44 protein-coding genes (2 of these 44 running past the window's edge) are annotated in these 57,671 nt (G+C 48.1%); 9 read left to right on the forward strand and 35 right to left on the reverse strand.

The window, feature by feature from the left end; genetic code table 11:
• Both PQG83_RS10025 and PQG83_RS10030 read left to right on the forward strand, forming a co-directional pair.
• Window positions 1-131, forward strand: partial view of a CpsD/CapB family tyrosine-protein kinase gene (locus PQG83_RS10025; RefSeq protein WP_312748989.1) — the final stretch only. It extends 616 nt beyond the left edge of the window; the window shows 131 of its 747 coding nt (coding positions 617-747); the start codon falls outside the window, past its left edge; the stop codon is at window positions 129-131.
• Between the two features lie 83 nt (window positions 132-214).
• Window positions 215-1,696 carry a GumC family protein gene (locus PQG83_RS10030; protein WP_312748991.1) on the forward strand — a complete coding sequence of 494 codons (1,482 nt, stop codon included), beginning with the start codon at window positions 215-217 and terminating at the stop codon, window positions 1,694-1,696.
• A gap of 151 nt (window positions 1,697-1,847) precedes the next feature.
• Here PQG83_RS10030 and PQG83_RS10035 read toward each other — a convergent pair whose 3' ends face one another.
• The gene (locus PQG83_RS10035) at window positions 1,848-2,615 is read right to left on the reverse strand and encodes a WecB/TagA/CpsF family glycosyltransferase (protein WP_312748992.1); all 768 of its coding nucleotides are present in this window, start codon (window positions 2,613-2,615) and stop codon (window positions 1,848-1,850) included.
• Window positions 2,616-2,739: 124 nt separating this feature from the next.
• Between PQG83_RS10035 and PQG83_RS10040 the strand changes: the two genes are divergently transcribed.
• Window positions 2,740-3,576, forward strand: coding sequence for a class I SAM-dependent methyltransferase (locus tag PQG83_RS10040; protein WP_312748994.1), 837 nt, complete (start codon window positions 2,740-2,742; stop codon window positions 3,574-3,576).
• A gap of 27 nt (window positions 3,577-3,603) precedes the next feature.
• Here PQG83_RS10040 and PQG83_RS10045 read toward each other — a convergent pair whose 3' ends face one another.
• The 11 genes from PQG83_RS10045 to PQG83_RS10095 all read right to left on the reverse strand — a co-directional run bounded on the left by PQG83_RS10045 (window position 3,604) and on the right by PQG83_RS10095 (window position 19,405).
• Window positions 3,604-4,782 (reverse strand): glycosyltransferase family 4 protein, encoded by a 1,179-nt coding sequence (locus PQG83_RS10045; RefSeq protein WP_312748995.1) that lies wholly within the window; start codon window positions 4,780-4,782, stop codon window positions 3,604-3,606.
• Between the two features lie 210 nt (window positions 4,783-4,992).
• Window positions 4,993-5,682 (reverse strand): class I SAM-dependent methyltransferase, encoded by a 690-nt coding sequence (locus PQG83_RS10050; RefSeq protein ID WP_312748996.1) that lies wholly within the window; start codon window positions 5,680-5,682, stop codon window positions 4,993-4,995.
• A 52-nt stretch (window positions 5,683-5,734) separates the two neighbouring features.
• Window positions 5,735-6,955, reverse strand: a complete 1,221-nt coding sequence (locus PQG83_RS10055; RefSeq protein WP_312748998.1) for a glycosyltransferase family 4 protein — start codon at window positions 6,953-6,955, stop codon at window positions 5,735-5,737.
• Window positions 6,956-7,201: 246 nt separating this feature from the next.
• On the reverse strand, window positions 7,202-8,365 hold the full coding sequence (locus PQG83_RS10060; RefSeq protein ID WP_312749001.1) for an O-antigen ligase family protein: 1,164 nt from the start codon (window positions 8,363-8,365) through the stop codon (window positions 7,202-7,204).
• A 391-nt stretch (window positions 8,366-8,756) separates the two neighbouring features.
• Complete coding sequence (locus PQG83_RS10065; protein ID WP_312749002.1) at window positions 8,757-9,719, reverse strand: glycosyltransferase; 963 nt, start codon at window positions 9,717-9,719, stop codon at window positions 8,757-8,759.
• A gap of 746 nt (window positions 9,720-10,465) precedes the next feature.
• Entirely contained in the window at window positions 10,466-11,644 is a 1,179-nt protein-coding gene (locus PQG83_RS10070) for a polysaccharide pyruvyl transferase family protein (protein WP_312749003.1), read from the reverse strand.
• Entirely contained in the window at window positions 11,641-12,546 is a 906-nt protein-coding gene (locus tag PQG83_RS10075; protein ID WP_312749005.1) for a nitroreductase family protein, read from the reverse strand. The genes PQG83_RS10070 and PQG83_RS10075 overlap by 4 nt, the downstream gene beginning before the upstream one ends.
• 190 nt (window positions 12,547-12,736) lie before the next feature.
• Complete coding sequence (locus PQG83_RS10080; RefSeq protein WP_312749007.1) at window positions 12,737-14,224, reverse strand: oligosaccharide flippase family protein; 1,488 nt, start codon at window positions 14,222-14,224, stop codon at window positions 12,737-12,739.
• A gap of 336 nt (window positions 14,225-14,560) precedes the next feature.
• Window positions 14,561-15,760 carry a glycosyltransferase gene (locus PQG83_RS10085; RefSeq protein WP_312749008.1) on the reverse strand — a complete coding sequence of 400 codons (1,200 nt, stop codon included), beginning with the start codon at window positions 15,758-15,760 and terminating at the stop codon, window positions 14,561-14,563.
• Between the two features lie 19 nt (window positions 15,761-15,779).
• A complete protein-coding gene (locus PQG83_RS10090) occupies window positions 15,780-17,816 on the reverse strand; it encodes a right-handed parallel beta-helix repeat-containing protein (RefSeq protein WP_312749010.1) in 2,037 nt (678 codons plus the stop codon).
• A gap of 395 nt (window positions 17,817-18,211) precedes the next feature.
• On the reverse strand, window positions 18,212-19,405 hold the full coding sequence (locus tag PQG83_RS10095) for a hypothetical protein (RefSeq protein WP_312749012.1): 1,194 nt from the start codon (window positions 19,403-19,405) through the stop codon (window positions 18,212-18,214).
• A 497-nt stretch (window positions 19,406-19,902) separates the two neighbouring features.
• Between PQG83_RS10095 and PQG83_RS10100 the strand changes: the two genes are divergently transcribed.
• Window positions 19,903-21,108 (forward strand): ArnT family glycosyltransferase, encoded by a 1,206-nt coding sequence (locus PQG83_RS10100; protein ID WP_312749013.1) that lies wholly within the window; start codon window positions 19,903-19,905, stop codon window positions 21,106-21,108.
• Between the two features lie 233 nt (window positions 21,109-21,341).
• On the opposite strand, the gene PQG83_RS10105 is transcribed toward PQG83_RS10100, so the two are convergent.
• The 16 genes from PQG83_RS10105 to PQG83_RS10180 all read right to left on the reverse strand — a co-directional run bounded on the left by PQG83_RS10105 (window position 21,342) and on the right by PQG83_RS10180 (window position 40,690).
• Window positions 21,342-22,295 (reverse strand): GDP-L-fucose synthase family protein, encoded by a 954-nt coding sequence (locus tag PQG83_RS10105; protein ID WP_312749014.1) that lies wholly within the window; start codon window positions 22,293-22,295, stop codon window positions 21,342-21,344.
• Between the two features lie 171 nt (window positions 22,296-22,466).
• Window positions 22,467-23,513 (reverse strand): GDP-mannose 4,6-dehydratase, encoded by a 1,047-nt coding sequence (gene gmd / locus PQG83_RS10110; protein ID WP_312749016.1) that lies wholly within the window; start codon window positions 23,511-23,513, stop codon window positions 22,467-22,469.
• 31 nt (window positions 23,514-23,544) lie between these two features.
• A complete protein-coding gene (locus PQG83_RS10115; protein WP_312749018.1) occupies window positions 23,545-24,984 on the reverse strand; it encodes a sugar transferase in 1,440 nt (479 codons plus the stop codon).
• 1,386 nt (window positions 24,985-26,370) lie between these two features.
• Entirely contained in the window at window positions 26,371-27,801 is a 1,431-nt protein-coding gene (locus PQG83_RS10120; RefSeq protein WP_312749020.1) for an efflux transporter outer membrane subunit, read from the reverse strand.
• 1 nt (window position 27,802) lies between these two features.
• Window positions 27,803-30,973 (reverse strand): multidrug efflux RND transporter permease subunit, encoded by a 3,171-nt coding sequence (locus PQG83_RS10125; RefSeq protein ID WP_312749022.1) that lies wholly within the window; start codon window positions 30,971-30,973, stop codon window positions 27,803-27,805.
• A complete protein-coding gene (locus PQG83_RS10130) occupies window positions 30,970-32,226 on the reverse strand; it encodes an efflux RND transporter periplasmic adaptor subunit (RefSeq protein WP_312749024.1) in 1,257 nt (418 codons plus the stop codon). The genes PQG83_RS10125 and PQG83_RS10130 overlap by 4 nt, the downstream gene beginning before the upstream one ends.
• A 288-nt stretch (window positions 32,227-32,514) precedes the next feature.
• Window positions 32,515-33,378 carry a pirin family protein gene (locus tag PQG83_RS10135; RefSeq protein ID WP_376753591.1) on the reverse strand — a complete coding sequence of 288 codons (864 nt, stop codon included), beginning with the start codon at window positions 33,376-33,378 and terminating at the stop codon, window positions 32,515-32,517.
• Window positions 33,375-33,701, reverse strand: coding sequence for a hypothetical protein (locus PQG83_RS10140; protein WP_312749028.1), 327 nt, complete (start codon window positions 33,699-33,701; stop codon window positions 33,375-33,377). Before PQG83_RS10140 ends, PQG83_RS10135 begins: the two co-directional genes overlap by 4 nt.
• Before the next feature lie 113 nt (window positions 33,702-33,814).
• Window positions 33,815-34,162: a nuclear transport factor 2 family protein gene (locus PQG83_RS10145; RefSeq protein WP_312749029.1), complete on the reverse strand. Its 348-nt coding sequence runs from the start codon at window positions 34,160-34,162 to the stop codon at window positions 33,815-33,817.
• An 84-nt stretch (window positions 34,163-34,246) separates the two neighbouring features.
• Window positions 34,247-34,927 (reverse strand): SDR family NAD(P)-dependent oxidoreductase, encoded by a 681-nt coding sequence (locus PQG83_RS10150; protein WP_312749031.1) that lies wholly within the window; start codon window positions 34,925-34,927, stop codon window positions 34,247-34,249.
• A 331-nt stretch (window positions 34,928-35,258) separates the two neighbouring features.
• The gene (locus PQG83_RS10155) at window positions 35,259-35,801 is read right to left on the reverse strand and encodes a hypothetical protein (protein WP_312749033.1); all 543 of its coding nucleotides are present in this window, start codon (window positions 35,799-35,801) and stop codon (window positions 35,259-35,261) included.
• Between the two features lie 126 nt (window positions 35,802-35,927).
• A complete protein-coding gene (locus PQG83_RS10160) occupies window positions 35,928-36,422 on the reverse strand; it encodes a DoxX family protein (protein ID WP_312749035.1) in 495 nt (164 codons plus the stop codon).
• A 572-nt stretch (window positions 36,423-36,994) separates the two neighbouring features.
• On the reverse strand, window positions 36,995-37,387 hold the full coding sequence (locus tag PQG83_RS10165; RefSeq protein WP_312749037.1) for a DoxX family protein: 393 nt from the start codon (window positions 37,385-37,387) through the stop codon (window positions 36,995-36,997).
• Between the two features lie 266 nt (window positions 37,388-37,653).
• A complete protein-coding gene (locus PQG83_RS10170) occupies window positions 37,654-39,264 on the reverse strand; it encodes a bifunctional metallophosphatase/5'-nucleotidase (RefSeq protein ID WP_312749038.1) in 1,611 nt (536 codons plus the stop codon).
• Between the two features lie 36 nt (window positions 39,265-39,300).
• Window positions 39,301-39,873, reverse strand: coding sequence for a DsrE family protein (locus tag PQG83_RS10175; RefSeq protein WP_312749040.1), 573 nt, complete (start codon window positions 39,871-39,873; stop codon window positions 39,301-39,303).
• Between the two features lie 346 nt (window positions 39,874-40,219).
• Entirely contained in the window at window positions 40,220-40,690 is a 471-nt protein-coding gene (locus PQG83_RS10180; protein WP_312749042.1) for a VOC family protein, read from the reverse strand.
• A gap of 629 nt (window positions 40,691-41,319) precedes the next feature.
• On the opposite strand from PQG83_RS10180, the gene ycaC reads away from it, so the two are divergent.
• Window positions 41,320-41,946 (forward strand): isochorismate family cysteine hydrolase YcaC, encoded by a 627-nt coding sequence (ycaC, locus tag PQG83_RS10185; protein WP_312749043.1) that lies wholly within the window; start codon window positions 41,320-41,322, stop codon window positions 41,944-41,946.
• A gap of 164 nt (window positions 41,947-42,110) precedes the next feature.
• Here the strand turns inward: ycaC and PQG83_RS10190 are convergent, their stop codons facing one another.
• The 4 genes from PQG83_RS10190 to PQG83_RS10205 all read right to left on the reverse strand — a co-directional run bounded on the left by PQG83_RS10190 (window position 42,111) and on the right by PQG83_RS10205 (window position 46,528).
• Window positions 42,111-44,165 (reverse strand): sigma 54-interacting transcriptional regulator, encoded by a 2,055-nt coding sequence (locus PQG83_RS10190; protein ID WP_312749045.1) that lies wholly within the window; start codon window positions 44,163-44,165, stop codon window positions 42,111-42,113.
• Window positions 44,166-44,231: 66 nt separating this feature from the next.
• A complete protein-coding gene (locus PQG83_RS10195) occupies window positions 44,232-44,654 on the reverse strand; it encodes a VOC family protein (RefSeq protein WP_312749047.1) in 423 nt (140 codons plus the stop codon).
• Between the two features lie 275 nt (window positions 44,655-44,929).
• Window positions 44,930-45,952, reverse strand: coding sequence for a class I SAM-dependent methyltransferase (locus PQG83_RS10200; protein WP_312749049.1), 1,023 nt, complete (start codon window positions 45,950-45,952; stop codon window positions 44,930-44,932).
• A 129-nt stretch (window positions 45,953-46,081) separates the two neighbouring features.
• Window positions 46,082-46,528, reverse strand: coding sequence for a VOC family protein (locus tag PQG83_RS10205; RefSeq protein WP_312749051.1), 447 nt, complete (start codon window positions 46,526-46,528; stop codon window positions 46,082-46,084).
• 466 nt (window positions 46,529-46,994) lie between these two features.
• On the opposite strand from PQG83_RS10205, the gene PQG83_RS10210 reads away from it, so the two are divergent.
• The 4 genes from PQG83_RS10210 (at window position 46,995) to PQG83_RS10225 (ending at window position 55,191) form a co-directional block, all read left to right on the forward strand.
• A complete protein-coding gene (locus PQG83_RS10210; RefSeq protein ID WP_312749052.1) occupies window positions 46,995-47,990 on the forward strand; it encodes a TIGR04086 family membrane protein in 996 nt (331 codons plus the stop codon).
• A gap of 281 nt (window positions 47,991-48,271) precedes the next feature.
• A complete protein-coding gene (locus PQG83_RS10215; RefSeq protein WP_312749054.1) occupies window positions 48,272-49,384 on the forward strand; it encodes an AI-2E family transporter in 1,113 nt (370 codons plus the stop codon).
• Between the two features lie 11 nt (window positions 49,385-49,395).
• Window positions 49,396-49,641: a GlsB/YeaQ/YmgE family stress response membrane protein gene (locus PQG83_RS10220; RefSeq protein WP_312749056.1), complete on the forward strand. Its 246-nt coding sequence runs from the start codon at window positions 49,396-49,398 to the stop codon at window positions 49,639-49,641.
• A 735-nt stretch (window positions 49,642-50,376) separates the two neighbouring features.
• On the forward strand, window positions 50,377-55,191 hold the full coding sequence (locus PQG83_RS10225) for a response regulator (RefSeq protein WP_312749058.1): 4,815 nt from the start codon (window positions 50,377-50,379) through the stop codon (window positions 55,189-55,191).
• 30 nt (window positions 55,192-55,221) lie between these two features.
• Here PQG83_RS10225 and PQG83_RS10230 read toward each other — a convergent pair whose 3' ends face one another.
• The 3 genes from PQG83_RS10230 to PQG83_RS10240 all read right to left on the reverse strand — a co-directional run.
• Window positions 55,222-55,773, reverse strand: coding sequence for a GlcG/HbpS family heme-binding protein (locus PQG83_RS10230; RefSeq protein WP_312749060.1), 552 nt, complete (start codon window positions 55,771-55,773; stop codon window positions 55,222-55,224).
• 93 nt (window positions 55,774-55,866) lie between these two features.
• A complete protein-coding gene (locus PQG83_RS10235) occupies window positions 55,867-56,547 on the reverse strand; it encodes an ankyrin repeat domain-containing protein (RefSeq protein WP_312749061.1) in 681 nt (226 codons plus the stop codon).
• A 219-nt stretch (window positions 56,548-56,766) separates the two neighbouring features.
• On the reverse strand, window positions 56,767-57,671 hold the 3' portion of the coding sequence (locus PQG83_RS10240) for a dihydrolipoamide acetyltransferase family protein (protein ID WP_312749062.1). 400 nt of this gene lie beyond the right edge of the window; the window shows 905 of its 1,305 coding nt (coding positions 401-1,305); its start codon lies off the right edge, out of view — the gene reads right to left on this strand; the stop codon is at window positions 56,767-56,769.

Below are 57,671 nucleotides of genomic sequence, written 5' to 3' on the forward strand. Positions count from 1 at the left end.
CAGAAAAAACCCGCTCACAAGTCATCTCAAATCTCCGAGACCGGATTTCGCACAGTGGTGGAAATCTCCTAGGTATAGTCTTCAATAAGCAGCGTTATTACATTCCAAAGTGGGTCTACAGGCGAATATGACCTTACCATTGAGTCAACTGGTAATTGAACGTCTATCTCCTCCCAGATAATCAAAGAAAAATTTAGCGTCCATTATAGTGAACATGAGCAATCTTCCCTCCCAACCAACCCGCCTCAATCAAGAAAGTGGGTTTTTTAGTCTACGGGATATCCTCACGATTCTATTCAAACACCAGTGGGAAATCATCGCGATCTTCGTATTTTGTACAATGCTTTCCTACATTGTTCCGATGAAGATGACACCGATTTATCGAGCAGAATCAAGTCTTATGGTGAAAATAGGAAGAGAGCACATGTACAATGCGGAAGTAGGAGACCATTCCCCGAAAATGGCTTTTGATCTCCAAGCAGTTGTTGAGCCTGAAATTAAAATTCTCACCAGTCGAGATCTCATCAAAAAGGTTGTGGAGACCATTGGGGTTAAAAGTTTATATCCCGAAATTTTTGAAATGGATAAATTAACCATTTCGCCTCTTGAGGTTGCATTAACGTACTTCCCGGGAAATCTATCTGTAGATAGACCAGGAAAATCGAATGTGATTGTGGTTGGCTTTGAGCACCAAAATCCCCAGGTAGCTGCACAGGTGGTGAATTTACTCGGTGATTTTTTGAAAGAAAAGCATCTTGCCATTTTCAGTAATCCGCAGACCTCCTTTTTGGAAGAGCAGGTGCAAACACTTCGTAAAAATTTGGAACAATCCGAAACCGCTCTGCAAGAATTCAAGAGAGAGCATGGGATTTCTTCCATATTAGATCAACGAAATCTCCTCTTTGACCAACGGCAAACGATAGACAGTAGATCAAAAGCTAATGAGGACCAAGTCCAGGGCTTAAGCTCAAAAATAAACTCCTTAAAAAGGCAGTTACACGATATTCCTCAATACATTCCTATTTCGACTGAAACCGAAAGCGAACACCCGACCATCAATGCCACACGAAACGAGTTGCTGGCTCTCAGGCGAAAAGAACAACAACTTTTAGGAAAATATCAGGAAAGCAGTCGAATGGTTACTGATGTTCGGGAGGAAATAGCTCTAATTCAGACATTAATTAATAAACAAGAAGCCCAAGCCAAAGAGCAGATAAAAACAGTCAGAAACCCTGTCTACCAAGACATTCAGCTAGAGCTTTTGAGTTCAGAATCTGAGTTAACTTCGCTCAAGACCAAGCAAGGAGTCTTTTTGGGACAAATTGTAGAAATTGATAGTCACATTTCACGACTCAATCAATTAGAAAAACAGTTTGACGGACTCCAACGTGAGGTCAACAAAGATAAAGAAAATTTAAAAATTTATGTGGAAAAACTTGAAATGGCAAATATCTCCACAGAGATGGATAAGAAGCAACTTGCAAATGTGAGCGTGATACAATCCGCCTCACCACCAATTTCACCGATTAAACCGAAAAAGTCTCTCATCTTGTACTTCGGTATCGCTTTTGGGTTGCTAAGTGGAGTGGCTTGGGCATTTGTGTCGGAATTCTTCAAGGGCGGATACACAAGACCAGAACAACTCTCGCTTGAGCAGGGAATCCCTGTCCTTGCCAGCATTAATTATAAAAAGTAAGAAAAGTGAATTAAGAACTAGGCCAGGAGATTAAGAAGAAGAAACCAGAGACGTGTTAGCCTATGGTCCCAAACGATAACATGTCGATGGGTAAAGGTCCCAAGTTTCTTCTCTGCCGCATTCTCTGGACAGTTGCCTTCAAATATTATGGCTAATTTTTATGTATAAAATGTCCAATATATTGCTTCCCCAAATACCATATGAATTTAGGGTTGGTCGTAGCGTATCGCTTCCATAAACGTTGAGGTTCAGAAATTAACCTAAAAAACCATTCCATTCCTATTGCACGTATCCACTCCGCGGCCATAGGTTTCTCACCACTGAGAAAATCAAAGACAGCACCAACTCCTACAAGGGTAACATTCAGGTGCTTCACATTAGCGGCCATCCAACGCTCCTGTTTAGGGCATCCTAATCCAACAAAAAGCAATTGCGTACCTGATTCATTTATGAGCCTTATGTCATCAGCAACCTCAAACTCTGTCAAGGCTCTAAACGGTGGTGAAATCATGCATCCTATTTTTATGCCGGGATAATCCCGATTGAGAGTTTCCCGTATACGTGCCAAGGCCGTTTCCGTTCCACCATAGAAACCAATCACAGCGTTTTTGGAATCAGCATACTTTAAAATTTCTTCGGTCAGATCCGCGCCACGAATTTGCTCGACAGATTCATGGCCCAAGAGCTTGAGTGCCAGGGCTATTGGCTTCCCGTCTGGCACAACTAGATCAGCATTTTTAACTACATCTGCAAATGTGGCATTATCCAGACATTCCATGCACATATGCACATTGGAAACGCAAATGTAGCGACCCTTTGCTTCGTTTATCCACTTGAAAACTAGCGAGCTTGTATCATCAAAGGTACCAGTATCAACCCACATTGCAATCACTCTCTGGCGGATAAAGGAACTACCCATAAAAATTTCCCATGCAACTTGTTAGCGACGGGGGTAAACTCATCAACGCTCTAACCTTTCTTCGTTGAAAACCTCCCTACTGGCGAAGGGCCCTTTATTTGCAAAAAGAGTTAGGAAACTAATCATGACACAATTCATACACATTTTGGCAAGAACTCCATTTTTAGGGCGTTTTGTGATCTTCTTATTTCGTATCAAGATAGCGTCCACCTATCTTTTGGGGGAACTGAACAAAGTGCTTCGCTGGCTGTATGGATCCAGGGAAACCACCAATCTAACCTATGACTTAACGGAATTGAATAAGAAGCATCTTGTGTCTTTCCTTGCAAATGTTACACAAAAAAGTTTCGATGAACTGATGGGCTATGTAAATGAAATTGAACAAGATACACATCTTAAGTCTCATATTGAAAATCAAACGGCTAAAAGTTCTTGGTCTATCATCGCAGACAAAGAGGCTCGATACGGTCGCAGAGTTGGCTGGTATGCATTGATTAGGGCCTTTCGTCCGCAAGTCGTTATCGAAACTGGGATTGATAAAGGACTTGGCTCGTGTGTAATCACTGCAGCATTAATGAAAAATTGCAAAGAGGGGCTCCCCGGATTTTATTACGGCACTGACATAAATCCTAAGGCAGGATACTTGTTGTCAGGTGAGTATAAAAAATATGGAGAAATCTTGATCGGAGACTCAATCGAGAGTCTTAATACCTTTAGCAAACCCATTGATCTATTCATAAATGACAGCGCCCATTCTGCGGAATATGAATTGAGGGAATACCACACAATCCAGAATAAACTGACTCAAAATGCGTTTATACTTGGTGACAACTCTCATTGCACCGATAAGTTATTTCAATTTTCGCGAATGACCGGACGAAACTACCTTTTCTTTCAGGAAGTTCCCAAGGATCATTGGTATCCCGGCGCAGGGATTGGAGTGGCGTTCAAAGCTTTTTGAATACCTCACCCTAAAATCCGAGTTAAATTATTGGACTATTACCTGCATATAGATGCTTAGCAGCTGAGCATAGTTTACTTCAGGAGAAAATTTCTCCACGTATCTATTGCGAGCATTTCTCCCCATACGCCGACACTCTCCGGGCCGTTCCAGCAACCAACAAGCCTTGAGTGCAAGATCCCTAGCATCACCAGGCTCAAAAAATAGCCCGGTTATCCCATCTTCAATAATTTCTCCCATGCTTCCCAATTTCGATGCCAGCACCGGCAGCCCATGCGCAAATGCCTCCACAATGACCATTGGGAAACCTTCATACCATTCAGAGGGTACAACCAGGAAGAGAGCCTGGTTCATCAAGGAACGGATATTATCCTGCTCCTGAAAGCCAAGACCCACAATATTGGCCTGCTCTGGCATCTCAGCTTCAAGAGGACCGCAGCCGGCTACCTTGAGGTCATAAGGAGTGTCCAAGGTGGTCCATGCTTTAAAAAGAGTTCTGAGTCCTTTTTCCGGACTGAGCCGTCCAACAAAAAGAGCAAATGGTTCACGAGTTTTCCAATCATCCCGGTTCTTAGGATCAGTAGAGGGTCGTGGATCGACTATGAAGTTGGGCTTCACACTAATCTGGTCTTCAGAAAAGCCGGCCTGAGTGAATTTTGATTTTGAAAATTCTGTGCATGCAATAAAGTGATTCACTTTTTTCGCCCAGGTTCCTAATCGCCGGTGGGTTGAAACCATATGGGCAACAGCCAAACTGCCCAGTTTTGAATTACGATAACAGCCATAAACCGCAGCCTGGTAGGGTGAACCCGTAATACATAGTTCACAAATATTTCCATCTCGCATGAGCAAAGCACCAGGGCAAATGAGTCGATAATTATGGAGGGTCTGCACAACGGCAACACCTTCATCGGCACAAGCATCGTAAATTGATGGACTCAACTGCGGAAAGAAATTGTGAACATGAACAAGCTCGGGGCGAAAGAAGTTTATTGCCTCTCGCAGCTTTGCGCGCCCAATCCTAGAGTAAGTTGCTGTGAAAGCAGTTTTGATCTGCGTGAGAACCCCATTGGGAAGATCCCTATTATCAACAAGCAAAAGTTCAACATCATGACCATGTTGTGTTAATAGAGCATGCTCAGCTTCGACGACATTATCTTCGCCACCGGCCTGCTGATAACGATTATGAACAATCAGGATTCTCATACGAAATTCTTATTAATGAAACAATATTTCTGCTGCATGGTTCCTATCAATAAAAAATACCGTTAGTACTGTTTTTATTTTTTCGATATGCATGTAGGGCAATCAGTGTAAGCTTACCGGCTCGGACGATGCGACCATTTTTCTCCTAGCCCGGCTCTAAGCACGAACCAACACCCGGAAGACGGCTTATTTTTTGAAATCCTAATGGTTTTACTCTTTGGTTGCCACCCACTGGACGCCACCACTTAATAGATTCGGCCAGAAATTATGCACCACACCGAAACGACCATAGCCGACTTTTTTAACCATCTTAAAACCGAACTTCTCTAGCAGCAAGCGCAGGGATCGAAAAGTAAAATAGTGAAAATGCCCGCCATCAAAAAGAATATCACTTCCCAGCCCTTCATTCATTTGGGATGTCGACGGAAAGCGGCCTGCCATAAGCAGAACTCGCTTCTTGAGAAAAGCGATGTTGGGTGTGTTGATTACCAGTAACCCACCCGGTCTTAGCACCCGGTGCATCTCCTCTGCCGCTTTGTAGACATCTGGTATATGCTCGATGGTATCGGCTGAAACGACACGATCGATGGAATTTGATGCAAGCTGAGATAAATCCTCCGCCGTCCCCTGAATCGGCAGGAAACAAAAATCTGCAAGGTTTATTTCTGCATGCGCGAGTCTGTGCTGGGAGTACTCCAAACCAATCAACTTATTAAAACGATGTCTGAACTGATATAAAAGATAACCAGAGCCGCACCCAATATCGAGAATGGCTTCCCCCTTTCCTTCGATCGCCGTGATGGCTTCAAGTCGATTCTTGGGCCAGCTACCAAGGGAAACATCGCGGAAGTTTTCTTTTTGGAGGGATAAATGATAAAACTGATCATACTTGTCTTTCATATGCGCTTCTTATCTATCCTAAAAATGGGTCAGCACCAGCTACGGTAACCATTCATCCTGTAGTCACAGTGTCAGAGTTTCCTTTCCTGTAAACTGGACCCTCTAGCCATGCTCGAATCCCTGCGGTGAAATGATCAACCATATTCTCTAACGAATACTTTTTGGCACTCTCCTCGCAGCCTCGTTGCATGAGTGTTTGCATTGATTCAGAGGTCAAGTATTCGACGACAGCATTTGCATACGCATCTGTCGAATTTGGTGTGATACCACCATTCACTCCATTCACCAGATAAGCAATTTCTGGACTGTGTATGGGTATATCGGTCGTAAACAGTGGCGTGCCGGCAACAAAACTATCGACGACCGCGAGGCCAACCATTCCTGGCATTAACAAGGCCTTACTCATTAAAAAAAATGGAACACGATCCACCCCATGTTTAGGCCCCACGTAATGAAGCCAATGTGTTGTTCTTGCAGCTGTTTCGACGAGATGTTGGTCAGGCCCATCTCCCACAATGATCATCTCAAAATCCGGCAATAAATATTTTATTTTCAAACATGCTTCAAGTAAAAAAAGTATGCGTTTTTCAGAATAAATTCCTCCACAATACAAACACACATTTTTCCCCTTGAGTCCTAAATTGGTTTTAAGTCTCGCTATGGCAGCTTGATCCGTTCTCTCCTTTGCTTCGGAAAATTCGAGGACATCAATGGTGTTCTGAACATTGGTGATTCTATCTTTTGAAAAACCTGCGCCCGCCACGACCTTTGCGCTGATGGAGGTATAGGCAAACCACCAGTCGGCTTGACCTAAAAGGCGGTGCTTAAGACGTTCCCTTGAGCTGTGTTTGTTCTTGGCCTGGAGATTTTTGCCATGTCCCCAATAGGCAATTTGTGGCCGATTTGTGAACTTTCGACGAAGAAGAAGACAATGATTAACAAGCAATCGATTTGCCTGTTCAACAATAATAGAGTCAACACCTAATACGTACTTCAGTACCGGTTGCCAAACAAGCTCTTGCTTCCCGAGTGCCCAATACTGGTTTTCCACTCGCACCGCCCATGGCTCGTCGATGTGTTGGGTCCGGGGCACCGTACCCATTTTTTCCTGTCCATAAATTAATTTAAGACTGATACCATGGAGAGCAAGTTTGTGACGCAACTGACAAAATAACTTTATCCTATAATACGGAAGGATCCTCTGAATAATTAATACGGTTTGCATGAGTTCATATTTGAGGGGAAAAAAGTGATAAGTAATTGAAAAATCCATCAAAGGCAATACGTTCCCAGGCAGGAAAACTTTCGCAGACTACCTTGTCGAAACAATTCGTCAGTCTACCAAAATATCGGGATACCTACCAAAAGTTTTTGTATCCAAAAACTTCGAATTATTGAACGAAAATATCAAATTCCCTAAGGTAAGTTTTTCAGAAATTAAATTTCACTGCTACCATCAATGCTGTCTGTTCCAACAACTTAATTAGGATGTAGTTTCAACAAGGGTTACCAGCCAAGGTTATCCAACTACATATTCCTGTTGTTCGGCGGTGAGGATTGCCACTTGTCTCTCAAGTAAGATGACGAATAAAAAAATATGTGTGCCGGACCCCACAAGCGATCCTTGCTTAAAAGACAACAAAAAGGCAAAAACAAAACTGGCGACAAGCGTGGCCCAAATGCCCCGTTGAATAGGATCGTGCTTTACAAGACTATATGCGTTGCGTATTGTCCGAATGGATACCCATAAAAGTCCAAGAAAAATTCCCAAACCGAAAATTCCTTCTTCCCCTAATACTTCTATCGGAACCATGTGCGGATAAAAGCCCACAATGTTACCTGCAAATGAAGCCGAATTCCCGAGGCCCAAAATAAGCGCTGCAGGATCGCCTGATGATGCCCTCCACCAATGATGGAGTAATTGCGAAGCCATTTGAACCCGTCCCTCCCAATCCGATTGAAATGTAGATGACGACCAACGGTCCTCAATTGCAGTAAAGGAATTGAGAGCATAGAGAGACAGTGAAGCCAAGCCTATCCCCAGAAGAGCCCAAACCACATATTGCTTCAGGTTGGATACTGGTCTGCTAAAGGGCAAAAACACAAGCGGAATAGTGACCATCAGGATAAATTGTCCGCGAGTCTCAGATTTCATTACCAGAATGATACTTGCTACTATCGCGATAAGTTTTATTCCCGTCCATTTCCAACTTTTTTCATGATTGAGCAAGATCGCCGCCAATGTGACCAACCCTGCCATTTCAGGGAATGCCAGTGGATCCCAGATCGTTTCGCTGGGATCCCAAAATGTCCCAATGAACCGATTGTCCCAATCCACAAATAAATCAACGAGAGTCGCTAATACAGCACCAAGGTATAGAATTGCAGATAAACCATCTTGTAAATCGGTTGGGTGTCGGAATAACAATGGTAACAGGAGCACATTAAGGACCATATAGGGCCAGCTGTAATTCCACTGCTCCATCCCTTTTTCAAATGCCGGGGACCAGGAGAGGGAGATTGCGGCATAAAGAAACAGGCAGATCGTTATTATCTGCACCCAAGGGAGCCTTTGAGTCGGCCGAAAGGCAAATGGCTGAGCACGAAATATACCCAGCCCAACCAAGGCAACCATGAACAAGTTGGTGAATTTTTCATAATGGAAGAAGAAGGGGTGGGCCATCTGTCCCCAGAAATCAAGAACCTTCACGCATATCAGACTGGCCAAAGCAATCGCTGGACGGAGCCAGGTTCCTACAAGTAGTGCAATGAGGATGCAAACATATATACCGAGGGTAACCATACAGTCAGCTTAGATAATCTCAATTCGAAATAACTGCGGAATAGACATCGGATCTAATTCACTTGAAGACTGCGTAGATAGAGGATAAGTAAAGTTTGAGGTCATACTTATGAATGGCATTTTTTCAGGAAGGCTGATTTGGTTTTTACCAATTTTCCTGTATGGAATATCCTTCCCCTTCTGGAGATGGTCACACTCAATACACGATTTTGATTTCAAAATTTTGAGCTTTAATGCCTAAAACCTTGGATAGAACTAGATTTCCTTGGGCTCACCCCTCAACGGATTCGACCAGGATTCTTGAAAAGTTTTCCAGATTATGTGAGGCGTAGGCTAAACGGCCGTTTTCCCCGTATTGTTGTGCGATGTTGACATTCCGACTTAGCTCTCCAATGGCAGTGGCAATTGCCGTGGCATTAGAGGCAGTCACAACAATGCCGGAGCTGAATCGTTCGGTTAAAAACCCGATTAAACCCTCATCACTCGCAATAACCGGTAGTCCCATGACACCCGCTTGCACGAGCACCCCGCTCATGTGGTAATGCCCTTGATAGCCAAGCCAAACCACATCAGCAGCTGAGAATACCATATTTTCCTCATCCACACTTAGATATCGGTTCATTTGATGAATCCGACCACTCATTTTTAAATTATTGGCCAACGGAGACAAAAGAAATTTCTCTACTTCTTCATCCTGCTTTCCTGCCAACAACAAGCATCCTTCGGAAGGAAAGCTCCGGTCCTCCATTGCCCGTATTAAAACTTCAATCCCTTTACGTAAGGATAGCGCCCCGTAAACCAGGACGATGAACCCATGTTTCGAAATTCCTAATTCCTGCCTTGCCTGCTCTCGGCTCATTGAACGTTTTGTTTCCGTACTGTCTGGAATAAAAACCAAACGGGAGCCTTGAAGGAGCGACAGATTTTCAGTGTACTCCTTCAGTGTCACATCAATCGTAAATAGGGCTTGCAGGAATGAATTCCGAAGGAGTCGAAAAAACAATCGTTCTTTAACCGAATCCAAACTACCAGGGGGAGCTTTGACACCACATGCAGAATGATGGAATCCTGCCCTCATTACGAGCCCCGCCCAGGGGGTTTTGGCAAAAGGCGAACCGAGAATCGCAAAGGCGTAAGTGCAATAATCCAGGTAAGGCAGCATAACGAAATCAATCTGACAATTTTCTAATCCCCGCTTGTATAAATCCTGAAAAATCCTTCTAAATTTGATCATTTTATGTATCATCTTAAAGAAATTTCTGTCGGAGGTGTCGAATCTTTGGAGGTCACAGGTAATGAACGAAATATTTTTGTCCTGTGTCGATAACATCGCTTGAACTGTCGGATGATGAAGACTCTCCTTGAACGTGCCAACCTGTACTTGATGTCCTTTTTTGATAAGGGCATAAACCATCCATTGAAGATAGATACCGTGATGCCCACTCACAAAAGGTTCTATAATCAGAATATTCACAGGCTTTGGACCAATGTGTTATTTACTGACAATTTGCTGGATGGATTTCAAATACAATTTTTGAAATTCCCTAATCCCAATGGGCTTTTCGCAATCAGAAATCTCAAATGCGTTTCATTGAATGCTGTCAGGTGAAGTTATCAATCATCATCTGGAAATTTATCGACACCCATCAGGAAATTGTAAATCGAATTCTGGATACAATTGAGAATTTATAATATTTAACTTATGAAAGCAGCTCATGCTGCAAAAACTACTTTTCAAACTTGTTTTGAAGGGAAAATAGATGAAATTGTTGGACCAATGCTTTCAGTCACCGCTAAAAGTCTCTAATGCAAGCAGCATGGCATTCAGCGAATCCACCATTTAAATTTCTTTGAAGGTCATCTCTTAGCAAACTATGGGGAAATGGAGTCATAAAAATTAAGTTTTATACGCTTGATAGGTTCCCCTGTAACGGAAAAGAAAATGCAATGACCTTTATTTCGCAAAATTAATTATCGTTGTCAGCTATTCTCTTTAAGGTAATGCTGAAAGCAGGAAGCAACGTCCTGCCACATTTGTTCATTGGGTAAGACCATTTCCTTTTTGAAGTTTTGCAAAGTCTGCCTGATAGTCGCATTGTGAGTCTCGTTCAAACATTCTGCAATAAGATCGAGGAGTTCTTCGCTTGTTTGATCGGGATCGAAGTTTAAATTGGGAATGCCGAAATCCAATAAAAGATGGGAGTATTTGTGGGCCCAACCAATTGCAATAGCAGGCACACCAGACGATAGCGCTGCAACCAACGCATGAAATCTTGATCCGACAACTAAATCGGCGTTTGAAATAATTCCTTTTGCGCGTTTTGGAGTCACATTGGTGACAACTTCAACACGCGGTGAATCGAGTCTGTCGGCGAGTTGATGCGCAATAGCAAGATCGCCACCACCTGGCGCATGGCTTAGAAGGACAATGTCACGATTTAGTGCAAGCGCTCTTTGCCCAGCTTGAGTCAATAATTGAAGGTAACGTGAACCCCACTTTTTGGCTCCCTTATCGAACATTCGTTCATTTGGAATAATGCAAGCGAAGGGGGGTCGGGCTTCAACGAATTCTCCAGACGAGAAAATGGTAATGTCTGGTGCGAGCTTTACCTTTGCTTGGTCCTCAAGGATTTCATTAATCGCCAAAAGGGAACTTCTATCTCGAACATAAATGCGATCGATGTACGGCAAAAAATTCAAGGTTTCTCGCTTGACTTTCTCATTTTCAAATGGTCCCATCATTTGGGGAAGCATGATTACTGGTTTGCCGCGATCATGTAAAAAGCGAAATCGACGCCCACAAACTCTAGAAATATCCGGTCCCCAATGATCCCCAAATGCATAGCCGGAGATGTCAATCATGGCATCGACTTTGTGGCGAGGAACGATTCCAAGAATGCGCTGCAATTCGTCCGGTATCAATCGTTCGAAGAACGGTGCGGTAAGGTATTTGATGGGATTTCGCCGCCAAGTTTGTGGCAAGACGGTTTTTAAATTATAGGTTGCGGCTATTTCGTAAGTCGTACCGGGGCTCGGTAGTGCGCAGAATTCAATCGGGCCAAGATGAGATAGGCGACTCGACAGTTCTGAAATAACTGTTTCCAGCATGAGCCAAGCACCGTAATTATGGAAACCAGCGCCGTGAATTTGAATGATCATTGGGCGTAGATTCGGATTTCGTCAAGAGCCTTTTTTTGAGAGTAGGGAACTTGTCCTTTAGGGTCCGCGTAGCCGAAAGAAATTGAAAGTATTGGGCGTTCGTGCTTCGCAAGGCCAAGACGTTTTTCCATCAACTTTTCTCTTGCCTCAATATCTGGCCAATTAATGCAACATGAGCTTACACCTTGTACCTCTAATGCGAACTGAAATGCCATGGCCGCAAGTGCAGAATCGATGTAAATCACATGTCTGTCGCGGTCGTCCGAAAAAGCATCCAATTGGCCAACAATAACGGCAATGGCAGGGAAATTTTGGCTGAATCCAATCGTACCCATTGGTATGCTGCCAACGTCGGAAGCTGACAGCTGGTTATCAAAAATTATAAAGCGGAATGGTTGTCGATTGCAGGCGCTTGGTGAGAGCATTGCAACCTCCATAGCCTGATCAATAATGGCACGAGACACAGGTTTTTGTAGATACCAGCGGCAACTTCGTCGATATTGTGCGAGCTTATGTAATTGATTAATAGAAATATCGGGAATGTCCTCACTCTTTCTGGTGTAGGGGCAAAAAGGAGAAGAATCGTCCCTGTCGGTGCTTTTAAGCAGGTTTATTGTTCTGAATTTTTTTTTGCAAGTAACTATGGTTGGATGCTCCCTAGTTATTGAGAAATAATGATCGAGAACGTCGTGAGCCCATTTGAGCAACAGTTCATTTTCTTTCTTGATTTTTTGTCGTTGACGATTGGAAAGTGCATCGAAAATAACAACCGTTTCAGCAATATAATCTAAAGCAAAATCGTCCCGCCTAGGCCTCATAATCAGACCTTTTTCTAAGCGATGTATGTTTCGTCTTAATTTGAATTCAGCACCATGACTTTGGCTTCGTTCAACTTCATCCATATGTTTGTACCTGCCCGCAAAGATTGCGCCATGATCGCGACGGAATCGTCCGCTTAGAAAACACCAAAGATCGGCAAATATAGGTACTCGTGAACAAAAACCAATCAGTTCTCTGTAGAAGACTGATTGCTCATAACGATTGAGCAAATAGCGGAAGATGCGTTTGAAAAAGTAAATCACTTTTGTTGCGCTAATTTTTCCCGAGAACGAAAGCGAAGCGTTTTGGCATGACGCTTTGCACAAAGTCCCGCAAACCAAGTCTAAAATAATTGTCCAGCCAGAGGGATCCCAAAGAAAAAGTAGACAGCAAAACACACCCACCAATCATTAGACGCAGAGCATATAGGTGGGGGGTAATTACTGACATCGAAATCCACGCAGCAACTCCCGAAAGTGTGGCAATACAAATTGGAATGATTAGGCATTTAAAAATTTCACGGCCGGAAATGTTGACGACATGAATAATCAAGAAATACCGAAGTGCTTGAGCGGAAAGGCCGATCAACGCTAATGAAAGAACAGTCCCCATGATTCCGTAACGAATGGATATTGGAATTAGTCCAACTAGGAACAAGATCAACATAAAAAACTGAAAGACGGTTGCAATTGCCGGCCTGCCGATCCCAAGAAATAGTACACTATTTGACGCTCCTAAACCTCGACAGGCTCCCCATATGGCTAAAGGAGGTAACAGAGTTGCCATCATTTTGTACTCCGGTCCAAAGAATAATGCCGTGAAATCCTCGGCAAGAATTGCAAATCCTACAATCGAAAGTGAAGCAAGAAAACTTGAGGAGGCCAGAATTCGAAGAAATGCCGAAGAAAGTCTTGTATGTTGGTGTTGCAGCTGGCTGTAGGCAGGAAGCGCTGTTCCTCCAATTACGGCCATAACCTCCATAATTGGGCCACAAGCCAATGCATAAGCAATCTGATAAACAGCTAGATCTTCAAGTGTAAGTAATTTACCGATAACTATATCGCCTCCTCTCACTAGGGTAAAGCTTAAGATTGCTGAAATGAAAACCCATACACCAAAGGAGAATAGCTCGTAAGACTTGGACATTGAGAACGAAAAATTACCCCAACGTTTTTCTAAAACAAAACTGGCTATTGCCGTAAATATTGCAGCACCTACCCGACCCCAAACTAAAGCAATAGCAGAAGGTGTTTGAAGCGCAACTAGCAAAGATAGAATTAAATCAACGAACGCACTACCCACTTGGATTCCGACTACCTTACTAAACCGAAGCTCTCTATGAAGCAACACCAAACCAATGTTTTGAATGCCAAAGCAAACTGGTACGAGTGCCAGAATGTAAAGTAGACTGGCAACACCAGCTTTATCAAAGAATACTTCAAAATTATCAGCGAGAAGTAGAGTTGCAATGCTGAGGATAATTCCACGCACCACCTGAGTTACCCATGCAGTTCCTAGGTATTCTTGAACATTCCCTTTTCGTTGAATTAATGCGGTCTGCATGCCAGTTTGTGAGAGCGTCTCTAGCAACTGCATTACAACGGCAGCCAAGCCAAATAGACCAATCTGGTCTTGTGGTAAGATAGCAGCGAGAAGAATTAGTCTTACGGTTGTGAGCAGCCGAGCGAAAACCTTGGCACCAGCCAACCAGAGAGCACCCATTGCGACCTGCTTGCCGAAATTCTTTCCTATTTCATCCATATTTTGTAAAAATGAGACGCTGCGATTTCTTGAAATAGGGGTCTAGTGCCCCCCAACAACGTAGCGGTACCCAGCGCTGCTTCCTTTAATCTACCGTTTCGATTAGACTATTCGCATGTTCAGACGAGTTGCTTTTCAGGTAGGGTGTTCGTAAACACAACTCTCATTAATTAGTTTTTGAGCTGAATTGGTTGAGAAACTTGTCCTATTGTCGTACATTTTGCCTGACATAATCGACAAGATTCCGCGACACAAGCACTCCGGAAGGTCGGTTCCAAGTACTTTAGGAATATTAGGTGAATGCATTTTCAACCGGTTCATTGGTGTCCACTAATTCTAATAAACTGTCACACAGAGATATTTGAAAATTTTAGAAAGGTCTAGCCTAAGTTTCAGTGCCTGCCATATCCTAACCCCACAATATTTGATCCATGTTTGCACCGGTAAAGAAATTCTGTAGAAAAAAACAAAATTCCGAAATTCATCTCTAGCGGTCTGTGGTAATTCAGAAACATCCTCTTTCCTACAAAGCCCGATATCTTCCCCCTTTATACCCATAATTACATTCATCTCCGCTGGTCTTAATTCAAGGGCAAAGCCTTGCACCCGCTTCTTTGCTGCCTTGGATGTTAGAATGTAACTTTTTGCAACTCTTTTTAAATTTTTTGTTCCATATATATCTACTTCAAAATCGTAGCACTGCAGCTCCTTACATAATCTAGAAAGTCGATCACTTGATAGTTCACAGTAGGTATCATACACAGCAATGGAGTCATCAATGTCCCCAAATTCAAATTTCCTCCTATTTAACTCTAAGGGAACTTGGAATGATGAGTTTTTCAACATATTCGTGCCGCTTTCACCAAAGTTTGTGGTCAGTGAAATGTATGGATAGACGAAGTATTTGTCCTGAGCAATCATGTATGAATTGAAATATTTCTTCCACGAGGATTCTGGCCACGCGGCTATTTTTTCTGGGAGGTTTCGTAAACCATCTCCATTTTTATTTTTCGCATACCACTCCATAAACCGGCTCCATTGCTTATCCGTCCAGGCCTGCCCAGAGGATGCAGGGTGCTGCATAAAATACACATCCCATTTATCCTTAATTGGGTTAAATGGGAATCGATCTGCACTCGTTTGAATAAAACCATGGGCATATAAAGAGATACCTGAAATACGGCTATCATTTTGATAAAAATTAATGGCTTGAACTCCATATTGGTAGAAGCAAGGTGAAATATATAAATCATCCTCAAGCAATATAATCGATCCATATTCATCAGTCAGTTGCCCACATGCAAGTATATGTTTATGGAGGCCGAGATTTTCATCCCTCAGGATGACCCTCTTCTTGCCATACTTCCAAATAAAAGAAGTAGCAATTTCAGCTACCGAAGAGGGCCCTCCATAGTCCACACTCAAAACAAGATCGACTGCTTCTGCCTGTAAATCTGCATTTAATGATTCAAGTAGCCTTTGCAATGCATTGGGACGATTAAAGGCCACGACGACTACAGCCGGTTTATAGTTCATAAAACTCGTTTCAAATCAATTAATATTTACCGATTTCATGAAACGGTATTTGGTTAAATCCAAATTCTAATGACTTAGATTTTGAATCGACTTGAAAATTAGATTTCATAACAGTATTAAAGTTTGGCGTACCTTCTTCAAAATTCTGATTGAATTCAATCAATCCTTCTGCTTCAGGAAGAATCAGCAATTTTCCTGATTTAAGAAATAGATTATGTTCAACAAGATTTCCAAGTGGGTGCCCAGGCTTTTCATTCAAAATATTCACTAATTGAGGATAACGAGTGCTCCATGGCGGCTTCTTGTATGGCATTGCAAGAAGTGCTTTCATCGTTTGACCGTTAGGCTGGATATGGGAACTTTTTGGTTTAGCTCCACGGCCATCTATATACACATTAAGATTGGTATTAGAAAAAATGTTGTTAACAATTCGATTATCCCTACCACCACCTAATAGTATCCCCCTTTGTACATTGTGAAATATATTTCCCTGAATCAAAAATCCGCTCGCCAAATCGTCAAGATACACTGCTTGAATGGCTCCTCCAGCAATTGGGACTAAATCATGGAAATAATTATATCTCACAATATGCCCACGTTCTGTCCAATCTCTTCCAATATAAATAGCACCGGAATCGCTTGTTTCTTTGACCACATTATAAATTTCGTTGTATTCAACAATATGATCATTCCCGCCGAGTTTTATAGCATTATGAGGCATGTCGTAGAGTTCATTATGACTAATCGTGACTCCAACACTCTTGCTGAGAACAATACCGGGGCTTCCGGATTGAATCACTCCAATATGGTGAATGACATTGTTATCAATAATATGGTTCGCCGGGGTTAAAGTGAGTCGGTCGCCGGCCTTCCTAATCAGAATCCCACCCTGCCCAGCGTCCTTAATCTCTGAATTTTTAATTTCATGATTGAACCCTCGTTCAATATTCACCGCATACCCAGCACTATTACGGAAGGTATTTTTCGCAAAAAGAACTCTTTTCCCGTCTTTTATGGACACCAGAGTGTTTCGTGATTCTTCAATGAAGATATCTTGAAATGTTACCCACGAGGTATCATTAAAGGAAAGGACAAGTGGAAGAATGGATAATTCCACCGTCTGAGGTTCCAGCGGTCCTGGAGGATAAAAATATATTTTCTTTGTGTTTCTATCGAAAAACCATTCACCAGGCGAATCAATTTCTGAAAGGAGATTTAAGGCAAAATAGCGTTGGCCGTCCCGATGTCCATATTTATGAAAAGAGTAAGGAGTTGGGTGTAGGATATCTGGGGATTCAGGGGCGGCCTTGATTGTCTTCGTTACAGTATCAATCGTTTCAATTTTTTCGAACGCATTCGCCCAATCCCAGAAAAAGAAGCCATTGAGATAAATATCGGCTTCAGCAAACCATCGCTCTGGGCGTGAGCCGAAATAGGTGAAATGGGCTTCAACGGTTCCCGTTTTTCTATGGCTTGTAATTTTTGTAGGTCCTACAGCGCGATCAATATTTGTATAGCCTGCATTCGGCCACCGAGATAACGGCATTCGCTTACTGTCATAAAACAACTCTAACAGGTTTGCATTATTGGCCTGTGGCCATTGACCTTGGAGAAATACCGGAACAGGTTCTCCAAAATCTACGTCTTTCCAACCATTGAGATCAGCTTCAACAATATGTGGACGAGCAGAGCTTTCTAAACGCGAAAGGATAGCCTCATCCGTAACCGGAACAAATCCATTAACTTTTCGCCCACCGGAAATACTTACCGTCTCCCCAGGCTTGCTTCGATAGATAATCGGAAATTTCTCACTCCCAGAATCCTTCTCATCAAATTCAACAGGTGCATCCAAATAATACGTTCCCTTTTCAAGCCAAACCGTTATGGATTCTTTGGGAGGCAACCCCTTTTTATATTCCCTTACCGCTTGCCTAACCTCATTTAATGATTGACCAGCATGCGTCACAAAAAATTCTGCTGCATAGGCACCAGGAGTAACAATGAATACGAATAAACCCAGAACAACGAAAAAACGCATATTAGTAATCGATCTCATCTTACGAAGGGTCCACAAAAAAACTTCCCTAAGATCCAAACTTCCTTCGCTCTGATCGGATGCACTTTCAGTGGCCCTCTTTCGGACACCTCGTCAAAAATTCCAATGCCTTTTTATGCATTTTCCCTGTTTTGTTAATAGCTACACCGGCTAAGAGTGCGCGATGTTTCCCACGAATCGATCACCATTAAAGGTTGATTTCTCCGACATTGGATTTGCCCACCCCTTTGAAACTCTCCTTGGGAGAATTTCCTCGTTCAACCACTAGAGTCGATTCCCCCTTCAACTCCTGCTTCCATTTCTACGCATTCTCATAACACACCTCTTACCTATTGTAGCCACTTTCAGATGTGTTCATGTGCCAGTCTACCGGCTCAAAAGAGATCCTGAGCTGATTAAGGCTTTTGCTTGATGGAACGATATAAAAGCTCCGCCACGACTTGAGACCCGTGCTCATTGAGATGACCTTCTCGTGGGAAGAACATGGGGATTTCTTTTCCGGTTTCTTGAAGTGCGGGGGAAGCATCAATAAACGGAATTCCAAGTTCATCGCAAAATTTTCTCAGTAAGTTTTGGGGTCTCTCTAAATCTTCTAGAAAGGTCTCATATCTTGGATCTTTTTCCCGTTTATTGGCCAGGATTGCCTTATGAATTCCTGAAGCCTGAAAGGGTGAAGGTATGAACAATATAGAAAGATCTGCACCATACTCATTTCTGGTGAGCTTAGCCAGGTAAATAAGTAGATCTCGCGTTACCGCCCAACGCTCTTCCCAACCAGGGTTATACCACCCTGTAATAATACCGGGGACGCGCGGTAGATCAGGAGCAATGCCGAATATCTCCAGGTAGTCTAGTAATTCAGAATTGGCAGCGATTAAAATTTCAATTCGCGAACGAACAAAGTTAAAAAACAAGGACCTCTCAAGAAAGCTCCTCCTTGTTTTTCTGATTTCAGGTTTCTCAGGAACGCTATGGTCGATTTCTCCCCGGTTATTGATAGTAAATACCGGCTTTATGGTGGAGCGTTTGAGTGAATAGTCAAGTCCGAGGTTATCAAGGATATCATTTGTGAAAAATGCCAAAATAAGTTTGTTGCCAATTTGGTATCCATGATCCACTAAATCTTTAATCAAAAGTATTTCTTGTCCCGTACCATATCCTGGTGTGGATACATTGATAAACTCAAATTGTTCTTCACCAAGTTTTTGGAGTTGGTCCGTAAGATGCTCTCCATCGTTTAAGGCCTCACCAAACACAAAGGAATCACCTAGGATTGTGAGACGCTCTTTGTCAGCCGGTAAGGCAAACGAAAACTTATGGTTTCGAAGCCCATCCTCATTGACGGTGAATTCCACTTCACGAAATGCTCTGAAATTGAAATGACGGTAATTCCCAGGACGTAGCGCCCAACCGCGACTTTCATTATACATCTTAAAGTCGCCTGACAACCCAGATGCTTCTGTCTTGATAGAAAGCCTAAAATAAGTTTCTCCAATAACAAAAATAAAGAAGATCCCCAAAAAGGTTCCCAGACCGATTAGCCCAAGATTGATAAGCCTGCTGTTGGTATTTATAGCCGTTACATTCACGTGTAAATCTGAAATTTATTTTATAGGTTGCATTACTTAGGGAAGCACACATTGCTGAATAAGCCGATTTGCCATTAAAGTTTTGGTTGTAATTTCCTAAAAAATGTTTTTCCAAAAGAACCAATCAACATCGGTAAAATGAATGGGCACATATTTTTTTGGGAACACTTATGTTTCCATATTTTATAAATGCTTTGAGTCCTATTTTTCACAAAACCTAAGGGGGAAAAAGCAAAATGCGTCCCCTAACCGTAGGGAGCTAACGAATCCAGCGCTCGTAATTAGATTCAATGCATAGCTGCCAGCAGGAATGAATTTTGAAAAATTTTATATAGAATTCATCATTTTCATCTATCCTTCATCACAAGTTAGACACGAGCCTTAACTTGAGTGCTCCTATTTTCTACGCCCGTTGGATCATTATCGGAGGCCTGATACAGATCCTTTTTCTGTTCCTTGTTATCCCAGGTATTACGGAATTTTTTCCTGGGATTTATATGATTAACAGTTTTCCGGATGACTATGACAAAATAGCGTCAAACCTTCTTGCCGGCAACGGGTATAGAATTTTCCCTGACACTTCCGAGACACTCCTGCGACCCCCCGGCTACCCACTCTTTTTGACACTCATCTTCTATTTTTTTCCCAACAGTTTGATTGCGGTGAAGATAGTCAATCTGACTTTAGGCCTCTTCACGGCCTGGATTGTGGCTCACCTGACCTGGCGACTTACCGATCACAAAGCGACCGCAACATTGGCTGCATTTTTATTTTTGACCCACCCGGCTATCCTTTTTGCTCAAAGCAGAAGTGGCACGGAATCTTTGTTTACTCTCCTTACCACTGGGTTTGTTCTCGCACTATGCAAAGCTTTTGGCCGAACGAAGATGCTCGACTTCGGTATTGCGGGAATCTTATTAGGAATGGCCACGATGGTAAAAAGCACAACCATATTCTTTCCCGCATTTCTCTTTGGTTTTGTGTTGTTAAAAAAACAATGGCACTCAATCTTCAAAATTTGGGTGCCCAGGTTGGCGTTAATGGGCCTGGGCATGCTCCTTGTGCTGGCCCCCTGGATTGCCCGGAATTATTTGCTGGTCCATCAATTCATCCCAACCATGTCGGTAACGGGAACTTCAGCAACCCACGGCCTATATGTCTGCAAAAAATTTTCATTCGAAGCGAATATGGGTCAGCAATATTCTGAGGCAGCCAAACAACTCAATGCGGTTGCCGCGCAACTACAATTACCTCACCGTGAAATGTTTTTCCAATATTTTTATAACGCTGAGGATGAGGTACGTTTCAATCAGTATCTCTTGCAAACCGTTTACGATGAATATCGAAAATCACCTGAATTGCTGGTTCGATGTTCCTTGCAAAATGTTTTCAATTTTTGGTTTGCGGGTCGGACCTGGAAGTCGACCATACTCAATGTTTTAGTCCAAACCCCTTATCTCATTTTGGCTGCTCTTGGCGTGTACTTCTGTATTCGAAATGGCTACTTCAAACAAATAGTTCCAATTCTTATATTTGCAGGGTATTTCTATATCATCCATTTACCGATTATTGCTTTAGCCAGGTACTCCGTGCCCCTCATTCCATTTCTCGCAATTTTTTCCGGAATTGCGATCGAGGAATTGCGACTGAGATGGGGCAACCGTTCTGTCTTTAAATCCCAGACCCGCCAGGACGTGAAATAAAACTCCCATCTCGGTTGAGGCCTCGGAACAAGACAATTTTATTGGCGAGATTACTTTGCCTTGCGCGCTTTCTGTCGCTTGCGCATGTCGTTGTGGCCAGCAGGAACAACGTTCAAATAAAACTTTCCCTCTCCGTCAACCATGGGGGAATAGTCAAGGAGACATCTCAAGCCAAATGAACAACAAGTTGATGGAACAAAAAATAGGAGAATATTTCTTGCATTTTTTAGAATTCATTTTAGCCGGAGATACCAGTCATATGTATCCTTGATACCTTTTTCTAGAGAAATTGAGGCCTTCCACCCTAACTTCTGAAGTCGGGTAATATCTAATTTACGCTTTGGAGTGCCATCCGGCTTGGTAAAGTCCCACTGGATCTCACTTTCGTCTCCCACAACCTTTCGGGTTATGTCGGCTAGCTCTCGAATCGTGATGTCCTCTCCGCAACCCACATTAATCAGTGGGCCTGCCGAATAATTTATAAGTTCAGCAAAACGATCCTCAGGTAAATTCATCAGGAAGATTGAAGCTTGGGCACAATCCTCTACATGAAGGAATTCTCTTTTAGCCAAGCCGGTTCCCCAGAGTGTGACAGGTGTCCCCTTCGTTTTGGCTTCATGAAATTTTCGAATGAGGGCCGGTAACACATGGCTGGTTTGTAAATCGAAATTATCCCCAGGGCCATAAAGATTTGTGGGCATGGCACAGAGAAATTGCGTCCCATATTGCCTGTTGTAGGATTCGCATAACTTGATTCCAGCAATTTTCGCGATGGCGTAGGGCTCGTTGGTAGGTTCCAATGGGCCGGTCAGGAGGTAATCTTCCTTAATGGGTTGTGGGCAATGCTTGGGATAAATGCAGACACTTCCGAGAAACAGCACGCGCTTAACTCCGCATCGATACGCTTCATGTAACACATTCGTCTGAATAGCCAAGTTTTGGTAAATGAACTCAGCAGGAAAAGAATCGTTGGCTAATATTCCTCCCACTTTTGCGGCAGCAAGGAAGACATAGTCAGGGGTTTCTTTCGCAAAAAAATCTTTCACCGCTTGTTGATTAGTCAGATCCAGCTCACCGTGAGTTCTGGTAACAAGATCGGAATATCCCAGGATTTGAAGCTGATGGAGAATAGCAGCTCCGACCATTCCCCTATGCCCGGCGATGAATATTTTACCTTTAGGTTCCATAGAGTTTAGTTATTTCAATTTGATGGTAATGTGTGTATAAAATTCAGCCTACTTCACTAACTATCTGATGTGTCAGGACCAGAATCGTTAGAGGCTGACAGATTGGCAAAATTTCAGATCACTTATTTGGAGTCAATCCGTTCGACTAGATTGTTGATTCCAGATATAACTTTAATCCCCGCTCCACCATTTATCGGGAAATTTCGCTTCGAGAATGGCGTCTCCGTCGCCCCTTGATGCCAATCCAATCTTCCGTAGATCAGCATCAACCATGATTCTGACTAACTCTTGAAATGTAATGCGGGATTGCCATTTGAGAGAGTCTCGAGCTTTTTCTGGATTGGCGACCAAAATATCGACCTCCGTGGGCCTAAAGTATTGCGGATCTTCCTTAACAAAATCCCGCCAGTCAAGTCCTACATACCCAAACGCTTCTTCTACCAATTCCCGAATCGTATGGGTTTCTCCCGTACCAATGACATAGTCGTTGGGTCCGGCCATTTGCAACATCTGATACATCCCCTCTACGTATTCCGGAGCATACCCCCAGTCACGTTTGGCCTCGAGGTTACCCATATACAGATTTTTTTGCTTGCCGGCTACAATATTGGCCACGGCACGGGTAACTTTGCGAGTGACAAATGTTTCTCCCCGCCTGGGGGATTCATGATTGAACAGAATTCCATTGCAGGCAAACAGATCATGACCTTCTCGATAGTTTACCGTGATCCAATAAGCATAGACTTTGGCTGCACCGTAAGGGCTACGCGGATAAAACGGGGTATCCTCAGACTGCGGAGGAGGGGAATTGCCAAACATCTCACTTGATGATGCCTGATAAAATTTACAGGAAACCTGGCTTCGCTTGATGGCTTCAAGAATTCTCGTCGTCCCTAGCGCCGTGACATCACCAGTATATTCCGGAGTATCAAAACTCACTCTCACGTGGCTTTGGGCACCTAAATGATACACTTCTTGCGGTTGCGTGTGATAAATGAGATTAGTGAGTTGTCCAGAGTCACTCAAATCTCCATAGTGAAGAAATAACTGGGCATTAGCCTCATGAGGGTCTGTATAAATATGGTCAATCCGACTCGTATTAAAGGTGCTCGCACGTCGAATGAGCCCATGCACTTCATATCCCTTGCTGAGGAGAAGTTCAGCCAGGTACGAACCATCTTGTCCAGTAATACCGGTGATGAGCGCTTTTTTTTTCATGAACGTTCTTCCTATAGATCTCATGTGATGACTATGTCGCGCCGGTTCTTCGGAGAACCACGGGAATAGTTTTCAGCAAAATTTTCCAATCCAGCCACAACGACCATTGGTCAATATATTCAAGATCCAGCTCCATCCATTGCTCGAATGAGAGTGCGCTTCGACCATTTACCTGCCAGAGACAGGTCAAACCTGGCGGGACGCTGAATCGACGACGATGCCCGTCTTGGTAAAACGCTTCGAAATCACGCACCTGAATGGGTCGGGGCCCTACCAGACTCATGTCTCCCTTGAGGACATTAAACAGCTGCGGAAGTTCATCGATACTTGTTTCCCGCAGAAATTTTCCAATGCGAGTAACTCGTGGATCATCTGAGATCTTAAAAGCGGCTCCCGTGGCTTCATTGAATGGTTCAAGACTCGGGAGTAGAGCTTCCGCATCAGGCACCATTGAGCGAAATTTATACAGGTTAAATGGACGTTTATTAATTCCCAACCGCTTTTGAACAAAAAAGACGGGACCGGGCGATGTCACTTTGATACATACCGCAACAAGCCCCAAAAAAGGGAGAAGCAGGATGAATGCCGGGAGGGCAATGAGGATATCAATTACTCGCTTGATGAAAATAGCTTGGTCCCCGATCGCTCCAGTTTGAAGGGTAAGGGTGGAGTGTGCCTCAAGTTGATCGGCGAAATGCTTAGCCAATTTCGGACTAAACAAATCGCCCTGAAATCTGACCAATATGCCTTGCTTCTCACAATGTGAAACAATTTCCGAAGCTTGTTCATAATAAGACCGGAGCGGTAACGTCATGAATACTTCGTCGACAGCAAACGTTCGCAGAAAAGCCGGGAGCCCTTGGAGGTTTGCCACAAGCGGGAACTGGTTGCCCTCCCACTGGCCAAGACCTTCCCACTGTTCATCCGCAAAACCAATGAGCCTGTATCCCAACTCAGGGTGGGTCAGAATATCGTGTGCAAATCGTGTGGCTCGCGAATTGGTCCCAACGATCAAAACATTTCGTGAATTCCTTCCCTTTCGCCTGATCCAGCGCAAAGAGGTTCGTAAGCACACACGGCTCAGACAGGTCAGAAGAGTTACAACTATCCAAAAAATGGGAAGAAACCATTGGGAAATCATCTGTATCTGAAAGATAACGGACACGGTTCCTATCAAAAGGGTTCCTACCGTGGTGGCCTTTATGATGTCCTGCAACTCATCTTTCAGCGAGGAAAGACGTTTCGATTCATAAAGCCGAAAAACCAAAAAAATGATGTACCAGGCATACAGCATGCCCACGACCAATATCGCGTTGTGAATTGAAATGCGAATACTAAGAAATTCTTCAAACTCAAAGAGGGAGGTGGAAGGAGCATACAGAAGGCAGGTGACGAGCATAAAAGAAATGCCCATCAACAACACATCGATTAATTTACTGGCCTGAATTAAAACAACGCGTCGAAATGACATTTAATAATCTCAAGAGAAAAAGACCATGATGTTGAAAAACCAGGTTGGTTTAAACACATCAAAGGGCTATTTACTTCACTACAATTAATAAAGATCCTTCACCCCCTCAGCAAGAATACCTTTAATCTTAAAATCTGCACTTCGAGCAATTGCTGTGGGGGAGAGCAAGCAAAAGCTAAGAATTCTTCATGAGCACGAATTAGTTAGGCATTCAATTCCAAGGCATCAAAAGCAAAGATTGCGCCCAAGGCTTGAGAATAATTTTCACGCCAAACGGCACAACTCCTTGTCCCTTCAAGAAGGTTTTCTGGTTTCTCTAGGTAGGGTTCATGACTCACTGGGAAATGCATAAACAAATTCGCCCGTAGCCAAAACAGTCGAAGTCCTGCACTGATTAAAAAACAAATTTAGACCGAATTACCTAACCACGTTGCAATTTCGGTAACACATCATCAGTTCTACAAGGATTTGAGTTGGAAAAGGTGGAGATGAATTGATGCAGATGAAAAGAATGGTAAGAAATTAGGATTGAATCCATTGCACTTATGAAAGTAAAAAATAAAGGATATATAAGATTAAATAATTAAGTGCAACTTCTGATCAAACATACACAAATTGAATCGCACAAAACAACCATTAACTAAAATGAAGGTGCACTAACTTTCAATAGAGCAAAATATGGACCGAATACGAAACGAGAAAACCATACCAAAATTTTTACATTAATTACAAATAGTTAGATAAAAATTTTAGAAATAGATACTCTGAAATACCCAAGTAGTATGTATTAATAATATAACAGTAATACTACGTACACATCGCATGCACGCGATTAGCTTTAGACATATGTCTAGTGTTTTCAATGTTTTTTGGCCATTGTCAGGAAGATTTAGGCTGCGCAGGCTTTTTCCTACAATAAAACTTTAAAATCTCGCTCTGACAACAAATTATCGTCGAAAGGAAATGCATATTTTAGGAAACATCATCCGACAGGTAGCTAATTTTTCATCTACCAACTAAATCGAGGGCTGGATAGAAAAATTCCATGAGATGCCTCAGGCTTTTTCTCAGGAAAACAAGGAAGGCTTCTCAATGCGGTGCCCTTAAGTCACCGTTTGCCAAGATCTGAACGAAATCAAAGAATATCTGGTGCTGCTGTGCTTGTCAGGAACAGACCAAGACCACGGAAAGGGTTGTTATGAGGGGCTGCTAGAAAACCATTGCCGGCACCATTTGTTGGGCCGATGCCGAAAAGGTGCAATCGAAATTTATTGCACTTTCATTTATGAAGTCTGGTTTACCTACTTTTTTGTGACACATGTTGTGAGATTTTTGTCACATCTATACCTCGATCATGATCCGGATCTGAAACTTTAACCTTCCCAGTTATGGTGTGTGCTGTGATGAACTGGAAATGGCGATAGTTTCTTCAGGAGATTCCGGGGACCATCCTCCACCCAACGCTTTATAAAGTTGCACCATCGACACTAAATGCAGCCGATGGGTGGACGTGAGTTCGAGTTCGGCAACGAACAAGTCCCGTTTGGCGATGAGCACATCAACATAACTGGTCAGGCCGCCTTTATAACGAAGATCGGCCAAACGTAATGCCGACCGGAGTGCCGTCACCTGTTCCTGCTGGGCAATCCGTTGAGACTCGGCCGTGCGCACCGCCACCAGAGCATCCTCTACTTCTTTGAATGCCACAATAACGGTTTGCTCATAATGCGCCAAGGCCTGTTTCGCCTGAGCCACGACAGCCTCTTGTTGAAATCCCAGAATTTGCGCATTGAACACAGGGCCGGAGAGTCCAAGGCCGGCTTGTCCAAATTCACTGCCGGAACTGACCAGACTTGAAAGTTGGGGGCTTGCGAGGCCAAGAATCCCCGTAATCGAGAACTTGGGAAACCGTTCCGCTTTCGCAACACCAATACGGGCGGTCGCCGCGGCCAGTTCGTGTTCGGCTTGTACGATATCCGGACGGCGCTGGAGCAATTCCGAAGGCAGGCCGGGCGGGACGGTTGGGGGAAAAATCTGCTCGGTGAGAATCCGGCCTCGTGGAATCCTGAAGGGGTTCCGGCCAAGGAACACACTCAGTTCGTTTTCTTTCTGTACCATTTGCCGCTCGAATTGGGCGACCCGGGCCGCCGCATTGGCCCGTTCCGACTCGAACTGGTCGGCATCAAGTTTGGAAGTGATTCCCTGTCGTAATCGCGCACGGGCAATTTTCACCGATTCTTCCCAGGAATCAAGCGTGCGTTTGGCAATATCCAACTGCATGTCGAACTGCAACAGATCCAAATACGCCGCCGCCACACCACTGACCAACTGAAGGATGACGGCCCGTCGATTTTCTTCGCGGGCAAGCAGATCGCCAAACGCCGCTTCATTTGACCGACGAATGCGTCCCCAGATATCAATCTCCCAATTCAGATTCCCGATTCCAAAAAAACTAAAGTTGCTGGGAAAGCCCTGTACAGCGAAACCGCCAAACTTCCCTAAGACCGGAGCATTGAGTTGCGTGCTTAATTGAGGCGCAAAATCCATTCGTTCGATGAACACCCGAGCTTGAAATTCCTCGACACTGGCGGCGGCTTCCTGAAGATTTTTATTTTCCTCCAACGCCACACGAATGAGTTTTTGCAATTCCTCATCGTGCAGTAATTCCCACCAGGGAAGATTGGCGATCGATTCCCCTTCGGTTTCGGACATGCGAAACTGGTCAGCCGTTTCGATAACGGGCCGTGAATAGTCCGGTCCCATGGCACAGGACATAAGGAACACGGCTGATAGGAAGAGGCCACAGACCGAACGCATCTTACCGTTCTCCATCCAGGACGGACTCGGTCGGGTCCTCAGCGGGAGAGGACGCAAACCTCCTCCGCATTCGTTGAGCGAGCCTCCTGATCAGCACAAAGAACAACGGCACAAAAAAGATCGCTAAAAATGTCGCCGCCAACATTCCGCCGAAAACGCCTGTCCCGATGGACTGACGACTGGCCGCGCCCGCGCCGGACGCAATCACCAACGGCACCACGCCTAAAATAAATGCCATGGACGTCATAATGATCGGCCGAAATCGAAGACGGACGGCCTCTAAGGCTGCCTCCACCAGGGGCATCCCTCCCTCGTAGCGATGATTCGCAAATTCGACTATGAGGATTGCGTTTCGTGCGGCAAGGCCGATTAAAGTTACTAAGCCGATTTGAAAGTAGATATCATTGCTCAACCCCCGAATCCAGACGGCAGAGAGAGCCCCGAAGAGACCGAACGGCACGGCCAGAATCACCGCAAAGGGCACCGACCAGCTTTCGTAGAGGGCGGCAAGCACCAGGAACACCATCAACAGACCAAAGGCAAAGGCAAAGATGGACTCCGTGCCGGTCTTCCGTTCCTGATAGGAAATCCCGCTCCAATTAATATCATACCCTTGTGGTATCAGAATCTCCTGCGCCAGTCGTTCCAACGCATCAAGGGCGGCCCCTGAACTATACCCCGGAGCCGCGGCACCCAAAACGGATGCGGTATTAAATCCGTTAAAATGCGTCACGGTATCCGGCCCGCTCGTAAATTCCGTACTGACCACCGCATCCAGCGGAATCATCGTCGAGCCTTTGGCATTCCTGGCCCGCACATAAATTTTCGAAATATCATCCGGACTCGATCTAAACTCCGCCAAGGCCTCAGTCTGCACCCGATAGACCCGTCCGAATTTAATAAAATCGTTGATGTAAAGATTACCGAAATAGGCTTGCAGCGTATCGAATACTTCGGAAATGGGGACACCCAGGGCTTTGGCTCGTTCGCGGTCGACCCGGGCATACAGTCGCGGTGCCGTCACGCGAAAACTTGTGCCGATCGCACCAATGGCCGGATCTTGTTGCGCCTTGTTCACAAATTCGTGCGTCATCGCGGCAAATTGTTTGAAATCCCCCCCGCTCGGATCCTGTAATTGTAATGAAAATCCTCCGGTGGCCCCCAACCCCCGGATAGAGGGCGCATTAAAGGCCAAAATCAACGCTTCAGGAATTTCGGCAAACTTCTTGAAGGCGTTTCCAATCAACGCTTTCACATGTTGCTCAGGTCTGGTGCGTTCATCCCAGTGATGCAGGGGGACAAACATCGTCGCTTGATTCGCCCCTCGAGTATTAAACACAAAGTTCTGCCCGGCAAGAGCATCAGTTGAATGCACCTCAGGCACGGAAAGAAAATAGTTTTCCACCTTTTTGAGGACTTCAATCGTGCGTTGTTTGGAGGCACCATCCGGCAATTGAATGATCGAAATAAAGTATCCTTGATCTTCTTCGGGCAAAAAACTGGATGGCAAGGCTTGAAACAGTCCCCAACTGACAAAAAGCAGGACCCCAAAGATCGCAAGCGACAGCACCGCATGCTTGAGAATCGTCCCAACCGTCCCCACATATCGACTCTGCGTCCAATCAAATCCTTCATTGAATTTTTTCCAAAACCGGTTCTCCCCATCCTGTTCCGGCTTGAGAATTAACGCACAGAGCGCAGGGCTTAAGGTCAGGGCCACCACTCCGGAAAGAACCACAGCCAGCGTGATGGTGATCGCAAATTGCTGATAGAGTTCTCCGGTAATACCTCCCAGAAACGCCACCGGCAGGAATACGGCTGCCAGCACCACGACCAGCGCAATGACCGGTCCGGTCACTTCCGTCATGGCCAGCTTCGCGGCTTCCTTTGGCGGATGTCCGTTCTGAATATGACGGGCGACGTTTTCCACCACCACAATGGCATCATCCACCACAATCCCGATGGCCAACACCATGCCGAACAGGGTCAAGGTATTAATAGAAAATCCAAGGGCGACCATACCCGCAAACGTGCCGATCAGTGACACAGGAACAGCCACCGCAGGAATGACCGTGGCACGCCAGCTTTGAAGAAAGAGGTAGACCACTAGAATGACCAGGATCAAGGCTTCGCCCAGGGTCTTCACCACTTGTTGAATGGATACCTCAATGAATCGGGTCGTATCGTACGGGATGTCGTATGAGACTCCAGCCGGAAAAATATTCGTGAGGCTCTTCATCTCGTCCTTGATTCGTTTCATGGTTTCAAGGGCATTGGCTCCCGGGGAAAGAAAGGTCAACAGAAAGACATTCGGCTTGCCATTCCACCGGCCCTCAAGGTCATAGGACTGCGCGCCCAGTTCCACTGTGGCCACTTCGCCCAGACGCACCATGGAACCATCCGGATAGGCCCGGACAATCATCTCCTCAAATTCTTTGGCCTCGCTCATTCGTCCCTGCGTGATCACGGGAATGGTCATCTCAGTTCCACTGGGGGCAGGCTCACGTCCGATCCGCCCGGCCGGAAAATCCCGGTTTTGTTCCCGCACGACATTCGCAATGTCGGTGGGCGTCACATCCATTTGCGCCATGCGAATGGGGTCCAAAATAAGACGCATGGAATAATTCTGTCCTCCGAAAATCGTGGCATCCCCCACGCCTGGAAGCCGTTTGATATTGTCCACAATCCGAAGAATCGCAAAATTGGAGAGGAAGACCGTATCCTGCCGGGGATCACTGGAACTCAACGCCACCACCGCCAGCAGATCCGGGGAAACCTTCTTGACCGTGATGCCCTGCCGGACGACTTCCGGCGGCAGTTGGGGCTCCGCCAACCGTTGACGGTTCTGAGTTTGGACCTGTGCGATATCGATATCGGTCCCGATTTCAAAGGTCAACCGAATGGTCATATGACCATCGTTGGTACTGGAGGAATCGTAATACAGGAGATTGTCGATACCAGGGAGTTGCACCTCAATCGGCCGCGCCACGGCTTCGGCCACGACTTCTGCGCTAGCGCCAGGATAGTCGGCTTCAATTTGGACCACGGGCGGAGTGATTTCCGGAAATTGGGCGATGGGAAGAACCTGAAGAGACACCAGCCCCACCACCACAATCACAATGGAAATGACGGTGGCAAAGATAGGTCGGTCGATAAAAAAATGAGAACTCATGAGTTCTCCTGCGTGGCTTCAGGAGGTGTCGGATTCTCAGGGCTCGGGCTTTCCGATGTGGCCTCTCCATTCCGGAACGGCACCGGATTGACTTGCACTCCCGGTTGGATTCTATGAAACCCTTCGACGACAATCCGCTCTCCCGGCTGAAGGCCTTCTTCAATGAGCCAATCGCCCCCACGCCAACCGGTGGCATCCACTTCACGCACTTCAACTTTATCGTCGGGTCCGATCACATTCACAAACGTGCCTTTAGGACCCTGTTGAACCGCACGCTGAGGAATCAAAATCGCATCGGTCCGGATATATCCCTTTAGCCGGATGCGGACGAATTGTCCGGGATACAAATAGGATTTACCGGGAGAAAGATCGGCCTCAGGATTGGGAAAGGCAAAACGTCCCTGTAAGGTCCCCGTCTCCGACCGGATGGCCACATCGGCAAAATCCAACTTCCCTTCGTGGGGATAGACACTGCCATCTGCGAACGTCATAACTCCGCGTAATTGAAAGAGATCGGGCCTCTGGACTCTGTTGGCCGCCAGTTCACGCCTCCGTCGCAACAAATAGGTTTCTGGAACCGATACATTCACATACATGGGATCCAACTGATCGATGGTGGTCAGCAAATCTGTCTGGGCAGACACCAGACGTCCTTCATAAAATCGACTTTTCGAAATACGTCCCCCGATCGGAGCGACGATCAGGGTGTTACTCAGATCAAACCTGGACTTGACCAGATCGCCCTGCGCCGCTTCCAAGGCGGCTTTGGCGGCTAATCCTTCAGCCACAGCATCGTCCACATCCTTTTGACTGACCGCTTGTTCTTCCAGAAGCGGTTCGACGCGAGCGAAGTCCTGCCTCGCTTGTACCAGTCGAGCCTGCGCTTGTGTTACCTTGGCTTTGGCACTTAGATACGCCGCTTTAAAGGGCACGGGGTCAATGAGATACAGCCGGTCACCTTGCTTGACATTCCTGCCTTCGGTGAAAAACACTTTTTTAATGATGCCCGTCACCTGAGACCGGATCTCCACCGGACGAAAGGCCTCGGTTTGTCCGATGAATTCGGGTTCATCGGGAAGATCCTGGGTGGTCACCGTCACCACTTCCACCATCGGCGGTGGAGGATCCGGAGGAGAGGTTGCTCCCTGGCCACATCCTGCAAGAACAATCAGCAATAATCCGACACTCCTCCGAATCACAGCGTTCCCATTGCCAAAGTGCGCTGAAACGAACCTGAGTATGGCTCCATTCATCTGGTTGGTTCCCACCAATTCCGGTTAATTCCATCCACGGCATTCATACCGGAATTTTCAAATTGTGCTGTTCTCTGAATCATTGGCTCATCCATAAGGGTTGTCTTTCCTTGTCTTCATTGCAGGCATCATCATCTTTAAAGGTGTAGACGAAAGTTCGCCACTATTATTACGGCGGAACTCAATCATCACATGTTTGACAAACACATTCTTCTTCCACCGTTCATCTCTTTCCCACTTAGCTCCACACATGCCTTCACATGAGAGTCAAAGAACTCGAATATCAGCTTACTCAAGTCGCCCCATCCTTCCCGCACGATAATCGTTCACAGCCTGCACGAGTTCTTCCTCCGTGTTCATGACAAAAGGGCCCATGCGGGCGACCGGTTCCAGGATTGGTTCTCCACTCAGCACCAACACCCTCGTTTCCTCCGTGGCCTCAAGATCCACCTGCGTCCCCTGCGGGTCACAAAGGGCCATTTCGGCCTCCCCGACTTTCTGTGATCGATTCAAAACCACTCCTCCACTCAACACAAATAAGCCGGTATTATATCCAACCGGAAGACTGAGCTCACTACGATGTCCGGCAACCAATTTCAGATCATACAGGTGCACGGGGGTGAACGTCTTGGCCGGCCCTTTGAGTCCCTCATATTCCCCGGCGATCACACGGAGCACACTACCTTGTCCCCCAAGATTGGCTTGAGGAATGTCTTCATTGAGCACGGTCTGGTAGCGAGGCGCGCTCATTTTTAATGACTTCGGAAGATTGACCCAGAGTTGAATCATTTGTAGCGTGCCGCCCTCCCTGGCCCAGGCTTGCTCATGAAGTTCTTCATGGACCACGCCCGAAGCGGCCGTCATCCATTGCACATCACCCGGTCCGATGGTTCCTCCGTTTCCGGCTGAATCCCGATGCGCGACTTTTCCCTGATAGACGATGGTCACGGTCTCAAACCCACGATGAGGATGCTCCCCGACCCCCCGCCGTTGATTCGTCGGAGGAAACGATGCCGGGCCCGCATAATCCAAGAGCAGAAAGGGACTGATCTCTTCGGTCAGATTTTGGCTTGGAAAGATATTCCGTACCGGAAACCCGTCCCCGACCATGTGGGTGGACCCCGGTTTATAGATTTCTGTCACCGATTTCAGTTGCGCCATGGTGGACTCCTTTCTTCACTCGTTCCCTCAACGCCTTCTTTACACGAACGCGTAATTTCCTCAACATAAGCCCGGGTCAGACAGCCGGAAGAGAGAAAACTCGCTCCCTGCTGAAAGACCCGTTTCAAAAATGCTTTCCCTTCCTGATCCAAAAACGTCACCCCCCGCAGATCCAATCGACGTGGTCGACCCGGATTCTCCACGCATGTCACCTGCCAACACCGTTCAGCTTCGATAACGGCAGGCCCGGCAAGACGGCCTTCCAACTGCAAGGTGACCATCGTGTCATCTATGTGCGTGGTAACTCGGAGCATGACCTCATTCCTTCTCAAACCAGTTAAGGACAGAGAATCTGAATCTCCCAGGCTCATGGCCTTGGGAATGTACAACGACCGTGGACACTTGTGTTTCAGCCAACAGGAATTCTTTACCCATGATAAAAATCTTCCCGAATAACTTTTCCATCCTTCCAGGTTTGAACGGCCACCTGCTGCATCTTCACCCGATTTCCGCCTTTAAAGGTCAGGTCAAACGTCCATTCCACTGCGGCATGATCCCCGTCAACGATCGTCCGTCCGACCTGAGCTCCGTGAAATTCCTGAATATTCCCTAAAAACTTTTGTTCGTATTCTCGATTAGCCGCTTTTCCGACTCGCTCGTCCTTTAGGTTTTCGCTCATCACGACGTTGTCAGCGTAATACTTGTCAAAAGTTTCCAAAAGCTTCCCGGCCAAAACCCCATCGATCACCGCTTGAACCTGTTGTTGAATACTCATAAGAAATTCTCCTTTCAATAAATAAAAATTTATCCTTCACACCTCGAATTGAAACATCAACCAATTCATCCAACATCATTCCTATCATGACCCGATAGGAATGAGTGCCCCATTCAGGGCCTCAGCCTCATCAGAGGCGAGAAAAGAAAGAAGCGCGGCAATCGCTTCCGGCTTCACCCATTCGTTGGGATCGGCGTCGGGCATGCTTTGTCGATTAGCAGGCGTATCAATAGTGGATGGCAGCACCCCGTTTACCTTCACTCCCGAACCAACTAACTCCAGCGCCAGCACCTTGATCAGCGCGAGAAGACCGGCCTTAGAAACAATGTACGCCCCGGCGCCAGGAAATGGATCAATAGCGGCCTGAGCGGCCATATGAATGATCCGGCCAGAACCTTGCTTTGACATAAGGCGAGTCGCCTCCCTCGACAGCAAAAAGGCTGACGTCAAATTAAGGGATACCATTCTGGACCACACGGATATGTCCGTCTCCGAAAGGCGACCCATGGCAAACCCTCCAACGAGATTAATCAAACAATCAATGCGTGTAGTGTTTTGCACGGCCTCCTTCATCAGCCGCTGAACCTCAGCCTCATCGGTGACATCCGCTGAAATGCCCAGCAGCCCTTCTGCAAGCTTTCCAGGAAGTTCCCGACCCACCACCACTACCTTGGCACCCGCTTGGGAGAACTTCTCGGTCACCGTCTGACCCAAGCCACCCAAGGCCCCTGTGATCATGACAACTTTCCCGTTGAGGTCTATCATTTTTCAGCTCCTTCTCCGTTTCTCTGCTGGGTCTGTTGAAAAAGGCCGCCAGCGGCGTTCTCGCCATTTTTCCGTGCTCACGTACTAAACGTATGCTCCGCGCGTAAAAACGGCTGCGGCCTCCCCTTCGGCATGACTCAGGGCAGGACTGGACGGACTTTTTGGAACCGACCCTGAGCCTTTGATGAGTAATCTAATCCTGGGCAAATTTGCCCTTGAACATCCTTATTTTTCAACACTCCTCTGCTTTTTTCATCCGCACTCTCATCTAGATCAGACAATGGGCCCGATCTCTCACCATCCGGCAAGAGATCGAGCCAGCGCGACTTCCTTATTCAATCGCCTTCGAGACAGTTACATTGTGCTCATCATAACTCGCCCGATGAAGATCAATGACGGTACCGGCTTCATTCACTTCTACCGTCACCATGGCGCCTTCCTCGATAGGCTTGGTTTTGATCTCCAGTCGACCAAGCGGAAACACTTTCTCACCCTCGGAAGTTTCCAGTTTGATCTCCTTGTTCATTTTCCCCATGTACACCAACTTCCCGGTATAGAACTGATGGATGCCTTCCTCGCCTTTGGGATGGGCCTCTATGACGGCATTATTCTCGTCCAGCACAATGGTCATTTCATCACCAACCTTTGGGACGGCTTGTCCATGCCGACGGGCGTCGTTCGGATTAAGCTGGAGATTGCCTGTTGGCGTATTGACTGTGATGCTACCGCCTTTATCCGTTGTCACGACTCCAGTGACCTGCTTATGCCCATGGCTGACACTCTTAGAGTCCGCGTGTCCGATACCGGACATAAGAAGAATTATGCCCATCACCGCTGGTAATATCATCACGTGAACATTCATTGCACGGTTCATCACTTCCTCCTTTATGGTTATTGAGAGTGTTCTGCTTCTATCCTGACGGGTTGTTCCGCTGTTCATGTCTTGACTCCTTTCCATAAAATTATTCATTTCTTATATCTATGATTAGTCCTATACCACTTAGGCTGCCGCAGTCCGACGAGTCCCATCAGCGTGGGTTGATTCCTGCCGTGCAAGCCACTTCCCAATCACCTGATCAACCGACCACTTGCCGGCGCCCGTCAGCATTAACGAAAGCCCCATGCCAATGACGAGCAAGTGATACTCAAATCCTTCCCCGGCCTGTTGGCCAGACCAATTCATAAAAAACCCACTGGACCAGTGCACCATTGCGATGGCCCCCAGCATGATGATGCCCAAACTGGCCGCGGTGAACCGCGTCATGAATCCGGCAGCCAGTGCGAGCGCGCCAACCGATTCTCCCATGATGACCAGAAATGCAATCAGCCACGGCAAACCCATCTGTTGGGTAAAGAATCCCATGGTGCCTTCAAACCCGTTTCCTCCATACCATCCCAATAACTTCTGAGCCCCATGAGGAAAAATGACCAGCGCCAACATCACTCGCAAAATCACCGGTGCCCACCGCTCTTCTGTTTGAAAAAATGTTTTCATGGCTTACTCTCCTTTGTGAATGAATAAATGTGATTGTTTTGTCGTTGTGTGTTCTCACCAAAGCTTTGTTGAACTCTTACCTCTTACATATGGCAAGAGCCGTTCCAGCTTGCCGGATGGAAAAATACTCACATAACTCATTGAATAAATGAGTTTTTCAAGGAGAGCTCTTGTGACTCAGCAGATGTGTGTCGAATCAAAAAATGACGAGATATCGACTCGTGACGAGGGAACGTCAGCAGGACAGACGAGAGGCTTTGGACCAAAAGGCATTTTCGTAGATCTCCACACAATTATGTACAGAGGCATTCCGTAAAGACCGGCGATAAAAATCAAGAATTTCAATGAATGGGGCCGTGAAAAAAGTGAAAATTAACCAATGGGATCTACCGGACGGCCCCCACGGAAGGTGGGCCAGGAGGTCCAACCCAGAAACTAAGGATGATGGAATTGGAAGACAAACACCTAGACAAGGGGAAAGTTCGTGCCCTGCGACTGCCTAGTCTAGACCTAAAATTTTCCGTTCGTGAATGGGCGGGTATGGTGACTTCTTGTTTCCCGGTTCCTCAAAATCATGAGGAGTTCCTCATGGAATTATCCACACTCCATATTCCCGAACCCTGCGTAGAAATGAACAGAAATACAAAACAATACAGGGCAGCAAGTTCTCCGCCGTTTTCGAGAGGAAGCAATGCTTTCATGCCATGCGCCATCCAATAGGCTGCTGCCATAAGCCCGCTCGAAAGAAATGCGGCCCACCCGGTGAATAGTCCGATCATGATGAGCAACCCCCCGACCAGCTCGATCGGTCCGGCGACGTAGATGATAAATGCGGGAGCTTCCATTGGCATAGCCGTTGGAAATCCAAATAGTTTTTGTGTTCCATGCCACAGAAACAAAAACCCTGCAACCATACGCATAAGCGCGTAGGCTTGTGGTGCAAAGGCATTCATGAATGTCCGCATGCGTCTTTCCCTCCTCATGTGAATGATTAGATATCTCTCTTCCTGGCTAAGATGAGTCAGCCGGTGATGTATTCATGATTATTTCTTCCGAAGCCGTTATGAAACTCTTACATTTTTATATCGCAAAAGCCATTCCAGTTTACTGAAAGAATGTGTGACGGGAAGCCGATTGAATTAATAAGCATTCGACATGGAGGCAGGGAATCCTGAGCGCATACTAAATTGCCTTGGTCTTTATTCGGCCGTCTTATAATTATCGAGAGTGGTTAATTCTTTATGAGGATGTCGTCCACCGTCGCCGGCGCCGACACTCTGCCGCGTCGTTGCAGGTGCGCTTCGACGATGTGAGTGATAAGACGATCGCTCCGCCGGATGTTGCGGCCATTGGCAAATGTTGAATAGCGGTGAATGCCGGCCACCATGCCGCTGTGCGTGGCCACCCGATAGAAAACCCCAGCCGCGAGAGGTTTGCCATTGACGGTCACATCCATAATCCGATTGCCCGAAGTGCGCCGGTAATCCACCGTCCACCCCATCCCCGCTGTTTGGATTAAGCCACCAACCTTATCTAGCGGATCAGCGGGTTTCTGGTTGGTCGCGCTTTGTTCGAGAATCTTGAGGATCTGCGCACCGCTCAGCTCTAAGGTAACCAGTTTTGATGAGTGCGGCAGAAGGGTGTAGAGGGTTTCGCGGGTGATCGGCCCCGCACGAAGAGTCACCCCGTATCCGACACCCGGCAGCAACGCCACATCGGCGCCGGTCTCCTGACGCAGCATCTCGCCCACCAGTTGGTCGAACGGACTGGCTGCCTTGTACTGCCGGCCAATATTCTCCACGGCCGTGCCCAATACCGCTTCAAGTTGTTGACGATGCGGTTCGCGCAGCTTATCAATCAGCGCGGACACGTCCGGAGCGGGCTGACATTGATCATTCCACAGCACGTGCAGGGTTTGGGCGACACCGGCAACCTGGTTGTCATTCATCCGGACACGTAATTCATTGACCAGCACCCCATTTGAAAATGCCTCCACCAACCACGTGTCGCCAATTTTCTCCGGCGGTTCGGTCCAATTGTGCGAATGTCCACTGAGAATAATGTCGATACCTTTGACCTCTCGCGCCAGTTTCCTGTCAACGGCCATTCCCTGGTGTGATACCACCACCACAACATCACTCTGTTCTCGTAGTTCCGGCAGATACCGGCGAGTCGCATCAATGCCACTGGAAAAAGACAGGGGCTGAATGTTTTTGGGGTTGGTGGTATGGCCGGTATTGTGGTAGCCGAGCGCCAGAAATCCGACTTTGACGCCCCCGAGGGTCACCACCCGCCAAGGCTGACCGAATAACGGCTCACCGGTCTCGCGTAACGTGACATTGGCCGCCAGCATGGGGAATTCGGCCAGGGCAGCCAGTTCGCGGGTTCGATCCAACCCGTAGTCAAAATCGTGGTTCCCGAGGGCAAGAAAATCGTAACCCAATACGTTCATCAGCCGGATCATCGCTTCCCCCTTCGTGAGATTCCCCAGGAGATCATCAGAAAAGGTATCGCCGGCGTGAACCGTCAATAGATTCTCATCACCGCGAGATTCGCGAAGTTGCCGGAGCAACGTGGCCTGACACGCAAAACCGCCTGCCCGCCCGGTTCGTGTAAAGCCGGTAGCCCTTTCGCCCGAACCACCGGTCTGCGCCGTCATATTGTCGGGCGCTACTTCGATGGGATAATAGCGACCGTGAAAATCGTTCGTATGGACGAGGGTAAATTCTTTCGAAAAGACCACACCCTCATTTAAGCCTGGCACAACCATTGCCAACATGGCTACCAGAAATAACAGACTCCGCCGCTGTACACTGATGAGGATTTGTCCGCTGCTTGCCATGGCGGTCTTCCGAAAAAGGCGGGACGATTCCGGGGTTCATTTTTTGAAGGAAATGTATGCGTAATTGTCCATTTGCAAATTGATGTTCACGGTTGCGGCAGACACCGCAATTTTTACCTCCGGAGCGATGTCACTCGTGGCATACCCGTGGTGCGCCGCGGCTTGTCCACACACATAAATTTCTACACCTGCTTTTTTCAGCTCTCGAATTAATGCCAGATCCGGATTCTGCGTCTTTCCCAAATCCTTCATGTAGGAATTGGTATGTTTGGCATAGGCTTCATGCGACAAAGCCGCCTTGGTGGCTGCCCCATGCAGGATGACCGCCATTTTGAAACCATGTTCGATCCCTGCAGACGCCTGGGTATATTGATTGAGGATCAATGCCGCCCGGTCGAATCCCTTGAGCACACCACCCGATTTTTCATCTGAGGTAATGTCAATGATCACTTTTGAGTTTTTCTGTGGCGGAAGCGCGGCGTCGGGTAATGCCACGATTCCGCCATGGTCTTTAATCACAGGATGGCGATATTCGGGATTTCCGATCGGATCGGCAAAAACGGGAGTGGCCATCACCATTGCTACAATGCTCAGGAGAATAATTTTCATGAAATATTTCCTTTGTGAGTGAGGTGTGTGTATTCGTCGGGGAATTTTCACATTGAATACTCACACCATACCACTTCATGCCGTCGTCAAAACTCTCTAAAACCCTTGAATGATGGGCGAAAGTCGGACTAAAGGAGAAGGCATGCGGCAGGTTCCAACCAAAACCCTGCTACACCCGGAATGAGGAATTGTTTCAGATGGTCGAAACCCGATTGACGAAATTTCAAATCGTAACTGGGGAAAAAATAATGAGAAGCGCTGGGTTGTGCAAAAGGCCGGTCTGGCCCAACCAACAAGGCGTGTATGCGAAGAACGGCAATGCCGGATTATGACACCAACCGCATCCTTATGACCCTAATAAACATTTTTTGTCACGATCATCCTCGGAGTAAAATCTAGCCTCGATGGTATTTCCCTCGGGATCAGAAAAATAGATCGAGGTCCCGGTTCCCCGGGCGCCCCATCGTTGGACCGGACCATCTGTGATGGCGACATGATGCTCGAGCAGGCGACTATGCAACTCCTCCCAGTCTTTCCGGGAAAGAGAAAGACAAAAATGATTCAGGGTGTTGAATCCCCTGCCTGATAGAGTATGTTTTTCCCACAACTTTTTGGGAAATAAATCGATCACGGTATCCTCGTTAATGCGTACAGAAGGAAAAGGAGCATCGCCGGCACGGTACTCTTCGAGACGTTCCGCCTCCAGCCTGAGCACGTTCGTGTAAAAATCCAGCATGGCCTCATCGTCTTCGATATTCAGCACAATGTGATCGAGAAAACCTTGCATAAACTCATTCTCCAATAATTTCTGTACCATAAGCGAAGCGTCTTATCATCTTATTGCACCCACTCAAAATATTCCATGAACTATTAATCGGCGGAAAATGGTTTAAAAGCAACTCTGCCCTGAAAAGACAAACCAGAGGGATTTGTGAGTTGCCTTCGGCTATTCTCCTTTTTTTCTCTCCCCTCCCCAACATTCAATCAACCAAGCCGGCCTATGACCTGCTATCTGCACAGAACCCTCACCACTTCGGGTTCAATTCTGGACTCCTACTATGAGAAACTCTAAAAAGTGGGTTCGGCATGTTCACCATTGAATTTTCGAAACTTTGATTCGAAATCTAATAAGAAATGTTCCTTTGCGATCAAGGAAAGACCTGTCCAAAGTTTTTCTTGAATTAATTTATTTCTCGAAGTATTTATAATCCCGGCTGGTCGTCCTAGTACATGAAGTATGAAGCGACTGAAAAATGCAATAAGACTCATTTACCTGGCATTCTTGATAATTTTGACAGGGATGTTTTGTCTTTAATTGTAAGCTTTTAATGGCATTAAGGGACGTGGTAGATTTGGAAAAATACGCCAAGAGATAGAAGGTCTCATACGAGGCATGTGGGTTTCTTTGCCAATAAATATCAACTTTATATTGAAAGGATACAAACCATGGCATCAACCTACCAATACAAACGGCTTTCCAAAGACGATGCCGCCTTATTGCTCGTGGATCATCAGTCGGGACTTATCTCTCTCGTTCAGGATTTCACGCCCAGTGAATTTAAAAACAATGTCCTGGCAGTCGCTTCCTGCGGGGCCTATTTCAAACTACCAGTCATTCTGACCACTAGCTTTGAAAATGGTCCCAACGGCCCCCTTGTCCCCGAGCTCAAAGAGATGTTTCCAAAAGCCCCATACATTGCGCGCCCGGGAAACATCAACGCATGGGACAATGAGGATTTTGTCAACGCCGTTAAGCAAACAGGACGCAAACAACTCATCATTGCTGGAGTAGTAACTGAGGTTTGCGTTGCCTTCCCTGCACTCTCTGCGATTGAGGAGGGCTACGATGTATTCGTTATCACAGACGCCTCCGGGACCTTCAACGAGGTTACCCGTCACAGTGCGTGGTTACGGATGCAAGCCGCTGGCGCGCAACTGATGAACTGGTTTGGGATGGCTGCTGAGCTTCATCGTGATTGGCGAAATGACATCGAAGGATTGGGTGCGTTATTTTCTAAGCACATCCCCAATTACCGCAACCTCATGACAAGTTATTCCGCTAAGAACAGCTAGGACCGACAGGGAAAGTTACGACGTGGTTTGGCCGGTACGAGTCGGCCAAGGCTTCGTGCGAAAGAGCCGACTTGGTGGGTACATTATATTCGATACCTTTAATGACGTTTCCCGCTTTTTCTTCTCAGCTTGCAAGGTGTGCGAAGACCGAAATTAAGCACCACTCAATGCGTCGGGCGGGAAATTCCAAGCTTTTTCATTTTGGAGATCAATGTGGTGCGTTTCATCCCCAGCCGTGCCGCCGTACCTCCAGCGCCGCCGATCACCCATTTGGTATCCTGCAGCGCACGGAGGATGTGATCCCGTTCAGCTCCTTCTAATGTTGTAATGGGCTGAGGCGACCGCTGAACGGCAGCTTTGAGGTCCAATAACGGTACAGCCAGCTCGGACCCCTGGGAAAGAATAACCGCGCGCTCAATCAGGTTTTCCAGTTCACGAATATTCCCGGGCCAGGGATAGCCTGCCAGACGTTCCATCGTCCTGGTAGGAATGGTCTCGATGGGCTTTTTCATCCTGGTGGCATACCGCTGAGTAAAATACCGAACGAGAATCGGGATATCCTCCTGCCGGTCGCGAAGAGGCGGAATCGTGATGGGAAAGACATTCAACCGGTAATACAGGTCACGACGAAATTCGCCGGCTTCCACCATCTGCATTAAATCGCGGTTGGTAGCCGCCGACAGACGAACATCGACACGGATCGTGCGCGTCCCACCCAGTCGTTCAAATTCCTGTTCCTGGAGCACCCGGAGCAACTTGGATTGCAGTTCCAACGGCACTTCCCCGATTTCGTCCAAAAAAATCGTGCCGCGATGGGCAAGCTCAAAGCGTCCGACCTTTTGTGAAATCGCCCCCGTAAAGGCACCTTTTTCGTGGCCGAATAGTTCGCTTTCCAAGAGACCTGTGGGAATGGCCGCACAGTTAATTTTGACGAAGGCCTGATCGTTTCGCGTGCTGAGTTGGTGGAGAGCCCGGGCAATGAGTTCCTTGCCTGTGCCCGTCTCACCCAGAATCAGCACAGTCGAATCGGTCGGGGCGACAATTTCCAATTGTTGAAGGACACGCTTCAAGCCCGTACTCTCGCCGACAATCTCCTCAAAGTTGGCTTCTGTCCGGATTTCATCCCGGAGATAGACATTCTCCTTTTCCAGCTTTTCTTTTAATTCGGTAATTTCCCGATAGACAAGGGCATTCTCGAGCGCAATCGCCACTTGTCCGGCGACCTGCGTCAGCAGGTCGGCATCCGCCGTGGAAAAGGCTGAAGGACGGGTGCTGCCGACATTCAACGTCCCCAACACCCGATCGGGCAGCATGAGTGGCACACAGCACCCGAATTTCACACCCTCCGCGATCAACTGTCGGGCGGTAACGGAATGAAATTGTTGCAGATCGGCTTCCTGCCAACACACCGTTTTTCGTGATCGAAACGCTTCTCCGGCCGGCGTGTCATCAAGCGCAATAGAATGGCTTCCTCCCAACAAGCCTTTCCCTGAAGGGAAATTCAGCACTTGTCGATGAAAGTTCTTCGCATCCGGATTATAGAAATATAAGCTGGTGGCTTCATGCGGAATCACCCGTCGCAAGGACGTGACCATGGTCGAAAACAAAACCCCAAGTTCCAGCTTCGACACAATTGCATTGTTCACGTCCAACAAAACCTGCAGACGATCCCGCTCGCGGCTCAGTTCTTCCTGATGCAGGACATTGTCCACCGCGACAGCCACTTGGTTGGCGACCTGCAGCAGAAACGTCAATTCCGACTCTTGGTAGGTGTCCTTTTCAACACTCGCGAAGTCGAGTGATCCCAGACGACGCAAGGCGGTGGTCAGCGGGACCGTGCATAACGACTGCACGCCGTCTTCGAGCATGAGTGGGAGGACCATGGGGAACCGGGAATCCTGAGTCAGGTCGGAAATAATTAACGGCTGTTGGGCTTGCCACACCCAGCCACTCGGATGGGTATCCAACGCCCACTCCTTCCCGCCCTGAATATCCGCAGGAATATTGGCCTGAATAATATAATCCTGGATAGTGTTTCGCTCGGGCCGATGGAGAGCCAGCCCGATGAAATTCAGGGGAACGATACGGGGAAGGCGCTGAGCCAGGTCTTGTATCAGGTTGGTGAGGTCCCGGTGAACCGCGATCGCCTCGGAGACCTCGAGCAGGGCTTGATAGCGCGACGATTGATCTCCTAAAACAGGCTGAGTGCGTTTATCCATAGGGGTACAGTATCGCCGATTTCCCCTAACAAAACAAAGCGATCTTCCCCTTTGTGCCTCAGGTCGTCAAATTTTAGAAGGCGAGGCAAATGTGATCCCGGTATCCTGGACCTCCCGGTAAGGAAGGAGCCAGACCAACGATTCATCATGCAGATCTCCGACTTGGATCCGATTGCCCCAGGGATCCCGGAAATCACAACGAAAATCCGGATGGACCTCCAGTCCGTATTTCTTGGTGATTTTTTCCCGTACTTCCTTTACCTGAGCGTCATCCCGGACCATGATACCGAAATGTTTCGTGCGATCCGGTTGCAGGGTTTTCACTTCGAAGATGGCCAAAAACTGATGCTCTCCCATTTTGCACCAGGCAGCCCCCTCACCGCCTCGTAGCATCTCAAGATTGAAGACATCCGCATAAAATTCGACGGCTTTCTGCGCATCGTCAACTTCGATCACCACATGATTGACTCCATAGACTTGTACCGGCATAACGATTTCTCCTTTTCCCTATTAGGTTCATCAGGCTTTTACGTGGGGCACTCGCATTCTCGTGCTCTTTTTTCGGCATGAGGCACCTTTGAATTCCTCTCCTTTGTAAGGAGAGGGTAGGTGAGGTAGAGTCCGATGCCTATTAGTAAAACATCCCAGGGCAATCATTGAAGGCCCCGCAGAGGCTACCTCCCCTTTGCCCCTCCTTACAAAGGAGGGGGACTCTCTAGCGTTCACCCTTTAATATGTCCCCATGCGAATGTCGGAAGATTCCCCTATTTTTTGGTGATGATCACCCGTTCATTGGAGGCTGGAATATCCTGCATGATGCTCTCGCCAAATCCGGCATGGCGGAACATGCGGTCATATTCACTGAAGACATAGGCATCCCCGGCTGGAGTCGTCGCTAACATAATGAGACAAAACTCTGCCATGGCAGCAGGGGAGATCCGATCTTCATTGGGAATAAATTCCACCGTTATGACAAATCCCCCGGCCTTGAGCGAGCCATAAACCTTGTTCAAAAAGGTGTCACAAGTAGCGACATCGAAATGATGCAAAAAATTCGTGAGAAGGATCACATCATAGTCCTTCTCGAATTCCACATCAAAAGCACTCCCCGGCAATTCATGGAAACGCTTGCCAATCCCGGCTGCTTGAGCATTCTCTCTGGCGACCGTCAACACATTGGGCCAGTCCTGAGCGGTAATGTCAGCCTCTGATAATGTGCGAGCGATTTCGATGCCGAACACCCCATGACCGGCTGCCACATCCAGGACCTTGCGGGTATCGGGGGCATTCTCTTTCACCCAGGAAGCTATCCACTCCGCCGGACCTTTCATCAATGGCACCATGGAACGGGCAAAGGTCACCCAATCCGGATGTTCCGGCGCCAGGGTTCCTTTCTCCCCGACCACTGTTCCCCCTTTTTTTACAGCACCAGTGAGTTGTTTGAATCCTTCCACGAGAGGAGATGACAACATAAAATTCAGAGTCGGCCCTAAATAGGCAGGCGATGTCTTGGTTAAAAATAATTCCGAATCAGGAGTCAACTGATATTCCTCCCCCTGTTTGGTCAGAAAACCTCCCACTGTCAGATAATCTCCCAACATTCTCAGCCCTCGTTCAGAACCCTCGCATCGTTGAGCTAAAGCCTTGGGGGTATGGTGGCCTTCCGCGATGGCGGAAAACAGTTCCAGTTCGATGGCGGATTTCAGCGCCGCCGTTCGCATATGCCCATTGACGGTTTGAAAAAACAATGCCGGTGAGGGTCCTTCAGTGGATTTCGTTGTTGTCATGATATGCTCCTATTTTTGAAATTGTCTTCTTCATCATAATTCGTGGGAATTGCCACGCTCCCTCGAATAGCCCTGTATTTCAGGGCTGTGCGCCCATCTGTACGACGACGAACAACAACTGGGAGAAGATTACAACTCCAGGGGTTTGATCGGCGCCAGCACCAATGTCGGGTCATGCTTCCAATCCACATCCGGGTTGTCCACATAAAGCTCCACTTCGTTCCCATCGGGATCATGAAGGTACAGACTTTGACTGACCGTATGGTCACTCATACCTCCAATTGTGATACCGGCCCGTTCCAGGTCCCGTTTGGCAGCCCGAAGGTCATCCAGACTCTCTCCAACTTTAATACCAATGTGATAGAGGCCCCGCCTCATTCCCGATGGTGGTCCCGGCACGTCGCCGACCTCAATTAACAACAGTTCATGATGAGTCCGACCAGAAGAAAGCGCCGCCGCTTTTCCTCCGAAAATCTTTCCGACTTCCTGAAACCCCACCACATCACGATAGAATTTCAAAGACTGTTCGAGGTTTTTGACGTAAAACACCACATGTCCTAAATATTGGGCTTTCATCTGGTATAGCTCTCCTTTCACTCCGAACGTATTTCTCGCATGTCCTCCGGTCTTTCGATTTTCTCTAATCATTGACATGATTGGCAAAAAGCATTCCCCATATTTATTGAACAGGGCTGAGAACCACACCACATCGATTTCATGCGGGAATTAGGCGGATTAAGAGGATGAAGAGATTTATAGCGTGAGAAAGAGCCTGGAAAATGGTTGGCGACATATCGGCACCTGACGAATGCTCAACACTCATGATGTCTCATTATCTGTTTTCCTTGCTTGGAAAGTTTTGTCCAAAGCTTTCCGGCCTTTTGTGCTGATGACATTTTGCAAGGGATAAGAATGATGTTCCAATGTGGGAGTGCGACATTTTCCTCAATTTATACCGCTCTTTGTATGTACTATAAGTCGTCTCTCCTGCCTTACAGTGAATTGATTATTCAAAGAATGAATTTCACAGGAGGTGCGTCTAATGGCTATCGTTACCACTCAAGAACCGAGGGATTATTTAGGGGCTGCGGTAAAACGAATTTCATGGGCTGCAATTTTTGCTGGGATTATTACTGTCCTTGTGGTCCAACTCTCCCTTAGTTTGTTTGGTATCGGGATTGGCGCGAGTACCATAGACCCGTTGAGCGGGGAGACACCTGCGGCAGGCAGTTTTAGCATAGGTGCGGCCATCTGGTGGGTCGTCGTGAGCATCATCGCTCTCTTTGCCGGCGGCTGGGTGGCAGGCAGACTTGCAGGCATGCCCAATCAAACCGATGGATTGCTCCATGGGTTTATTACGTGGGGGGCCGCAACCCTCGTGGCCGTATACTTCCTGATCAGTACGGCAGGCAGTATTCTCGGCGGTACCTTTGGAGTATTAGGCGATGCTCTTAGCGCCACCGGGCAGGGAATGGCTGCTCTAGCTCCCAATGTCTCGGATTTCGCAACTAAGCAGCTTTCCGGCACCGATATGACGTGGGATGATATCAAACAGGAAGCTCAACTTCTTCTTCAGCAAACCGGGAAAGAGGAGTTACAACCCGGGACCCTCAAGACGAAGGCCATGAATACTTCAGAAACGATGGAGGAATCCGTCCAACAATCTGCGACCAAACCACAACAAACCGACGAAGAGTTGATGACCATCCTGGACCGAATCATCGGGAAAGGTCAAGACGTGGTGTCGGAAGTTGACAAGAAAGCCCTGACAAACGTTCTGGTTGCCCGGACGGATATGAGTCGCCAGGAAGCGGAACAGACGGTGCAACGATGGATGGATACATACCAGACAGCCACGACAAAGCTTACCGAGCTTCAAGGCCAGGCACGGCAACAGGCTCTCGAAGCCGCAGACGCCACGGCTGAAGCAGTTTCTCAAGCTTCCATCTGGACATTCATCTCATTGGTATTTGGGGCGTCTGCCGCAGCGATTGGTGGAGTCGTTGGTGCCCCACGGGACATTGTGACCCGTGTGTGACCAACCCTGAAACAAGAAAATGATAGAAACCCTCGCTGCCCTTGTGGGCAGCGAGGGTCCAATTTTCCCTTTATGATCTGAAGAGTTCGTATTTCCCCAGGATGATTCGGTCGTTGGTACCCTGACTAGGTCCAGGATCTCGTCAGATTATGGGCCAGAGGGAAAAATTCCGAGTACACTTTATGGTGGGTTTGACAGGTCAAATCACTCTTTATTTCCAGGACGGCCATACCAAATGTAAGGCTGGTCCGTCGGGTTCAATTATGGCAGCGTCCACGTAAATGCCTCAACAGGTCCTCACAGTCGCTTTTCTGATTTTCTGTTCCCTTTTGCTTTATCTGTTGGGTGTGATGTTTGCTCCGTTCTTTACCTCCATCATGTGGGCGCTCATATTGGTGAAGCTTTTTTATCCGATGTATCAGCGCATGACCGGAGCCCTCCACGGCCGGTCCACATTATCCGCTGCTTTCAGCACAATCAGCGTCACCCTACTGGCCGTCCTCCCCTTCGCATATCTTTTATTTCTGGTCATTAGTGAAACCATTCATGCGTATCAAGCTGCCGTCGCGTGGGTGCAGGCTGACGGCCTGAACCGGCTGCCGGAATATATTGGCCGATTGCCGATCATCGGCCATCTTTCCCAACCGCTGCTGGGCCGGTTTATCATCGCCTATGGAGATGTTCAAGCCTCCATTATTGAAGGAAGCAAGGCCGTCAGCGGGGTCCTCTTCACGAGTGTGAGCGGCCTGGCCAGAAATACCATTTCACTCATCACCAATTTCTTTATCATTATTTTTACGTTGTTTTTCCTCTTCCGCGACGGCCATCGGCTGTATCGTGCGTTTTATGATGCTATACCCATCGAAGAGAGCTATAAGGCGGTAATCTTTGAACGCCTTGACCACGTGGTTGTTGCCGTCGTTCGAGGTACCCTGTTGACTGCCTTAGCCCAAGGTTTCACGGCAGGACTGGCTTACGCAGCTCTCGGCGTACCTTTTCCCGTGTTTCTGGGTGCGTTGAGCGCCCTTTTTTCTCTCTTGCCTGTCGGCGGCACGGCCCTCGTGTGGGGACCGGTGGCCGTCTACCTTTTTTTCACGGCTCCGGTTTGGAAAGGGCTGGTGATGATCGGTGTGGGAGTCGGATTGGTGGGGCTCATGGATAATTTTCTGCAACCCCTTCTGGTGGGATCGAGCGCAGATTTACCGGTCCTGTTTCTGTTTTTTGCCACACTCGGCGGTCTAGCCTACTTTGGCTTCCTCGGGTTGTTTCTCGGACCGATCCTCCTTGGAATTTTTGTGGCGGTTTTTCAAATCTACCGGGAAAATTATCAATCATCCTGCCTTTTGGTGAAACCTGAATCGGTGCGCACCTTGGAAACTACGCTAAAATTATAGGAGACATGATCATGAGTATATTGGGATGGATCGTATTTGGACTCATCGTGGGAATCGTTGGAAAGCTGCTGATGCCCGGGAAAGATCCCGGTGGATTTTTTGCAACGGTTGCCATCGGCATCATCGGAGCACTCTTCGGTGGCTTCATTGGCCGATTGATGGGACTTTACGGGCAGGATGACCCCGTTGGATTTGTGATGGCGGTGATCGGAGCTATTCTGTTTCTCTGGCTCTATCGAATGATCACCAGTCGTTGAGTGTGGCTGTCAAAAGATAATGCTTATCCGTCACGTCCCAGAAGGAGTCTGGAAATCCCGCCGCAGACCGGCAGCCTTGGCTAACATGAGCGGATCGTCAGAAGTCACTTTTTTGGCGGCATGAATAGAGGGAAAGGCGCATGGACTTGAACCTCTTTTATTATCAAATGATTGCGGGAAATCTTCAACCCAGGGCTACAGCGACCTATTGACCAGAAATAATACGACGCGCATGCTGAACTGAATAATTTTCCCTTGGCAATGGAAAATTCGTCTGTTCCTACAGAGTGTGGTGCGGCGTAATCTTATCAGCTAGCTTTTCGGGAAGGGACGAAAGACGGTCTTCCGATCGGTGGTTCACTTGCCTGTCGGATCCTTCCCGACCAAAACCAGCTCGACACTTTTTGAGCATCCAGCCCTCTTTTTGATATAGTGCCCGTCGGTTCTTTCAGCCGATGCCGTGTTGTCCAGGACCGGAAATGCGCTGATGCTTTTCCTATTTGGCCAGTGCTTCAGCCATGGAATCGAACTGAGAGACCCGGGCATTCGACTTCAACGGAAGCCTAACTCTTAATGACATATTATCTTTTTGGACGAGTAGGCCATCAGATGACGACACGCTAGGTGTTGGACTATGTGGATCGCTCCCCGACCTGCCTGTCAAATCTCGTTCACCTGCCAATATACAGCGGCCGGGACTGCAGCCGTGCGTAACCATCAACCTGGTCACGAGCAATGAGCAACCCCGAAAAAAGTCAGGCTGGTGGCGACTGGCTCACAGGCGGCGGGGAGATGGGAAAGCTCGTCCGCACGAAGGACTGGTCCAAAACACCATTGGGTTCAATCGATTCCTGGCCTCAAAGTCTGCGTACGACTGTCAGTCTTGCCCTCGCGTCAAATTTTCCCATCAGTATTGCCTGGGGACCGCAACGCACCCAGATCTACAATGACGGCTATTGGCCGATTTGCGGTGATAAGCATCCCCATTCGATGGGCCAGGATTTTAAAGAATGCTGGTATTCCGCATGGCCTGCGATCGGCGAAGCTTTTGAAAGCGCCGCCAACGGCAAAACAGCCTTTCTGGTGAACCAGCGCATGTTTCTCGATCGTCTGGGCTTCCTCGAAGAAACGTTCTTTACCTTCTCCTTCAGTCCGATCCGCGATGAGTCCGGCGGCATTGGCGGCCTCTTTCACCCGGTCACGGAGCTCACACAACACACGCTGGCCGAACGACGGCTCCGCCTCCTACGCGAACTGGCCGAACGGAGTGGGAAAACAACTTCAATCGACGAGGCCATGAGGGTGATCGGCGACTCAATCGCAGCCGCCGAACTCGATGTCCCCTTTGCAATACTCTACCAATTGGAGGAAGACGGCAATGGAGCCCGGTTGGCGCATTGCACAGGTGTCAAAGCCGGAATACCGGTCACTCCGCCAAACATCAGCTTCGATTCATCTGAACCAATGATCTGGCCGCTCCAGGAGGGACTGGAAACTCAAAGCATTGTTGTGAACGGGTTGAGGCAATATTTTGGAGGAACACCCTGCGGGCCGTATGAGGAAAGTCCTGACACAGCCGTCGTCCTGCGAATCATCCTGTCAGGCCTGGCCCAGCCCTTTGGTTTTTTGATTGCCGGGGTCAGTTCGCGACGTCCTCTCGATGGGTCATACCGGACATTTTTTGACCTCCTGGCTGAGGCCGTCGCAAATGCCTTGAACAAGGCACGTTCGTATGAGGAGGAACGCAAACGTGCCGAGGCGCTGGCGGAACTCGACCGCGCCAAGACCGCCTTCTTCTCCAACGTCAGTCATGAATTTCGCACGCCACTGACGTTGATGCTGGGCCCGCTGGAAGATGCCCTGGGGAATGTGCATGGCGTTCTTCCATCGGAAGCCGCCAACGCTGTCGGCATTGCGCACCGAAACAGCCTCCGGCTGCTCAAATTGGTCAACACCCTGCTGGACTTCTCACGCATCGAGGCGGGACGCATCCAGGCCAACTATGAACCGACCGATCTTGCGGCACTGACGGCGGATCTCGCCAGCGTATTCCGCTCAGCCGTTGAGCGGGCCGGCCTGCGGTTGATCGTGAACTGCCCTCCTCTTCCTGAACCGATATATATCGATTGTGATATGTGGGAAAAAATCGTGCTGAACCTGCTGAGCAATGCCTTTAAATTCACCTTCCAGGGCGAAATCGAGGTGAGCCTGAAAACGGGGGATCAGTGCACATTACACTTACACAGTGGGGAGAGGAACGTAGAGCCATCAGGTATTCAAGACCCCGCAGAGCCTGATCCAACCAGGTATGTCGTCTTGGAAGTCCGGGACACGGGCACAGGCATCCCTCCCGAGGAATTGCCCCGTATCTTTGACCGGTTTCACCGCGTCCAAAACTCCCGTGGCCGCTCTCACGAAGGTTCAGGGATTGGGTTGGCCTTGGTGCAGCAACTGGTCAGGCTGCACGGCGGAGTCGTGCGTGTGGAAAGCCAGATCGGCCGTGGGAGTCTTTTTACGATTTCCATCCCCCGGGGAGAAGGCCACCTGCCCGCCGACCGCATCAATGCGGCCCGCACGCTGACGTCTACCGCGGTGCGCGGCGAGGCCTATGTCGAAGAAGCATTACGGTGGCTGCCGGGAACTATCACTACACGGGAACGAGGTGAAACCGTCATTTCACAGGGCAGAAGCCAACAGGCACTCCCCACCAGTGCAGGTTCGCCGGTTGCGACTCACGGCGCACAGACCGAGGGGCGTATTCTTTTAGCGGACGACAATGCTGACATGCGGGAGTACGTCTGTCGCCTGCTCAATCAGGCCGGGTTTGACGTCGAAGCGGTCACCAATGGAGAAGAGGCATTGGAGATAGTCGGCATTCAACAGCCGGATTTGGTCCTCACCGATATTATGATGCCCGGATTAGATGGGTTCGGGTTACTGCGTGCATTGCGTTCCAATTCGGCAACCGCAGATATTCCCATCATCCTCCTTTCAGCCCGCGCCGGTGAGGAGGCCCGAATTGAAGGAATGCAGGCAGGGGCGGACGACTATCTGACCAAGCCTTTCAGTGCCCGGGAACTATTGGCGCGCGTGGAATCGCATGTCAAGCTGGCCCGCCTTCGACGCATGACGGAAGAAAAATTGCGCGAAAGCCAATCTCAACTGACGGCGATCATTGAGCAACTCCCGGTCGGTGTCGGCGTCCTTAACGTTGACGGACAATTCATGATCAGAAACTCCCACATGAGAAATATTGTCTCGGAAGTCCTCCCGTCCACGGGCCAGGCTACCGTTACTCGCTGGCGCAGCCTCCATGCGCCAAACCAGCCGGTGCCGATGGACCAGTGGCCGGGCGCACGTGCCTTGCGCGGCGAGAGCATCGAGCCAGGCATGGAATTCATCTACACCGATCAGCAAGGCATGAAGCACCATCAACTGGTGTCCGCCGTGCCATTTCGGGACGGCACCGGGAATGTGGTCGGGGCGATTACGGTGGTGCAAGATAATACCGAACGGAAACAGGCGGAACAGGCCTTACGCGAAAGCGAGGAGCGCTTCCGTGCCTTCACCAGCGCCACCTCCGACGTCATCTATCGCATGAGTCCTGACTGGAGGGAACTGCGACATTGTGAGGGCCGCGAATTTGTCGCCGACACACTGGAGCCCACCTCCATGTGGCTCGAGAAATACCTCCATCCCGACGATCAGACATATGTGATGGACACGATCAACAGGGCCATCCGGACAAAAAGCTTCTTTGAACTCGAACATCGGGTCATCCGCGCCGACGGCACACTCGGCTGGACGTATTCACGCGCGATTCCGATTCTCAATGACCAGGGGGAGATTATTGAATGGTTCGGCGCCGCAATGGATGTCACGGCTCGCAAACAAGCCGAGCAGGCACTGTTTGACAGCGAGGAACGCTTCCGCACCCTGGCCGACAACATGAGCCAGCTCGCCTGGATGGCCGACGAACAGGGTTCGATCTTTTGGTTCAATCAGCGATGGTGCGACTATACGGGAACCACACTCACAGAGATGCAGGGTTGGGGATGGAAAAAAGTCCTCCACCCCGATCATGTGGACCGGGTTGTCGAGGGGCTCAGAGGGTCCTGGGCTACCGGTGAGCCCTGGGAAGATACATTTCCGTTGCGCGGCAAACATGGCCAATATCACTGGTTTCTTTCCCATGCTCTCCCCATCCGCGATGCGGCCGGAAACATTATCCGCTGGTTCGGCACCAACACAGACATTACGGATTTGCGTGATGTCCAGGATGCGCTGCGCCAGAGCGAGGCACGGCTCCAGACATTCTCCCATCAACTCGAAGACCTGGTCGACGAACGGACCAGGGATCTCATCCAGTCACAAGAACGCCTGCGCGCCCTGGCCACCGAACTCAATCTGGCCGAGCAGCGGGAGCGCAAGCGGCTGGCGACAGAGCTGCACGATCATTTGCAGCAGCTCCTGGTGTTGGGAAAATTAAAACTCGGGCAGGCGAAGCAATCTAGGCAGGCTTTTCCCACCGCTATGGAAGTGATGCAACAGGTCGATGACATCTTATCTGAGGCGTTGACGTATACCAGCACACTGGTCGCCGGCTTAAGCCCGCAGGTGTTGCGGGATCATGGATTGCCCGAGGGATTGAAATGGTTGGCCGAGGACATGAAAAAACGCAATCTGACGGTTCATGTCAGCCTGCCGCAACAGCTCGATCCGGTGCTGCCCGATGACCAATGCATTCTGCTCTATCAATCGGTTCGTGAACTCCTGATCAATGCATCGAAATATGCAGGAACCAGGGAGGCAACGGTACAGCTCGCTCAAGACGAGACACGATTACAAATTACCGTGCACGATAAGGGCATTGGCTTTAATCCTGTTGCTATTGAGACCTCCGCGGCCGACGCCAACATCCCATCCACCAAATTCGGCCTCTTCAGTATCAGGGAACGAATGCTGTCTTTAGGCGGCAGCTTGAGTATTGAGTCAGCTCCAGGATGTGGAACCACGGCCATACTGATGCTGCCGAAGGCAGGCGCCAAAGGTCACCGCTCAGAGATGGGAGAAAAAAAGGCCGGGCAAGCAATTACCGTGAATGATCAGCCGACATTCCGCTCAACAAATTCCTCATCGGTGAAATCTCTGGAGTCACGTATCCGCGTGTTGCTGGTTGATGATCATGCGATGGTCCGTCAGGGCCTGCGCTCCGTGCTGGAGGGGTATGAGGATGTGGAAGTGGTCGGGGAAGCCGCAAACGGGCTTGAAGCATTGCAAGCGGTCAATCGCCTGATCCCTCACGTTGTCGTCATGGACATCAACATGCCGGGGATGAATGGCATCGAAGCGACGAATCACCTCAAAGCCGCTTATCCGGATTTGAACGTGATCGGCCTGTCCATGCATACCGACGGCGCAAACCAGGAGGCAATGAAGCGGGCGGGCGCCTTCCTATTGATTCCCAAAGAGGCGGCCGTTAACCAACTGTACGGCACTATTCAAGAAGCCATGAGAAACAGTCAGTCTGGTCCTGAACGAGTCATGTGATCCCACGCGGTTGAAAACTCAAAATTCAACTTACTTCTCTTTTTTTTCTTGCGTGGATATACCAATGCTCTCCAACCCTGCCTTCGCACAGGCGACATCCAAATGACCACCGGGCGCTCCACCAACTCCGATACCGCCGACAACCTCTCCACCCATTTCAATGGGAAGCCCGCCGCCAAGAATAAGCATATTTTCGTTCATATCCCGTAAGGCTTGCACCGCCGGCATCTTGGCAATCAACTCACCCAATTCTGCCGTGGGCCTTTTCAGACTGGCCGAGGTGTAGGCCTTTTTCCGGCTGCTATCCACCGTATGCGGGCCGGCTCCATCTTCCCGTAATAACGCCCTCACCACCCCGGCCCGATCGACGACCGCCGCACTCACCCGATATCCATCTTTTGTGCATTGCTCCACCGCCGCACTTGCAGCCTTCGTGGCCAGTGAGAGTGGCAGGACCGCCTCACGCGGCAGCTCGGCGGCCGACACGCCCGCCATGAACAGTCCGCTTAAACTGAGGGTAACCATTCCAGATAGATACCAACCTTTTCCCGATGTAAGTTGCAGATTCTTTTTGCCGATCATGAAACGCTCCTTTGATAAACATTGAGATCATTCATGTGTTGACCTGACGATTGTCTTGGTCAGGCTGCAACGTTGTCAATATATCTCACGCCCCTAGCGGGCTCCCGCCGATTCCAGGATATTAACGATTCGTGTGAAACCTTTGGTCCGGGCATGTTGCAATGGGCTGATGCCATCCCCATCCGGCAGGTTCATATCGGCGCCCGCCTTCATAAGCATTCCTACTATCTCCTGATGTCTGGGCCCCCCGTCACTCAAAATAATGGCCTCCAACAACGCGGTCCAACCCAACCGATTCACATGATTGATATCCACATCGGTTTGCAATAGTTCCTTGACGACCTCAACATGCCCACGTTCACATGCCGGAATCAAGGCCGTTCCCCCGAACCGGTTATAAATTGTAAAATCAGGTTTGGCCTCTAATATCAACTTTAAAATCTCGAGGTATCCTCTCGCTCCGGCTAAGAGCACGGGACTGTCCAGTTGACGATCCTGCACATTCACATCCGCTCCAGCCTCAATCAACAGCTTGGCGCTTTCAACATGATTCCGATCCACGGCCAAGAGTAACGCCGTTTGCCCCTTGTCATCTTGAGCATGAATGCTTGCCCCGTTTTGCAACAATTGCCGGATCATGGCTGCATCATTTCGTTCCGCTGCTTTAAGCAACGCTCCATCCAGCCCTCGGCTTGACTCTTCAGACATGACAAAGTCCGGTCCCCCAACCACTATCAGAAAAGCGGTCATCACGAGGAGTCCTATTGTTTTCATGCATGCCATCTGCGGTCAATCCTGATTTCCCATTGCGTTTCCCGCTTCACTGACCGTCGAGTCAACATAGGGGACGAGGTAGAGGCAAGGCCTGAGTCGAGCAAGGAAAAGAGAGAGCAAAAGAATGGAGGATTTTCAGCACGGCGCGATCTCGGCTCACTGACGAGCGCCAACCAATGGCTATTTCGTAGAGACTTCTGAATACCAGCACACAACCAATTATTGGCCAGCTGGCTTGTGATGTGTTGATGGGGTTTTCAACGGAAGAAAAAGCTCCAATGGCTTTTCCAGCGCTCGTTTAAATGACTGGAGGAACCGTGCCCCTTGCGCACCATCAAGCGCTCGATGATCGCAGGAGAGCGTGACTTTCATACGGCGGGACAATTTTATGGCCTGTCCTCGTGCCACTGGAACAATATTTACCGCCCCTATGGCCAAAGAAGCCGCCTGGGGCGGCATCAAAACTGCAATGAAATTGTCCACCTCATACATCCCAAGATTAGAGATAGAGAACGTGGCCCCGGCATATTCCTCCGGAGTGAGCTGTTGGCCTTTGGCCCGAACAAACAGATCACGAATCTCTTCAGCGACTTGCAGAATATTTTTTCCGGCGCAATTTCGTATCACAGGAGTAATAAGGCCCTCCTCCAGGGCCACCGCGATCCCGATATCAATCGTGGCATGCCGCCGTAGGGATTCCCCCATAAATGACACATTGATTTCAGGATGACGGGCTAAAGCCAGGGCAGCCGCACGAACGAACAGGACCGTTAAACTCAAGGGGGAATTATTCACCTCCTCCATCTGCTTCCGGAGCCGCTCGGCCTGATCCATGGCCACTTCGGTGGTGAGATAAAAATGAGGGACAGGGGCCTTGCTTGACGTGGTCACCCGAGCGATCGCCTTGCGCATTTGGCTCAGAGGAATATCCTGGGTTTGCCCCTCAGGAATCTTTGGAGTATCCATCTGTCCCTGGATATCGGCTTCAACGATCCGGCCTTCAGGGCCGCTTCCTTTGATTGTGGACAAATCTATTCGCTGTTCTTTCGCCAGCGCCTTGGCTCGAGGCGACACTTTGATCTTTGCCTCCGGTCGGGTCTCTGCCTTTGTTGCCTGGGCTTCTG

The organism is Candidatus Nitrospira neomarina (assembly GCF_032051675.1).
Classification (GTDB): Bacteria; Nitrospirota; Nitrospiria; order Nitrospirales; family UBA8639; genus Nitrospira_E; species Nitrospira_E neomarina.

Coding starts and splice junctions, on each gene's coding strand:
- PQG83_RS10070 (WP_312749003.1), bottom strand. CDS start 11,644: ATGATCATTCAAATTCACGGCGCTGGTTTCCATAATTACGGTGCTTGG.
- PQG83_RS10160 (WP_312749035.1), bottom strand. CDS start 36,422: ATGAAAACATTTTTTCAAACAGAAGAGCGGTGGGCACCGGTGATTTTG.
- PQG83_RS10165 (WP_312749037.1), bottom strand. CDS start 37,387: ATGCGGACATTCATGAATGCCTTTGCACCACAAGCCTACGCGCTTATG.
- PQG83_RS10230 (WP_312749060.1), bottom strand. CDS start 55,773: ATGATCGGCAAAAAGAATCTGCAACTTACATCGGGAAAAGGTTGGTAT.
- PQG83_RS10100 (WP_312749013.1), top strand. CDS start 19,903: ATGATTAACAGTTTTCCGGATGACTATGACAAAATAGCGTCAAACCTT.
- PQG83_RS10130 (WP_312749024.1), bottom strand. CDS start 32,226: ATGAATGGAGCCATACTCAGGTTCGTTTCAGCGCACTTTGGCAATGGG.
- PQG83_RS10055 (WP_312748998.1), bottom strand. CDS start 6,955: ATGGATTTTTCAATTACTTATCACTTTTTTCCCCTCAAATATGAACTC.
- PQG83_RS10145 (WP_312749029.1), bottom strand. CDS start 34,162: ATGAGTATTCAACAACAGGTTCAAGCGGTGATCGATGGGGTTTTGGCC.
- PQG83_RS10200 (WP_312749049.1), bottom strand. CDS start 45,952: ATGACAACAACGAAATCCACTGAAGGACCCTCACCGGCATTGTTTTTT.
- PQG83_RS10075 (WP_312749005.1), bottom strand. CDS start 12,546: ATGGATGAAGTTGAACGAAGCCAAAGTCATGGTGCTGAATTCAAATTA.
- PQG83_RS10170 (WP_312749038.1), bottom strand. CDS start 39,264: ATGGCAAGCAGCGGACAAATCCTCATCAGTGTACAGCGGCGGAGTCTG.
- PQG83_RS10225 (WP_312749058.1), top strand. CDS start 50,377: ATGAGCAACCCCGAAAAAAGTCAGGCTGGTGGCGACTGGCTCACAGGC.
- PQG83_RS10090 (WP_312749010.1), bottom strand. CDS start 17,816: ATGAGATCGATTACTAATATGCGTTTTTTCGTTGTTCTGGGTTTATTC.
- PQG83_RS10050 (WP_312748996.1), bottom strand. CDS start 5,682: ATGAAAGACAAGTATGATCAGTTTTATCATTTATCCCTCCAAAAAGAA.
- PQG83_RS10125 (WP_312749022.1), bottom strand. CDS start 30,973: ATGAGTTCTCATTTTTTTATCGACCGACCTATCTTTGCCACCGTCATT.
- ycaC (WP_312749043.1), top strand. CDS start 41,320: ATGGCATCAACCTACCAATACAAACGGCTTTCCAAAGACGATGCCGCC.
- PQG83_RS10120 (WP_312749020.1), bottom strand. CDS start 27,801: ATGCGTTCGGTCTGTGGCCTCTTCCTATCAGCCGTGTTCCTTATGTCC.
- PQG83_RS10085 (WP_312749008.1), bottom strand. CDS start 15,760: ATGAACTATAAACCGGCTGTAGTCGTCGTGGCCTTTAATCGTCCCAAT.
- PQG83_RS10115 (WP_312749018.1), bottom strand. CDS start 24,984: ATGTCATTTCGACGCGTTGTTTTAATTCAGGCCAGTAAATTAATCGAT.
- PQG83_RS10195 (WP_312749047.1), bottom strand. CDS start 44,654: ATGCCGGTACAAGTCTATGGAGTCAATCATGTGGTGATCGAAGTTGAC.
- PQG83_RS10235 (WP_312749061.1), bottom strand. CDS start 56,547: ATGAAAACAATAGGACTCCTCGTGATGACCGCTTTTCTGATAGTGGTT.
- PQG83_RS10080 (WP_312749007.1), bottom strand. CDS start 14,224: ATGGATGAAATAGGAAAGAATTTCGGCAAGCAGGTCGCAATGGGTGCT.
- PQG83_RS10180 (WP_312749042.1), bottom strand. CDS start 40,690: ATGGTACAGAAATTATTGGAGAATGAGTTTATGCAAGGTTTTCTCGAT.
- PQG83_RS10065 (WP_312749002.1), bottom strand. CDS start 9,719: ATGATCAAATTTAGAAGGATTTTTCAGGATTTATACAAGCGGGGATTA.
- PQG83_RS10150 (WP_312749031.1), bottom strand. CDS start 34,927: ATGATAGACCTCAACGGGAAAGTTGTCATGATCACAGGGGCCTTGGGT.
- PQG83_RS10210 (WP_312749052.1), top strand. CDS start 46,995: ATGGCTATCGTTACCACTCAAGAACCGAGGGATTATTTAGGGGCTGCG.
- PQG83_RS10060 (WP_312749001.1), bottom strand. CDS start 8,365: ATGGCCCACCCCTTCTTCTTCCATTATGAAAAATTCACCAACTTGTTC.
- PQG83_RS10155 (WP_312749033.1), bottom strand. CDS start 35,801: ATGAACCGTGCAATGAATGTTCACGTGATGATATTACCAGCGGTGATG.
- PQG83_RS10220 (WP_312749056.1), top strand. CDS start 49,396: ATGAGTATATTGGGATGGATCGTATTTGGACTCATCGTGGGAATCGTT.
- PQG83_RS10205 (WP_312749051.1), bottom strand. CDS start 46,528: ATGAAAGCCCAATATTTAGGACATGTGGTGTTTTACGTCAAAAACCTC.
- PQG83_RS10190 (WP_312749045.1), bottom strand. CDS start 44,165: ATGGATAAACGCACTCAGCCTGTTTTAGGAGATCAATCGTCGCGCTAT.
- PQG83_RS10175 (WP_312749040.1), bottom strand. CDS start 39,873: ATGAAAATTATTCTCCTGAGCATTGTAGCAATGGTGATGGCCACTCCC.
- PQG83_RS10045 (WP_312748995.1), bottom strand. CDS start 4,782: ATGAGAATCCTGATTGTTCATAATCGTTATCAGCAGGCCGGTGGCGAA.
- gmd (WP_312749016.1), bottom strand. CDS start 23,513: ATGAAAAAAAAAGCGCTCATCACCGGTATTACTGGACAAGATGGTTCG.
- PQG83_RS10035 (WP_312748992.1), bottom strand. CDS start 2,615: ATGGGTAGTTCCTTTATCCGCCAGAGAGTGATTGCAATGTGGGTTGAT.
- PQG83_RS10215 (WP_312749054.1), top strand. CDS start 48,272: ATGCCTCAACAGGTCCTCACAGTCGCTTTTCTGATTTTCTGTTCCCTT.
- PQG83_RS10140 (WP_312749028.1), bottom strand. CDS start 33,701: ATGCTCCGAGTTACCACGCACATAGATGACACGATGGTCACCTTGCAG.
- PQG83_RS10105 (WP_312749014.1), bottom strand. CDS start 22,295: ATGGAACCTAAAGGTAAAATATTCATCGCCGGGCATAGGGGAATGGTC.
- PQG83_RS10030 (WP_312748991.1), top strand. CDS start 215: ATGAGCAATCTTCCCTCCCAACCAACCCGCCTCAATCAAGAAAGTGGG.
- PQG83_RS10040 (WP_312748994.1), top strand. CDS start 2,740: ATGACACAATTCATACACATTTTGGCAAGAACTCCATTTTTAGGGCGT.